The organism is Bradyrhizobium sp. LeoB3 (assembly GCF_055456055.1).
In genome coordinates this window covers 461,374-515,962 of record NZ_JBVBEF010000001.1, presented here as the reverse complement: position 1 = coordinate 515,962, position 54,589 = coordinate 461,374, and the positions used below count along the sequence as shown (strand labels likewise).

General features: G+C 62.5%; 63 protein-coding genes (2 of these 63 running past the window's edge). 11 read left to right on the top strand and 52 right to left on the bottom strand.

The genetic code is table 11. The annotated features are described in order from the left end of the window. A protein-coding gene (locus tag ACZXDY_RS02300; protein WP_464344306.1) for an N-acetylmuramidase domain-containing protein crosses the window boundary here: on the bottom strand, positions 1–1,042 show its 5' portion. It extends 185 nt beyond the left edge of the window; only the first 1,042 of its 1,227 coding nucleotides appear in the window; it begins with the start codon at positions 1,040–1,042; the stop codon falls past the left edge of the window. A 528-nt stretch (positions 1,043–1,570) separates the two neighbouring features. Here ACZXDY_RS02300 and ACZXDY_RS02295 point away from each other — a divergent pair. Next, positions 1,571–3,058: a hypothetical protein gene (locus ACZXDY_RS02295; RefSeq protein ID WP_464344305.1), complete on the top strand. Its 1,488-nt coding sequence runs from the start codon at positions 1,571–1,573 to the stop codon at positions 3,056–3,058. Here the strand turns inward: ACZXDY_RS02295 and ACZXDY_RS02290 are convergent. From ACZXDY_RS02290 to ACZXDY_RS02075, 44 genes are all read right to left on the bottom strand, one after another. Then, entirely contained in the window at positions 3,055–5,061 is a 2,007-nt protein-coding gene (locus ACZXDY_RS02290) for a glycosyl hydrolase family 28-related protein (RefSeq protein ID WP_464344304.1), read from the bottom strand. The two genes, ACZXDY_RS02295 and ACZXDY_RS02290, sit on opposite strands and share 4 nt — an antisense overlap. A gap of 64 nt (positions 5,062–5,125) precedes the next feature. After that, on the bottom strand, positions 5,126–5,446 hold the full coding sequence (locus ACZXDY_RS02285; RefSeq protein WP_464344303.1) for a hypothetical protein: 321 nt from the start codon (positions 5,444–5,446) through the stop codon (positions 5,126–5,128). After that, positions 5,443–5,892, bottom strand: coding sequence for a hypothetical protein (locus ACZXDY_RS02280; protein ID WP_464344302.1), 450 nt, complete (start codon positions 5,890–5,892; stop codon positions 5,443–5,445). Before ACZXDY_RS02280 ends, ACZXDY_RS02285 begins: the two co-directional genes overlap by 4 nt. Positions 5,893–5,901: 9 nt before the next feature. Continuing rightward, positions 5,902–6,429 (bottom strand): hypothetical protein, encoded by a 528-nt coding sequence (locus tag ACZXDY_RS02275; RefSeq protein WP_464344301.1) that lies wholly within the window; start codon positions 6,427–6,429, stop codon positions 5,902–5,904. After that, positions 6,429–6,812, bottom strand: coding sequence for a hypothetical protein (locus tag ACZXDY_RS02270; protein ID WP_464344300.1), 384 nt, complete (start codon positions 6,810–6,812; stop codon positions 6,429–6,431). The genes ACZXDY_RS02275 and ACZXDY_RS02270 overlap by 1 nt, the downstream gene beginning before the upstream one ends. Before the next feature lie 382 nt (positions 6,813–7,194). After that, on the bottom strand, positions 7,195–9,819 hold the full coding sequence (locus tag ACZXDY_RS02265; protein ID WP_464344299.1) for a phage tail protein: 2,625 nt from the start codon (positions 9,817–9,819) through the stop codon (positions 7,195–7,197). 4 nt (positions 9,820–9,823) lie between these two features. Further along, positions 9,824–10,285, bottom strand: a complete 462-nt coding sequence (locus ACZXDY_RS02260; RefSeq protein WP_464344298.1) for a GNAT family N-acetyltransferase — start codon at positions 10,283–10,285, stop codon at positions 9,824–9,826. Further along, complete coding sequence (locus tag ACZXDY_RS02255) at positions 10,282–10,947, bottom strand: hypothetical protein (protein WP_464344297.1); 666 nt, start codon at positions 10,945–10,947, stop codon at positions 10,282–10,284. Before ACZXDY_RS02255 ends, ACZXDY_RS02260 begins: the two co-directional genes overlap by 4 nt. Next, positions 10,944–11,573 carry a hypothetical protein gene (locus ACZXDY_RS02250; RefSeq protein ID WP_464344296.1) on the bottom strand — a complete coding sequence of 210 codons (630 nt, stop codon included), beginning with the start codon at positions 11,571–11,573 and terminating at the stop codon, positions 10,944–10,946. The genes ACZXDY_RS02255 and ACZXDY_RS02250 overlap by 4 nt, the downstream gene beginning before the upstream one ends. A gap of 2 nt (positions 11,574–11,575) precedes the next feature. Further along, positions 11,576–13,477: a hypothetical protein gene (locus ACZXDY_RS02245; RefSeq protein ID WP_464344295.1), complete on the bottom strand. Its 1,902-nt coding sequence runs from the start codon at positions 13,475–13,477 to the stop codon at positions 11,576–11,578. A gap of 149 nt (positions 13,478–13,626) precedes the next feature. Beyond that, positions 13,627–13,959: a hypothetical protein gene (locus tag ACZXDY_RS02240; RefSeq protein ID WP_464344294.1), complete on the bottom strand. Its 333-nt coding sequence runs from the start codon at positions 13,957–13,959 to the stop codon at positions 13,627–13,629. A 43-nt stretch (positions 13,960–14,002) separates the two neighbouring features. Next, positions 14,003–14,404, bottom strand: coding sequence for a hypothetical protein (locus tag ACZXDY_RS02235; RefSeq protein WP_464344293.1), 402 nt, complete (start codon positions 14,402–14,404; stop codon positions 14,003–14,005). Positions 14,405–14,441: 37 nt separating this feature from the next. After that, positions 14,442–14,879: a hypothetical protein gene (locus ACZXDY_RS02230; protein ID WP_464344292.1), complete on the bottom strand. Its 438-nt coding sequence runs from the start codon at positions 14,877–14,879 to the stop codon at positions 14,442–14,444. A 113-nt stretch (positions 14,880–14,992) separates the two neighbouring features. Continuing rightward, positions 14,993–15,307 (bottom strand): head-tail joining protein, encoded by a 315-nt coding sequence (locus tag ACZXDY_RS02225; protein WP_464344291.1) that lies wholly within the window; start codon positions 15,305–15,307, stop codon positions 14,993–14,995. Between the two features lie 6 nt (positions 15,308–15,313). Next, a complete protein-coding gene (locus ACZXDY_RS02220; protein ID WP_464344290.1) occupies positions 15,314–15,643 on the bottom strand; it encodes a DUF2190 family protein in 330 nt (109 codons plus the stop codon). Between the two features lie 104 nt (positions 15,644–15,747). Beyond that, positions 15,748–17,385: a phage major capsid protein gene (locus ACZXDY_RS02215; protein WP_464344289.1), complete on the bottom strand. Its 1,638-nt coding sequence runs from the start codon at positions 17,383–17,385 to the stop codon at positions 15,748–15,750. A gap of 98 nt (positions 17,386–17,483) precedes the next feature. Further along, complete coding sequence (locus ACZXDY_RS02210) at positions 17,484–18,182, bottom strand: head maturation protease, ClpP-related (protein ID WP_464344288.1); 699 nt, start codon at positions 18,180–18,182, stop codon at positions 17,484–17,486. 6 nt (positions 18,183–18,188) lie between these two features. Further along, the gene (locus ACZXDY_RS02205; RefSeq protein WP_464344287.1) at positions 18,189–19,703 is read right to left on the bottom strand and encodes a phage portal protein; all 1,515 of its coding nucleotides are present in this window, start codon (positions 19,701–19,703) and stop codon (positions 18,189–18,191) included. Further along, entirely contained in the window at positions 19,703–19,933 is a 231-nt protein-coding gene (locus tag ACZXDY_RS02200; RefSeq protein WP_464344286.1) for a phage head-tail joining protein, read from the bottom strand. The genes ACZXDY_RS02205 and ACZXDY_RS02200 overlap by 1 nt, the downstream gene beginning before the upstream one ends. Before the next feature lie 385 nt (positions 19,934–20,318). Then, the gene (locus ACZXDY_RS02195) at positions 20,319–20,960 is read right to left on the bottom strand and encodes a P-loop NTPase family protein (protein ID WP_464344285.1); all 642 of its coding nucleotides are present in this window, start codon (positions 20,958–20,960) and stop codon (positions 20,319–20,321) included. Between the two features lie 10 nt (positions 20,961–20,970). After that, positions 20,971–23,019 (bottom strand): terminase gpA endonuclease subunit, encoded by a 2,049-nt coding sequence (locus tag ACZXDY_RS02190; RefSeq protein ID WP_464344284.1) that lies wholly within the window; start codon positions 23,017–23,019, stop codon positions 20,971–20,973. 5 nt (positions 23,020–23,024) lie between these two features. Then, complete coding sequence (locus ACZXDY_RS02185) at positions 23,025–23,618, bottom strand: MarR family transcriptional regulator (RefSeq protein WP_464344283.1); 594 nt, start codon at positions 23,616–23,618, stop codon at positions 23,025–23,027. 102 nt (positions 23,619–23,720) lie between these two features. Continuing rightward, positions 23,721–23,843, bottom strand: coding sequence for a hypothetical protein (locus ACZXDY_RS02180; RefSeq protein WP_464344282.1), 123 nt, complete (start codon positions 23,841–23,843; stop codon positions 23,721–23,723). A gap of 1 nt (position 23,844) precedes the next feature. Further along, positions 23,845–24,594: a hypothetical protein gene (locus tag ACZXDY_RS02175; protein ID WP_464344281.1), complete on the bottom strand. Its 750-nt coding sequence runs from the start codon at positions 24,592–24,594 to the stop codon at positions 23,845–23,847. Beyond that, entirely contained in the window at positions 24,594–24,794 is a 201-nt protein-coding gene (locus tag ACZXDY_RS02170) for a hypothetical protein (RefSeq protein WP_464344280.1), read from the bottom strand. The genes ACZXDY_RS02175 and ACZXDY_RS02170 overlap by 1 nt, the downstream gene beginning before the upstream one ends. Before the next feature lie 476 nt (positions 24,795–25,270). Continuing rightward, positions 25,271–26,188 (bottom strand): hypothetical protein, encoded by a 918-nt coding sequence (locus tag ACZXDY_RS02165; RefSeq protein WP_464344279.1) that lies wholly within the window; start codon positions 26,186–26,188, stop codon positions 25,271–25,273. Positions 26,189–26,481: 293 nt separating this feature from the next. Continuing rightward, positions 26,482–26,925, bottom strand: a complete 444-nt coding sequence (locus ACZXDY_RS02160) for an ASCH domain-containing protein (protein ID WP_464344401.1) — start codon at positions 26,923–26,925, stop codon at positions 26,482–26,484. Positions 26,926–26,939: 14 nt separating this feature from the next. After that, positions 26,940–28,790 (bottom strand): DNA primase family protein, encoded by a 1,851-nt coding sequence (locus ACZXDY_RS02155; RefSeq protein ID WP_464344278.1) that lies wholly within the window; start codon positions 28,788–28,790, stop codon positions 26,940–26,942. Continuing rightward, positions 28,777–30,039 carry a DUF7146 domain-containing protein gene (locus ACZXDY_RS02150; RefSeq protein WP_464344277.1) on the bottom strand — a complete coding sequence of 421 codons (1,263 nt, stop codon included), beginning with the start codon at positions 30,037–30,039 and terminating at the stop codon, positions 28,777–28,779. The genes ACZXDY_RS02155 and ACZXDY_RS02150 overlap by 14 nt, the downstream gene beginning before the upstream one ends. Before the next feature lie 78 nt (positions 30,040–30,117). Further along, positions 30,118–30,453, bottom strand: a complete 336-nt coding sequence (locus ACZXDY_RS02145; protein WP_464344276.1) for a hypothetical protein — start codon at positions 30,451–30,453, stop codon at positions 30,118–30,120. After that, positions 30,450–31,190: a DUF5131 family protein gene (locus ACZXDY_RS02140; protein WP_464344275.1), complete on the bottom strand. Its 741-nt coding sequence runs from the start codon at positions 31,188–31,190 to the stop codon at positions 30,450–30,452. Before ACZXDY_RS02140 ends, ACZXDY_RS02145 begins: the two co-directional genes overlap by 4 nt. Position 31,191: 1 nt before the next feature. Beyond that, positions 31,192–31,554: a hypothetical protein gene (locus ACZXDY_RS02135; RefSeq protein ID WP_464344274.1), complete on the bottom strand. Its 363-nt coding sequence runs from the start codon at positions 31,552–31,554 to the stop codon at positions 31,192–31,194. Position 31,555: 1 nt separating this feature from the next. Continuing rightward, entirely contained in the window at positions 31,556–32,119 is a 564-nt protein-coding gene (locus ACZXDY_RS02130) for a hypothetical protein (RefSeq protein ID WP_464344273.1), read from the bottom strand. Next, entirely contained in the window at positions 32,116–32,256 is a 141-nt protein-coding gene (locus tag ACZXDY_RS02125) for a hypothetical protein (RefSeq protein WP_464344272.1), read from the bottom strand. The genes ACZXDY_RS02130 and ACZXDY_RS02125 overlap by 4 nt, the downstream gene beginning before the upstream one ends. Then, positions 32,253–32,741, bottom strand: a complete 489-nt coding sequence (locus ACZXDY_RS02120) for a dATP/dGTP pyrophosphohydrolase domain-containing protein (RefSeq protein WP_464344400.1) — start codon at positions 32,739–32,741, stop codon at positions 32,253–32,255. Before ACZXDY_RS02120 ends, ACZXDY_RS02125 begins: the two co-directional genes overlap by 4 nt. Further along, positions 32,734–33,819, bottom strand: coding sequence for a DNA-methyltransferase (locus ACZXDY_RS02115; RefSeq protein ID WP_464344271.1), 1,086 nt, complete (start codon positions 33,817–33,819; stop codon positions 32,734–32,736). The genes ACZXDY_RS02120 and ACZXDY_RS02115 overlap by 8 nt, the downstream gene beginning before the upstream one ends. After that, the gene (locus ACZXDY_RS02110) at positions 33,812–34,012 is read right to left on the bottom strand and encodes a hypothetical protein (RefSeq protein WP_464344270.1); all 201 of its coding nucleotides are present in this window, start codon (positions 34,010–34,012) and stop codon (positions 33,812–33,814) included. Before ACZXDY_RS02110 ends, ACZXDY_RS02115 begins: the two co-directional genes overlap by 8 nt. 21 nt (positions 34,013–34,033) lie before the next feature. Then, complete coding sequence (gene ssb / locus ACZXDY_RS02105) at positions 34,034–34,492, bottom strand: single-stranded DNA-binding protein (RefSeq protein WP_464344269.1); 459 nt, start codon at positions 34,490–34,492, stop codon at positions 34,034–34,036. Next, entirely contained in the window at positions 34,492–34,797 is a 306-nt protein-coding gene (locus tag ACZXDY_RS02100; RefSeq protein WP_464344268.1) for a hypothetical protein, read from the bottom strand. The genes ssb and ACZXDY_RS02100 overlap by 1 nt, the downstream gene beginning before the upstream one ends. A 14-nt stretch (positions 34,798–34,811) precedes the next feature. Next, positions 34,812–35,024: a hypothetical protein gene (locus tag ACZXDY_RS02095; RefSeq protein ID WP_464344267.1), complete on the bottom strand. Its 213-nt coding sequence runs from the start codon at positions 35,022–35,024 to the stop codon at positions 34,812–34,814. A gap of 8 nt (positions 35,025–35,032) precedes the next feature. Further along, positions 35,033–35,455: a hypothetical protein gene (locus ACZXDY_RS02090; protein WP_464344266.1), complete on the bottom strand. Its 423-nt coding sequence runs from the start codon at positions 35,453–35,455 to the stop codon at positions 35,033–35,035. Then, positions 35,452–35,745, bottom strand: a complete 294-nt coding sequence (locus ACZXDY_RS02085) for a hypothetical protein (protein ID WP_464344265.1) — start codon at positions 35,743–35,745, stop codon at positions 35,452–35,454. Before ACZXDY_RS02085 ends, ACZXDY_RS02090 begins: the two co-directional genes overlap by 4 nt. After that, positions 35,742–36,026 (bottom strand): hypothetical protein, encoded by a 285-nt coding sequence (locus ACZXDY_RS02080; RefSeq protein WP_464344264.1) that lies wholly within the window; start codon positions 36,024–36,026, stop codon positions 35,742–35,744. Before ACZXDY_RS02080 ends, ACZXDY_RS02085 begins: the two co-directional genes overlap by 4 nt. Further along, on the bottom strand, positions 36,020–36,190 hold the full coding sequence (locus ACZXDY_RS02075) for a hypothetical protein (RefSeq protein ID WP_464344263.1): 171 nt from the start codon (positions 36,188–36,190) through the stop codon (positions 36,020–36,022). Before ACZXDY_RS02075 ends, ACZXDY_RS02080 begins: the two co-directional genes overlap by 7 nt. 186 nt (positions 36,191–36,376) lie before the next feature. Between ACZXDY_RS02075 and ACZXDY_RS02070 the strand changes: the two genes are divergently transcribed. The 6 genes from ACZXDY_RS02070 (at position 36,377) to ACZXDY_RS02045 (ending at position 39,958) form a co-directional block, all read left to right on the top strand. After that, positions 36,377–37,132, top strand: a complete 756-nt coding sequence (locus ACZXDY_RS02070) for a hypothetical protein (protein WP_464344262.1) — start codon at positions 36,377–36,379, stop codon at positions 37,130–37,132. Positions 37,133–37,327: 195 nt separating this feature from the next. Then, positions 37,328–37,666 carry a hypothetical protein gene (locus tag ACZXDY_RS02065; protein ID WP_464344261.1) on the top strand — a complete coding sequence of 113 codons (339 nt, stop codon included), beginning with the start codon at positions 37,328–37,330 and terminating at the stop codon, positions 37,664–37,666. A 175-nt stretch (positions 37,667–37,841) separates the two neighbouring features. Continuing rightward, positions 37,842–38,150: a hypothetical protein gene (locus ACZXDY_RS02060; RefSeq protein ID WP_464344260.1), complete on the top strand. Its 309-nt coding sequence runs from the start codon at positions 37,842–37,844 to the stop codon at positions 38,148–38,150. Between the two features lie 4 nt (positions 38,151–38,154). Then, the gene (locus ACZXDY_RS02055; protein WP_464344259.1) at positions 38,155–38,403 is read left to right on the top strand and encodes a hypothetical protein; all 249 of its coding nucleotides are present in this window, start codon (positions 38,155–38,157) and stop codon (positions 38,401–38,403) included. Between the two features lie 11 nt (positions 38,404–38,414). After that, entirely contained in the window at positions 38,415–38,639 is a 225-nt protein-coding gene (locus tag ACZXDY_RS02050) for a hypothetical protein (protein ID WP_464344258.1), read from the top strand. 179 nt (positions 38,640–38,818) lie between these two features. Continuing rightward, positions 38,819–39,958, top strand: a complete 1,140-nt coding sequence (locus ACZXDY_RS02045; protein WP_464344257.1) for a site-specific integrase — start codon at positions 38,819–38,821, stop codon at positions 39,956–39,958. A 307-nt stretch (positions 39,959–40,265) separates the two neighbouring features. On the opposite strand, the gene ACZXDY_RS02040 is transcribed toward ACZXDY_RS02045, so the two are convergent. From ACZXDY_RS02040 to ACZXDY_RS02025, 4 genes are all read right to left on the bottom strand, one after another. Further along, positions 40,266–42,542 carry a molybdopterin cofactor-binding domain-containing protein gene (locus tag ACZXDY_RS02040; protein ID WP_464344256.1) on the bottom strand — a complete coding sequence of 759 codons (2,277 nt, stop codon included), beginning with the start codon at positions 42,540–42,542 and terminating at the stop codon, positions 40,266–40,268. Between the two features lie 11 nt (positions 42,543–42,553). After that, complete coding sequence (locus ACZXDY_RS02035; RefSeq protein WP_464344255.1) at positions 42,554–43,540, bottom strand: FAD binding domain-containing protein; 987 nt, start codon at positions 43,538–43,540, stop codon at positions 42,554–42,556. Positions 43,541–43,543: 3 nt separating this feature from the next. Then, positions 43,544–44,215, bottom strand: coding sequence for a 2Fe-2S iron-sulfur cluster-binding protein (locus ACZXDY_RS02030; RefSeq protein ID WP_464344254.1), 672 nt, complete (start codon positions 44,213–44,215; stop codon positions 43,544–43,546). Between the two features lie 96 nt (positions 44,216–44,311). Beyond that, complete coding sequence (locus ACZXDY_RS02025) at positions 44,312–45,091, bottom strand: AraC family transcriptional regulator (protein WP_464344253.1); 780 nt, start codon at positions 45,089–45,091, stop codon at positions 44,312–44,314. Positions 45,092–45,886: 795 nt separating this feature from the next. Here ACZXDY_RS02025 and ACZXDY_RS02020 point away from each other — a divergent pair. Both ACZXDY_RS02020 and ACZXDY_RS02015 read left to right on the top strand, forming a co-directional pair. Further along, positions 45,887–46,606 (top strand): response regulator, encoded by a 720-nt coding sequence (locus ACZXDY_RS02020; protein WP_028165428.1) that lies wholly within the window; start codon positions 45,887–45,889, stop codon positions 46,604–46,606. Next, positions 46,603–48,138 carry a sensor histidine kinase gene (locus ACZXDY_RS02015; protein WP_464344252.1) on the top strand — a complete coding sequence of 512 codons (1,536 nt, stop codon included), beginning with the start codon at positions 46,603–46,605 and terminating at the stop codon, positions 48,136–48,138. The genes ACZXDY_RS02020 and ACZXDY_RS02015 overlap by 4 nt, the downstream gene beginning before the upstream one ends. 79 nt (positions 48,139–48,217) lie before the next feature. Here the strand turns inward: ACZXDY_RS02015 and ACZXDY_RS02010 are convergent, their stop codons facing one another. From ACZXDY_RS02010 to ACZXDY_RS02000, 3 genes are read right to left on the bottom strand one after another with little or no spacing between them, the layout of a single operon-like run. Beyond that, entirely contained in the window at positions 48,218–48,682 is a 465-nt protein-coding gene (locus ACZXDY_RS02010; protein WP_464344251.1) for a HEAT repeat domain-containing protein, read from the bottom strand. A 13-nt stretch (positions 48,683–48,695) separates the two neighbouring features. Then, positions 48,696–50,516 (bottom strand): glycoside hydrolase family 15 protein, encoded by a 1,821-nt coding sequence (locus tag ACZXDY_RS02005; protein ID WP_464344250.1) that lies wholly within the window; start codon positions 50,514–50,516, stop codon positions 48,696–48,698. Then, positions 50,410–52,944, bottom strand: a complete 2,535-nt coding sequence (locus ACZXDY_RS02000; RefSeq protein WP_464344249.1) for an amylo-alpha-1,6-glucosidase — start codon at positions 52,942–52,944, stop codon at positions 50,410–50,412. Before ACZXDY_RS02000 ends, ACZXDY_RS02005 begins: the two co-directional genes overlap by 107 nt. 307 nt (positions 52,945–53,251) lie before the next feature. Between ACZXDY_RS02000 and ACZXDY_RS01995 the strand changes: the two genes are divergently transcribed. Both ACZXDY_RS01995 and ACZXDY_RS01990 read left to right on the top strand, forming a co-directional pair. After that, positions 53,252–53,872, top strand: coding sequence for a histidine phosphatase family protein (locus ACZXDY_RS01995; RefSeq protein ID WP_464344248.1), 621 nt, complete (start codon positions 53,252–53,254; stop codon positions 53,870–53,872). 103 nt (positions 53,873–53,975) lie between these two features. Continuing rightward, positions 53,976–54,589 carry the 5' portion of an HAD family hydrolase gene (locus ACZXDY_RS01990; protein ID WP_464344247.1) on the top strand. 79 nt of this gene lie beyond the right edge of the window, so only the first 614 of its 693 coding nucleotides appear in the window; it begins with the start codon at positions 53,976–53,978; its stop codon lies off the right edge, out of view.

Genomic DNA, 54,589 nt, shown 5'->3' with positions numbered 1-54,589 from the left:
CCTTGACCTGGCTGGCCTTGTCGACGCCGTCCTGCGCGACGTCGAGCAGACCGGCCTTGTCGGCGACCGCGCTGCCGCCGAACAGCGTGCCGAGCGCGATCTTGATCTTGGCGGCGAGGCCGACACGGTCGGCCGCCCTGATCGTTTTCGAGCCGGCCGCCTTCAGATCCTCGGCGGTCGCGCGCTTGCGCTCCGGCGACGCCTCGATCGGCTCGGCGGTTTTCAGCGCCTCGCGCGTCGCATCGTCATAGCGACCAGTGACGGGCAGGCCTTCATGCGCCTGGAATTGCGACAGCGCGCCGACCGTCTTGGTGCCGAACAGGCCGTCCGGATTGCCGACGCTGACATAGCCGAGCCTCCGGAGCGTGGCCTGCAGCGACTTGATCTCAGCGCGCGACAGGTTGCCGGCCGGCGAGGCCGAGAGAACGCTCGCGCCGCCGGCAAGCTTGCGGGTCCATCTCTTGTCCGCATCGGCAAGGCGCGTGTCGTAACGGTTGGCGGCGTAGCCCGGCCCGTTATAGATCCGCGCCACCTTAGCATAGTCGCCGGCATTGAGCGGATCGATCAGGCGCTTGTTGCGCAGCTCGCGGATCATGCAGTCGATCTGGCCGGCGAGGTTTCCGGTCATGTGCTCGACCATCGCGCAGGCCGACGGGAAGCCCAGCTCCGGATAGAGAAACCCCATGGTCTGCCCGACGCCCCAGGACGCCGACTGGTTGGCGACCTCGGCATTGATCCCGCGCGCCTTGGCGATCAGCGCCAGGCGCTTCGCCGAGGTCCCCTGATCCTTGTACTGCGTCGACCGCGACCATTTCGGGATCGCGAGGCCGGCGGCCGCGAAAGCGCGCTGCAGCGCCGTCGAGACCTTCGCCGCCTGGCGCCAGGCCACGTGACGTTCATAGAGCAGTTGCGGCGTGCGGGCATCCTGTTCGAACGTGGAGCCTGATGTTTCCACCTCGACCAGCGCGAGCAGCGCCGCCGGCCGGATGCCGCTGGCGTTGGCGCCCGCGATCAGCGCATCGACAAGAGACTGCGAAAACATGGGTCGCACTTCCTTTCAGGCAATAAAAAAGCCGCCATGAAAGGCGGCTCGGCGGGGTTGCTCGGGTTAGCTGTGACTACGGTATGGTTGTACGGCACCGGCTCCTTACGGAGGGGTTGTTCCCGGATGGGTTGTAGTGGTAGAGGCCAACCCGGCTGAGTGACTGGGCTGGGAATGATAAGAAACGATTGGTTGGCGCTCGCCGCTATTCTTACGGCATGTTTTGGATTCGCTATTTGGATGCCAAGATCAGAACCTGGGCGATGTGTCGGACCGATTCAGACACTCTTCGGAAACTGCGATAGAACGAATGGAGCCTCGCTGTGGTGAGCTCCGCATTGGAATGCGTGATCGTGGGAGAACGCCGAGCCGACTGCCCGGTAACGGGCATTGAGGTCGGTCACAGGGTGAGGTTGCGGTAATAGGAAACCGCTCAGGCAGCGGCTTGAGGTCGGTTCGATCTGTGGTAGAACGCCCGTTCAACCTGGGGGTAGTATGTATTTCGGGCGTCTCTCTGCGAATGCCGTCTTGATCGGCAGTCTTGCGCTACTCGTGCTGTTCTTTCAGCAGCGGTTATGGATGCTAGGCATCACCAACCACGATGATGCCATGTGGGCCCTTGCTGCCCATACAGGCCACGACGTAATTGGCGAGGTGGCCCACGCTCAGGGCCGGTTATGGTGCTATCTACCCTGTACCTTGACGCTTCACACATTGAAGTGGGACGGCACCGTCTACGCAGAGATATTAAAGGCTGGCAGTTTTGCCGTCTTCTTCGTTTCGTTCTTCGCCCTAATCGGCGATCTGTTCGGGCGCAGGCTGGCTTATTTGGCCGCTCTGATCTGCATCGGGACTCTCGTTGTCAGATGGGAGTCAACCAACGCTTATCCCCTGCTCTACTACCCCACCCTGACAATTTTCGTCGCCTCGGTGGCCGCCGGAACCCGGTATTACCGATCAGGGAACAAGACTTGGCTTGCTCTCTCGTGGCCGCTGCTGTTCGCGTCGCTGTGGATACAGGAAGGGCTCAGCCTTACCATTAGCGGCCTATATGCCGTCTTCGCCCTTGCCAACGTGGCCGCTGATTACAAGCCACGTAACAGGCTTGCCGGGCTTCTGATCGTATGGTTCTCCGCTTCCCTGATCTACGGAGGCATAGCGATATCATGGATGGCTTCGCATCCATCAACCTACGACGGCCACGCTATCGCCAGTTTCAATCCGCGGCGCATTCTTGAAGTCGTTCTGTCCTTCTCTGCGTCAGGGTCTTTGCTGTACGAGTTCTTCGAGCCCTACCGCGTAGTGTTCCAAAACGCGATCACACACATACCGCAGACAGTTATCTACGGCCCTTGGTCTGGCGTATTGCCTTGGACAGCCGTTGCATTCGGCGTTGTCTTGGCGACAACAACAGCGCTCGCCATGTCAGGCAAGGAAGACCCGTCAAACCGATGGACCATCCCTATCGCCATTCTTGCAGGCGCCATGCTTGCAACGTGGCCGATTCTTCCCGTCGCCATGACCTCGAAATACCAAACGTGGTATTTCCAGTACGGAGTTCGCAGCTACTATCTAACGACACTGTCGCACTTTGGCGTGTCGCTCATCATTGCGGCGTTACTGGTCGGCGCGACGAACAGAATTCGCTCCGGGAGGGTCGCTTTGTTGGCCGTCCTGTCCCTGACGATCGGAACGCTCGGAGCCCTCACTTCGGTCCGCAACTCAATCGCTGTAACCGATATGCGCCCCGAGGCTGCACGATGGAGGGTCCTGAAGACCACCGTCAACTACGCCAAATCGCAGAACCTAGACCTGAAGTCCCTTATCGTCCCGCGATTTTCGAGCGGCACTTGGTACTCTGTCCTTCCGCCAGAATACTGGACGCAATACGCTAAGTCTGCCTTTGGAGCGAATGTCGATTTCCAAACGGACCCTTCGAAAGCGGCTAAATCGGCCCTCAATCTTGATTACGGATTTGAGCCGGCTCTAGTCCTTGTTTTGCGTGAGCAGCCTTAGTGGATGTATCGGACGTGGGTTAGCGTTCCGCCAAAACCGCTGATGTTCAACACCCCCTTTGGTGGGATGCTAACCGTGTAGCAAGTGCCGGCCGCCACAACCACGGGAAGGATGTTGTTGCCGTTAATCGTTGCTCCGGTGATACTTCCAGAGCTAACCGAGATGTAAGCGGTCTCCGTAGTCGGCCCGGCCGTATAGCTGTACGGCGTCGTTGCCGTGGTTGTTACGACCGCCGTCCCACCTACGGGATTGTATCCAGCGTTGCCTTCTATTCTGCTGTGAGTGCCCGCGAACGCACCCGATATCACGGTTGTCAAACCCGACAGCATGACGTTACCGAGAATTTGGGTGTCTACCGGCGTGCCATCAGAAAGAATTCCGACGTTAAAGAACTCAATCGTGTTGCCGGTGATCTTCATACGAGCGCACGACCCGCTAAGGCGTATCCCGACAGCCCCCGTCAGGCCGCTTAAAATACTGTCCTGCACGGAGCAGTCAATGACGTTAGCTCCGTTAAAGGCGAACCCGTTACTCGTGTTGTTTTGCAGGATGCAGCCGACGAAGTTGATTGCTCGTGCATGGGCGGAGCCGGTAGCAACCACATTGACCCCGGTTGCGGTCGAGCTACTGAACCAGCACTGCACGAAGTCGCAGAAGTTAACTTCTCCGGTGCCTGATGGCTGAATGAGCAGGCCATTGCCGGCGGTGTTGTCGAACCAGCACTTTGTACAGCGTACATACGAGACAAATTGCCCGCTGCCGGGGGACATCTGCATTCCAGTTGACCCGGCCAAGAACTGGCAATCCGTAAAACTGTAGTCGCCACCATCTTCAATATAGCAATGCGCGAAGGGTCGCGTCATGCCGTCCCAGTTGAAAAGGATGCTTTCAAACTCGACGGCGACGCCACCCTTTAGCCGTAGCGCGATGGTGTTAGACTTGATCTCTCCATCTGAGACAAAAACACCAGATATCGGGGCAGAAAGGAAAATTCCTTGATACGCTCCGAACATAAAAAAGTCTCGAAGCGTAAATTGAGATGCCGAGACGTTTATGTAATTTCCGCCCGTGCGCGTCACTGTCGAGCCGAATTGCAGACTCTCGATTGACACGAACCCATTCGACACCGTTATTACGTCGCCGGTTGCTTGCGACGTAACGATAGCGCTTTTCGAGCGGGACTCTCCTATCCACCGCGCCCCGGACGATGGCGTGATCGGAGCCGACGTAATATAGCCGCCTGCCGGGAAAAACAGCGCTTTATTCACGGCTGCCGCTGCCGCGTCCGCCGCAATGATGGCGGCGGTATCGTCCGTAGAGTTATCCCCCTTCGCCCCGAAATCCTTGACGCTGAGAACATCGCGCCCCTTGTCCTGCCAGCTTCGAGTAGCAGCGCCCGTACCCGCCTGCAGAAAGCCGCTCCAAGTCGGATCAGTGCCAGCCCCATTAGTTTGAAGCACATAACCTGCGGTACCCGCCGGAAGCCGCGTAGTCGTCGTAGCATCCCGAAAAATGATATCGCCGCGCGTCGTAGTCGGGTCGACAAGATCACCGATCCCCGGTTGCCCCTGAAACACCCAGACGCCTAACAGCTTCTGCCAATATTTGCGCGTGGTCGGCTGAATTGCATATTGCTCTTCCTCGCCGAGCGATGGGTCTGGTTCGGTCGCGTCGGCGGGTACGAGAACGTAGCTGGCTGCGCTGTTAAGCGCCGCAACCATGCGCGAGACGTCAGCCATCGCCTGGCCGCCCACGAACCGCAGCGGCGAACGCTGAATGATCTTGTATGCCGCTCCTGCCGCAACGCTGGTGTACGGCCACGGGTCAATAACCAAGTGCGTCACATCCGTGACGTCCTGAACAACCACCATGTGTCCGTCGATAACGATGTCATCGCCAGGCCGCGCGTTCACGCCGGACCAGATCGTGCTGTTTCCGACAATGACGGCATCTCCGTTGGCGACGGAAACCGTGCCGGTGGAGTAGCTCGGGAAAGCAGGCATTATTCCCCTTCCTGAAGAGAAAGAAGTTTGAGGATTGATTTGTTGTGGTGGTGCGCTGGTGGGCCTAGCGGATAGCCGCTAGTTCGTCCGGCGTGGTCGCCGCATCGATCGCCAGCATGATGCGCTGCCGCTGCAACTCGCGCTCGGCGACAGAGGGCGCATCGGGTTTGGCCAGAATGATGGCGGCCAATTCTTCTTTGGTGATTCCGCGGAGGTCGGCTTCCGGCTGAAGCTTATCGAGATCGCTTGTTGCCCACTGCCGTTTTAGGGCATGCGCCCGATCGCGGTGGAAATCCTCGGTGGAAATGCGGTCGAAATATTCATTGATCGCTTTCACCTTCGCGGCTCGCGCTGGCGCCATCGTGTCAAACGTAATGCGCTTCATGATGCGGCGGCCTCGATTGCCACTTCGAACCGCCGGTAAGGCCATTTCTCGAACGAAATGTGATAGACTGCCGGAGATGTCTGCGCGAACTCGAACTCGGTTGCCTCGCCCAGCTTTTCGGCATACACACCGACGCGCTCGCCCTGCAGCCAAATGTGAATGGCGCAGGTTACGCCTTTCGGGACGTTGGTGAACACAGCGCTGTCGTTACCATCCGCCTTGATGGCGGTTTTCGACACAAGGATTTCCATATCGGGACGAAGCAGCAAATCCTCGTTGGCGACGTCAACGAAAAACAGTTCCGGATTGACCGGATAATGCGCGTCGTACTTCACGAAGTTGTCGTGCCCCTGATCGCGCAAAAGCTGATCGTAACCCGCCGGATCGAACAGCTTGTTTGCCTGATATATGCTGCCATCGGGCTTGTAGAGCACATAAAGCATCATCCAGCCTTCTTAGGTAAAGTTCTTGAAGATCGCGTAATTGATGTAGATGGTGTCGAAGTGAGCCCTACCAATGAGAACATCGAACGTTTGCGGAGTGAACGTGACCCCAAGAAACACGTTAGAGCAGATCGCTCCGCCCGACCCTTTGTAGCCCTGCACATTGACATTTGTTGTTGAATCGGTTCGCGTCGGTGTCATCAAAATCCCGTTGTCAAAGACCGGAACGACTCCGCTGCCACCGTCAGAAACGCCGTACCACGCTGGCGCGCGGTGCATCGTCATGAACAGCGGAGTTGCACCGCCGGGGTCTGTGACCAAAACGACCGGGCCAGCCTGTTCCTTCACGTTCTGAGGCGAAGGGGCTGTGTAGTCTCCGTCTAGAATCGGCGTCATCGTGAACCAGCCGTTTTGCGATATGCGCAAGGGCGGTTGGTTTGCGTCAAAGATCAAGTTGTCGAACTGCGCACCACTGGCACTAACGCCAGGCACTGAGACCTTGAACGTTCCGTTCGCATTGATGATCACGCGTTGCGCCATCAGAACACTGCCGAATAGACGAAGTATTTGACCGGCAGAAACGTCGAAATGGTCATAGACGCACCATTGCTATTGATTGTCGCTGTCGACGACGGGACCGACGCCAGCGGCGACGGGCGCAACGGACCCGGTCCGGTCATATGACCAAACACGTTGTTGAAGTCATATTGACTCGTCAGGAAGACAAAAGGACGCTGACTCAATCCGAGCGGGACGGAGGTGGAGCCGGCAGCATGGCCGATCGCGATCAACTGCGAAACTTTGGACGTGATCGACATGATCAACGAGCCGTCGGGCGCAGTATATGCATCAACGCCAGGTGGCGAGACGAACACGCCAACATCGCCGTTTCCGCGTTTTCCGACGACAATTCGCCTGCTCATCCCGACAACACTGGAAGCTTAAAGACAGCATACAGAATGGCAATCGAACCAACGTTACGAACGCTCGCTATGCCACTCGGGGTCACAGTCGCGGCGATCCCAACCTGATGGCCGCTAGCGTACACGCCATCATCGTAGACAACGTCCCCGCTGATTTGCCGGACTTCAATGTATGGCGTGTAACCAAGGCTCGCCCACGTCGGGAGAGACGGTAGAACCGCCGTGCCAACCATGTGAGTTTTAACGATATCGTTCCAATTGCTATCGAACGAAAAACCGCCTAGCGCACTGTTTCCGAGATACGCGTCAACGCCAGGCAATGAAACACGCAAACCATAATTGACGCCATCCGCATATTTGCCGAGCACAACGCGCCGAGCCATCAGCTATTGTCCGAAATGATGATATTGGCGTTGTTCAAGTCGATGAACATTTTGGTCGCGGTTGGATCGGCCAACGTGCCCGCCCTGATGTCGCCCGCGTTGACGGTAATCGCGCTCAGTGCCCCGACACTCATCATGTATGCCTTGATCGTCCCACTCAGGATCAGATTTCCGTTGATTCCGACCGATGGAACCCCGCCGACCAGTCCCGTCGCGAAAAGATCATAGGGCGCATCGCCGTTGTAGCCCGGCAACTGAATCTGCACGTGATCCGCCGCCATCACGAAGGCGCTCGACCCCTCGCCGCCGTTGACGAGTTGAATTCCGGCGACTGCGCCGGAGGCGGTAACCTTCACAGACCAGGATGCCGCCGCATAGCCGTCGAGCGTTGCAACGGCCTGCGACACCGTATTTACAGACGAGAACGCCGGACCGAAGGTCGCCGAAACTTCCGTTTTGAATTCGGCGAGCGACGATTCCGCACCTACGGCAACAGTTCGCACTTCCTCAATTTGCGCCATCGCCGCATCGGACCGCGCGGCTAGCTGGCTGCGCACCTCTTTCTTGTCGAGCCATCCGCGAGCATCGCCGTCAGACGCGATCGCCGCGATCTTCTGCGTGATCTGGTCGACCTTGTCGTTGATCTCGTCCATCAACGTCGTGATCTGAGCTCTAATCGCCGCCTCGAAATCGGCCAGCGAAAGGCGCACGTCGTCCGTTGTGACGTCGAGCCAGTCGGACCACAGCATATCGCGCGGAATGGTCGGAATGTAGCGGCCGCGCGCCTGATAGGTCGTTTGCGGAAGCAAGCCTTGCGACACGATCACGGCGCCGGCGCGCAATTGATCAGTGCGGCCCCTGGTGACCGGCGACTGGTCTTGCTTAAGGCGGACCTCGTACATCACGCCGTCGACGCCGGCGGCGTTGATGTCCCATCCGAGCCGGATCGCCGGCCGTCGAGCGAGACCGTCGGCGTCGTAGAGAATGGCCGCCTCGGCGAACCATGCGACGATGCCTTGCGGAGCGGGATAGACGATGCCGGTCGGCCCCGTGGTGACCGGACGGAAATCGACATTCTGATCCCAATCATAGTCGCTCGGGTCGACCTCGGTCAGGCTCAAGCCAATATCGAGGTTGGCCCTGTCGACCGCTGCGTCGACGCGGAAGCTCTTGCCGTCATAGCCGTTGCGCACCGACGTCCACGCGCCAACGTCGCCAGGCTCGACAAGCCAGAACACCGGCGGCAACACGATCGTATGCGTGCGCGCGCGCTGCGCTTCCTCGATCGCCGATTTCTGTAGCCGCTGCACCTGCGCCGGATAAGGCACCATGTCGAAGCTAGGTGCGGCCATCAAGCGACGGTTGCCGTCCTTGGCCTCGAGATCGGTCCGGTAGTAGGCCGGCGCCGTCGCGGTCTGCCAGGCCTGCGCTGGATCGGGATAGGTGCCTTGGATGCCGTTGACGCTGTCGGCGAGCGCAAAGAACGGCTTGTAAACCTGTTCCTCGGTCGACAGGATATCGTCATCGCTAAAGAAGAACGTCGGCGAGTCCGGCGCGCCGAGGTGGATCTTGTAGAACCCGCCGATCTCGGAAAGCCGGCCCTGGCAAGCCGTCAGAAACGACTCAATCGCGTTGGCCGGCTGCGTGTTGATGTTGATCTGCGCGCCGGATCGGTAGGTTGGCTCGGGTCCGGACACGCCATCGATCGGCGCCCGGCACTTTGCGATCTGCTCGATCCAATTAAAGCCCGGCAACCGCGCCGCGGCCGTGCTCTGCAATCCGTACAGCCACTGCCCGTTGTAGCGAATGCCGCGCAGCACGTTGTAAATCTGCACCGCCGGCAGATTGTCGCCGTCGCCGCCCCAGGTCGACGGATCGGAATAACGATGGCCACCCGCACCGCCGACAGTCGAATCCTTGGACGGATCATAGAGCGGAATGCCGGACAGCTCGAACAGGCACTGCGGAAACCCGGTAAAGACCGTTTCATTAACCAGCGCGGTGACGATCACATAGGCAACGCCGGTTCCGACACGGGTCGCACCATACGGGCGATCGATCGACGACACATTGGCGACCAGGTTGGGATCGGCCGTCGTTTGCGTCCCGTCATAAAAGGTGACAGTGAGGTGCGGCGCTAGGCTGTCCGGATAGTCGGGGTCACGTGGCTTGACGTATTCCGGGATCTGCACGGTCACGCCGGCGCCGGCGAGCGCGCCGCCGGGCAGCGTCACCTTTTGCCCATTGATCCAAAGACCGACCAGCTTGGTGCGCGGCAGGTCAGAGAGGGCAATGACCTGTGTCAGATTGGCGTTCGGCGTACCGCCGAGCGCCACCTCGCCGCCGCCCCAGGTGTTGGCATAGACCAGCGAGCCGGCCGTGACCGAATAGCCAAGCGGGAACGCGCGCGGCACATCCCCGCCGCCGGCAAGCTTCCCCTGCACGCCAAAGCTGTCGGTCGCCGCCGAGGCGTTCGCCTGGTTACCGGACAGCGCCTTCGCCGCATAGCTCAAACCGATCGAGGCCGCGAGGCCGAGCCCGGCGGCCAGGATGGGCACAGCGATCGTGCCAGCGAGGAACGTGCCGGCGAGCAGCGCCCCAGCTATAGCGGTGAAAATCGCCATGGAATTAGATCGCCTTCAGGAAGTGCTTTTCGGCCGCGCGATAGCCGCGCCTCACGTAGAGTTTCGCAACCTCTGGATCGTCGCCCATGCCAGCCATGCCGACAAAGGCGCAGCGCTTTGATTCGGCCCAGGCCTCATAGGCGTCCAGCATGGCAATCGCTGCTCGCCCGCGATATCCGGGACCGATCCACCACACCGACTCGCGCGCGATGTAGACCGGCCCGAACGGATGCTCATAGGCGAGCGCCATCAAAACGCCTTGCGCAACGCCACCGACATCATTGACAACGCAACAGGCGTTCATCGCCTGCAAATGATGGTCGAACAGTCGTGCGGCATAGTCGGGACGGAACGGAAACGCGAATCCGCTGGCCCCCGTAGCGTCCTCGAAACCAGCGGCCGCGTGCGAGTCCTTCAGCAACTCGACCACACGCGCGCGGTCGGCGGCCACTGCATCCCTAATCATCGGCCGAACTTCGACCAAAATGACTGTTGGGTGCGGACCGGCCCGCCCTGCCGGCCCCAGAATTGTTCCCAGGTGCTGACGACGGCCACGTCTGCATAGAAATCATCAATCGGATTGCGCAACCGCTGCGATGCATCCGATCGCGTGTCTGGATTTGACCGCGTCAATTCCTGCGTGTTCGACGTGCAGGTCAGCGTAACGTTCCCGGCCTTGCCAGCGCCCGGCGTCGTGATCGGCGCCTCGTCGATGGTGCCGGCAAAACGCGGGATCGCCGGCGCGACCAGCACGCGGCTATCCGGGTCGAACAGACCGCGGAAAATCTCGACCTTGCCCTGCTTGCAGTCATACTGCCGCACCAAGGCGTTGATGCGATCGGAGATCTGCGACAGCACGACGTTGACGTTTTGCACCGTCAGCGACGACACCAGCGGGATATCCGAGATCGAGATCAGCGCACCGGCGCCGCGGAACGTGCGCGCCACTGTGCCGCCGGTATCGGGATCGATCACATCGGCGGCGATGTCGCCGACATCCGACCAATAGCCATCAGTGACGGCCGCGCCGGTGTCGCGGGTGCGCACCACAAACCAGATGAAATCCCGCGCAACCAGGCGGCGCGCCTGCAGCGCGGCATAGTACGGAGGAGGAGCGAACCGAGTCATCCGAGATACTGCCCGATCTTGAAGCTCAGTGACATCGTCCGCGCCGTGACCTTGGTCGGCGGGTTGACCGATCCCGGCAGCAACGTGAACAGGCCGGCCGGCTTTTTCAGCCGCACAGCCGCGCCGGTCGTAAAGCCGGGCCGGATATGCGGCCGCACCTCGAACTGCGGCGTCAGGCCACCGCCGCCGGCGGTAGCCGTCTCCATCACCTGATGCAGCGCGCGCGACGCCCCGTAGTCGAACGACAGATAGTCGCCGACCGACAGCGTAAAGCTGGCCGCCAGACCAGCCAGCGCCAGCGCCTTGGTGTTGGCGTTGACGCTCGCAAGCGTCGCGGTATCGCTGAATACGCCGTCGGCATGCGCGCGCGGATACGGCCGGCGCACGTCATAGGCCTCGAACGTGTGAACCACGCCGTCGAGCGAGTTGAGCAGCGCCTCGAACGCCAGCGCATCATCGTTGCCGAGCGCGACGGTGGTGAAATCACCAAACCAGAGCGCCGGCCCAAGATCCTTGCCGATCGAGACACCGCTTGCGAGCGAGCTCAATTCCTGTTGCGGCACCAGGCGCAGCGGCGCGTTCGCATAGCGGACCGCCATCAGGTCCGTGCGCGGAAACGTGATCATGCCTAGATCGTCCTCGCCGTTCGGCCCTTTTGCACCGCGATTGCGACGCGGCGCTCGAAATCGGCCCGGTCGCGCGCGATCTGCGCGCGCAGCTCGTTGATGTCGTCGGAATTGCCGCTGACATTGTACTGGGGCGCAAAGGTGAAGTGATTGTCACCGCCGCCCTCACCGGCCATCGCCATCGAGATGTCATGCGGGATCACGCGCGAGCCGGTTGGCAGATCGACGATCTCGCCGCCCTCCTCGTTGATGATCGACGGCCCCCCTGGCGCATAGCCGGTGCCGCCGGCAAACTTCGGCATGGCGTAATCGCCGACCATCACGGTCGTCGGCGCCGAGCCGGACCCGCCAAGGCCGAACAGGCTCAGAACGCCAGACCCGGAGCCGCCAAATGCTGCCTGCCAGAGCTTGTCCGCCGCCATCTCCGACAGCTTGTCGGCAATGCGGCCGAGCCCGTTCAACATCGCATTGGCGAAGGCATCGGCGACTGACATGCCGTTGCGCAGGTTTTGCGTGAACTCGGTGAATACTGCCCGGTTCACATCCTGCCCGGTCGCCGAAATCTGCCGCAAGCCGCTGTTGAAGCGCATTTCGGCGGCATAGGACGAGTTCAGTGCCGCCGGAATGTCGGTGCCATAGACGCTCTTGAGCGCGTTGGCGATTTGCACGTCATCCTGCGTCAGGAACGCGGTGCCGCGGTCGAACCGAATGTCGCTCGCCACCTTGGCCCGCGCCAGGGCGTCAGCCGCGGCGCCGGCGTCCTGCGCCAGCCTCGCGATTCGTTCCCGCAATTGGTCGGTTATGGGAACGCCAGCCTCTTGCGCGACCGCGAGCAGCTTCGCCTCGGTCTGCATCCGCTCGATCGCGCCGGCGCCGAGGTCAACGGCCGCCGCATTGGCCTGCACCTCGGCGGTATGCTTACGGATCGAGACCGCCGCACGATCGAACGCTGCCTGACCCTTGTCATCCGGACGGTTCGACGGCGTCTTGGTCGCGCCATAGCCGACCGCGTTATAGAACGAATCAGCGTCGGTCTGCGACAGCGTCCGGCTGGCGTTCGGGTTGTTCATCAAGAACAGCGATTGCTGCGCCGTCTTGTTGCCGGCGAGCGCCGCAGCGCCAATCGCGAGTGCGCCAAGATTTTCGGCCGCACGGTTCTTCAGGTAGTCCCAAAGGCCGCCGCCCTGCATCCCGGTGATGCTAGACCAGATCCGCTGCAGCTCCTGGCTTTGCTTGATGACCGGATCGAGGTCGGTCTTGGCGATCTTCTCCAAGCCGGTTGCGCCGGCCAGGATGGCCTTGACCATCGCGGGCGCCGCCTGCTGGCCGAACGCATTGGTCGCGATCTCGAGTCGCTCGGTCTCGTTGCGCGCGTTCTGGATGTAGCCGGCGACCTGCTTGTAGACATCCTCCAGCGGTTTCAGCCGGCCGCTCGCATCATTGATCGAGGACCCGTTCAGCTTGAACAGGTTTTCCAGATAGCCGCCGTCGCGCGAGGTGGTGTCGAGCTGCGTGCGCAGCGCTTTCAGTGCCGAGGCTGCGTCGGTCGCCTCGCCGCCGACTTTCTTGACCGCCGAGGCGAGGCCGGCAACGTTGCCGGCCTTGGTGCCCACTTCGTCAGCGGCATCGCCAAGTGCGGCGAGGTCGGACACCGCCTTGATCGTCGCGACGCTGACACCGGCGATCGTCGCCGCGGCGGCGACATAGGGATTCGCCAGCATCCGCGCCGCGCCGCTGATCTGAGACAGGCCGCCCGCCTGGCCGCCGGCGAGGTCGGCGACGGCCTTTTTAAGTTGCTCGATGGCGCTCTGCCCGCCCTTGGCATTGGCAATAAAGCTTTGCCAGGCCGAGCGCGTATTGTCCGATCCTTCAAGAACGATCGGTAAAACTTCGGCCTGCGCCATCGATCAGGTGCCCGTCTTTTCGCGACGAATTTGGTAGAACGCCCACCACTCTTGAAACTCAGTGACGGGCATGGTCGCCGACAACTCGGCGACCGTCATGCGGAGACGATCCGCGAGCGTGAACAGGAACAGCCGCTCCGGATCGTCTCTCAGTTTTTTTCGACTTGCTCCGTCGTCGGCAGAGCCATCATGCGTACCGCGATGCGCGAGATGATCTGCGGTGCGACGGAAAGTTTCAGCGCCGGCTTGTCTTCCAGCGTGAACATCTTCTTTCCGTCGGCGTCGATCGACTTCATCATGACGATTTCGAGATCGTCCTTTGCGACACCGCCGTCGAAGATCGACGCGCGTTCATCGACCGTCAACGGCTTCCAGAACACGCGCATAGGTACGCCGTCGACGATCCATTCCGGAATGTCGATGTGCGGCGTGCCGAGGCTCTTGAAGTGCGCAACGGCCGCGGAAAGATACTTGTTCGTCATGTCGGGAGTCCCCTGTTCGCTTTACCTGATCAAAGCCGGCGGATTAGGTCGCGACCGTGGCCCAGGCCAGCGGGCCATTGCCCTGGAAAGAGAACGTCCGCGACACGACGGCGCCCTTGTCGGCGTCGACCGAATCCTCGGTGATGGTCGCCTTGCCGGTCAGATAGTTCGCACCCGTGCTAGCGCCTTCGGGATAGAGATTAAGTACAACCGAAGCGCCAGCAACCAGCACTGCCTGGCCGCCGGTGTCGCCCTGATAGGCGTTGCAGGACAGCGAACCGGACCAGGAATTGACGGTCTCACCCTCGACGTGGGTTTCCCAATCGTCGCCCATCGCCGTATCGTTGGCGACCTGCGCCGAGGTCTTGACCGAGAACTTGGTGACTTCGGCGACCGCATTGGCCGCGATTTTCACAACGCCATTCTTACCGTGGTACGTGGCCATCGGCGGTTTCCTTTCAGAGCTGTTGAGGTGGTTAAGATCAGACCGCGGCGCCGGGCGCGGACTCGCGGGTTCGGTAGACGACGCGCCAGTCGAGCGCGACCTCGCCGGCATGTGCATCGCCCGGCGCCTGCGTATTGATCGTGGTGCCGATCAAGGTGATTTCCTGCACCAGGCCGCCGAGTGATGGATCGGCCACCATGGCCGGCTCGGCCTCCAGCGCCATATCGTCGAGCGTCCCGTCGGGCACGGATGCCATGATCACGCGGCCCTCGGTGCGCACGGTCAATTCCCGGCGCAGGATGCCGCCCATGGCGTCGGTGTCGGAGCGCTCCGAACGCACATAGACCAGCCAGCTCGGCGGATGATTGGCGGCAAGCGGCCGCGTGCGGCCCTCGAAAACGTTGCCGCCGGTGGTCGGCAAGCCGGTCAAGGCCGCGACCATCGCCGCGCGGATCTGAGCGCGAACGTGAGGCATCAGGCGATCAACCTATGAAGCACGATGCCACCGCGACCAACGCGACGGCGTACAATAACAGGATCAGGATGGCGAGGTACGCGACCGGATAATGACCCGTCATTCGCAGCTCCTCACGACAGGTTGCAGACGATCATACCCTTGCCGTCGGGCAGGATCGGCGTGGTGATCTCCATCACCTTGCCGTCGGCGACGCGCTGCGCGGTGTCGCCTTCCTGCGGCTCGGGGATGTCAGCCGCGCGCAGGCTCAATTCGGTCTTACGCATGTCGACGCCGGCATTGTCGCCGATCGTGACACTCAGCGAGGACTCCCACCAAATCGCATTGATGCGCTTGGTGATGCCGGTAGAGACCGGCGTGTAATCGACGGCCTCGCCGAACACGGTCGGATCGGTGAAGATGTCGGAGAGACCGTCGAAAACAGACATGGCGCGTTAGCCGATCGGCGTGAACGAGACCTGACCGGCCGCATCAGCCGCCAGCGCGTCAGCCGCGGCAACGCCCCACTTGGTGTTGGCGGTCGCGGTCTTGGTGAACCGCTTGTTGGTGGCGTCCCAATAGAGTTGATCGCCCTGCGCCCATGCGGTGCCGGTTTCCTTCGGAAGCGAGAACACGCCACCGCGCAGCAACGGCACCTTGGCGCCGATGGCCGCGCTATAAACGGCGACGCCACCGATCGAGCCGACCAGAACGAAGTCACCGCTGGTGACGGCGGCCGATGCCGTGACTTCCAGCACCTTCCCATCTTGAACGAAATTCTTCATAGGATCGAATCCCCTGCTTTGCGCGGCATCCGCGCAGCGTTTACGACGAAGGCCGCGCGATCAGCTCGCGCGGCCTCTGCGATGTCGGATCAGGCTGCGAGCGCTTACGCGCCGGCGCCCTTGTAGAAGCCGCGGAAGTCTTTCAGCGTCACGCCGGCGTCGATGCGCACCTTGAATTCCACACCGTCGACGTTCCAGCCCTCTTTCTGCTCGAGCACCGGCGACTGCACGCCGTTGAGGTATTCGACATCGAGCGTGTCGAACTGGTTCGGGTTCGCGGCCAGATACCAAGCGGTCGTCGAATTGACGTCGAGACGCGCCTCCGGAACCACCTCGGCCATGTTGGCGACGCGGTTCGCCACCGCCGGGTTGTCCTGGCCGGGCTCGGCCTGCGAGGCAAAGGTCTGGTTCGCCTTGCCCTGCAGCGTGATCGGCACCAGGCAGTAGGCCGGACGGATGTTCAGCCCCTGCTTGATGTTGTCCGGATCAGCCTGCTTGCCCATTGCGGCACGGCCGGCGTCGAGCGAGTCGGGCGACAGCACCGAACCGGCGCCGGTCGCCAGGTTCTTGTGGTTGGCGTGGAACAGCGCCGTTCCGTCCGGCGCCACGGCGTTGCTGGTCAACACCGCATAGACCAGGTTGCCGATGGTGCGCTTGGAGGCGTTGCCCATCTTGGCCGGGATCTTGGTGAAGGCCGACAGGTCATCGTTGATGATCGCCTGGCGCGTGATGGCGAACATCTTGCCGTAGGTTGCCAGCATGCGGGTCACGCCGCGATCGGACATCGACGCGTAGCTGTATTCCGCGCCTTCGTCGACCTGCGACAGCGACGGGAACAGGCCGAGGTCGACCGCCTTCGCCGGCTTGAAGTCGGTCAGCACGCCGACGCCGGTCCAGAGCTGGAAAGTCTCCGGCGCCTCCTCATAACCCTTGAGCAGCGCCTTGTTGGCGACGTTGGCAAGGATGTTCGAGAAGTCGGAGGTGGACATCGCACCGGCCATGATGACCGGCCGGAACGCGGCCGCGACCATCTCCATCGGATCGCGCGGAATGTCGCGGATGCCGCGCACTTCCAGCGACATGCGCGCCAGCTCGCGCATCGAGTAAGCCGAGAACTCGTTGTGCTCGCCATCCTCGGGAAGCTTGCCGCCCTTCTGCCGGAACATCGGCACCTTGGCGACGATCGCGCGGCTGACGCCGGTCACGAACTTGTCGCGGGCATCTACGACCACCGAGGCATTGCCGTTGGCGCCGGGCTTGCCCGCATTCTGCGCCTTCGCCATGGCATCGATCAGCGCATCCTTGGCCGCCTCATGGGTGGAGCTCGCCGCGACGATCTTGTTCAGATCGCCCAAGGCAAGGCCCGAGACAGAGGCCGACATATAAAACTGCTCGGCCCAGGGCTTGGCGCTCGCGGTCGGCTTGCCGGCGGCGTCGGCGATCTTCTGCTCCTCGGCAGCGATCTTCGCCTCGACATCATCGCGCTTGGCGACCAGGTCGGCGTGCTCCTTCTCGATCCTAGCGATCACGTCGGCGGCCAGGCCTTCCTTGATCTCAGCAAACTTGGCCTTGATCGCGGCGACGATGTCGACGTGCTCGGCGCGTAGCGCGACCAGCGCCGCCGAGGCGGTCGCAAGACCGTCGTGGTGCACGTGCCCGAACGCATCGGGCGCGATCAGAACTGCAACAGCCGCGAGCGCGGCCAGGGCAGCGAACGCCGCCCAACTGCGGAAACCCTTCATGGTTGATTCCTTTAGGTTGATTGCGCCGGGCCGTGACAACGCCATGAACCTGCGGCCCGGCGCCGGGCACAGGATGGCGGACTCAAAATGCTTGCGATTTACGCCCGCTCGCGCGCGCGCATCCGGGCCAGCACTGCGGACACGCTCGACTTGACGGTTTCCGTCGCGCTCGCCGCGACCTGTGCCAGCGACTCGCGCTCACGCCGGCGAGGCCGTTGCGGAAGCGCGGCCGGCGCCTTGGCATAGATGCGATAATCGAACTCGGCCTTGGCGACGGACTGCTCGGCAAGCACTTCGGTCGCAAAGCCATGATCCTTGGCTTCCTTTGCGGTCAGCCAGGTTTCGGCCTTCATGATAGTGCGCGCATCGGCCTGCGTCTTGCCGGAGGCGCGCGCATAGACGCCGGCATAGTTCTCGGCCAGCTTGTCGAGCACGGCGATGTTGCGCTGGTGCGCCGCGACGTTGCCGACCGTGATGGTCGCCGGATCATGGATCATCATCATGGCGCCATCACGCATCTGTCGGTCGGCGCCGGCCATGGCGATCAGCGATGCGGCCGAGGCGGCGACGCCGTCGACGACGATGGTCACCTTGCCGGGGTGCGATTTGAGCAGCGAATAGATCGCCATGCCCTCGGTCGCTATGCCACCGCCGGAATTGAGGCGAACGGTGACATCGCCCTCGCCATGCTCGGCGAGCGCGGCCGCAACATCGTTGGCGGTAAAGCCGCCGTCCCAGGTGTCGCCAACGTCGCCATACAGGTGAACTTCGTCGTTCACGAGAATGCTCTGATCCATCACGCCTTACCCCTGATTGTCGGTCGACGGGTTGTCGCCCTGGTCGCCGCCCTCATCCGGAGGCGGCGTGAGTTGTTCGGTGCCGCGCGTCGAGAGCGGCTGGCGGCCATCGCTGTCGAATCGCAGGCCGAGCGCGTCGGCACGCTTGTTTTCGTCGGCCATTTCCTGCTCGACCGTCTCCGGATCGTAGCCAAGGGATCGGGTCTGTTCGCTGCGCGAGGCCAGGCCGGCGCGAACCGCGTCGCGCATCGGCGGAATTTCATCCTTCGGCGACACCATCTCGCGCGCCGGCGGCGTCCAGCTCAGTCGCGGATTCGACGACATCGGACCGCGGGCGATCGTGACCGCCTGCATGAACCAGTCGGCCGTTCCGCCACAGAACTGCGGGATCAACATATGCCAGCGCCATTGATCGGTTTTGATGTTGAAACCGATGCGGCCGAGCCGGCCGGAAATGAAGCTGACGCCGGAGAGGTCGCCAGTGCCGACCTCATAGGGCACGCCATAGGCGATGCAGATCTTGCGACCATAAACCATTTCGAAGTCGCGAAAGCCGTTCATCAGCGGCGGCGTCGCGGTGGTTACCTGCGATCCGCTCGGCAACTGCTGAATGATGCCCGGCTCGAGCCGCTCGATCGGCGTGCCCGCTGCGGTCCTGGCGCCGCTCGCGGCCGCGGCGAGGCCGCCGGCATCGGGACCGGTGAAGAACACCGCAAAGCATGCAGCGATCTTCTGTCGCATCAATTCGGCTTCCTCATAGTTGGCGAGGTCCCACATCGTGATGACGCCAGGCGCGCCCCACGGCACGCCGCGCTGCTGACCTGGCCGATCGACGCGATAGATGTGCCGCACGTCCTCGACCGGCACGCGGCGAGATTCCGGAAACTTCCAGGTGATGCCGCCGCCGGGATGTTCGTCGAACAGCCAATAGGCAACTCGCTGGCCGTTCGGCGTGAACTCGATTCCCTGAAAATAGATGTTGCCGCCCGGTGCCGGGCCGTTGCGGCGATGGTCGAGGTAGTCGCCCTCCAGCACCCTGATCTGAAACGGCAACGGCACATTGCGCGAGCGCTCCGGCACATAGCGAACGATCAGCACCTCGCCGGATTCGACGACGGTGCGCATCGCGAGCGACTGCAGCCCGTAAATGTTGGTGCGGCCGTCATAGTCGATCGCCGTGGTCTCCAAGTGTTCGGCGATCAGCGACTGCAGCGTCGCCTTGTCCTTTTTGTACTTGGCCTTGACCGACGGCATGATGCCGGCGCCGACCACATGCCCCTGAATTTCGGCATGGATGTTCGAGGCGATCGGGTTGTTGCGTCCGAAGTCGCGGCACACGTCGCGCAGCCGCTCCATCGACATCGCGACTTCGGTGTTCGCGCTGGTGCCGCCGATCGGCTTCCATGACGTGCGATGCGTGCGCGCAGCGCCGTCATAGTGCATCAACGCCTGGCGCGCTGCCATCCGCTTGACGGCGTGAACTGGCGCGACTGCGGCGACAACGCGATCGAGAACGTTCATCAGCGCCACCGACCGTTATACAACGGACCATGCCACAGCCCGCTATCGTAAGAACCGACGACGCGCGTCACGGCGGCGTCGCCCTTGACCTCGCGGGTCATGACGTCGCGCAGGCGCAGCAATTCGTCAAGCGAGTGATAGGTGACCGAGCCGGACTGATACTGCACCGTCCTCACGCCCTTCTTGATCGCCGCGTCGAGCGCGTCGAGGTCGCTTTGCGTCCAAGCCATCGGATCAGGTCCTCACAGAAACAAGGCCGGCGACGATCGACGTCGTGGCCGGCGCCTCGAACAGGGTACGCGTACAAGGGACAAGGTCGCGAACAGGGCCGTCGAGGGATACGCCGTCGCCCGGCGCGCCGATGCAGGCTAGTTGCCCTTGGCCGGCGGGTACGAAAGCCGCCTTCACGCCCCTGCATCAGAAACACTCAAGCCGCGGCCGAACGATCGACCGCAGCCTTGCTTGCCCATCGTCGGCAAGCGAGTAGCGGCCGCACCGAAGTCGGCCGCTTCATGAATTCAGCTCATGCGCGAAACATGCGCGTAAGAAGCCGGCGCGGCGCACCGAGCACAAGCGCCAGCACAAACGGCGCGGCGATGGCTGCGGCGATCGTCGTCATTGCGCGGCAAGCCCCGCCTTATCGAATTGCGCGAACACCTGGCCGAGCCAATGCCGCACTTTGCCGGCGAGCACCGGCGAGGTGGCGCCAGCATTGACGTAGTCGAAAAACGACTTGCTGGCCGCGTCGACGTTCTCGCAAGCCCGCGCGTCGAGCGGCGGGATGTCGAGCGCTTCCGGCGGAAATGCGAACTTGGTCGCATTGATCCGGTTTCCGACCGGCACATAGCGCGATCCGGCGATCGAGCCGGTCACGGCCTTGATTTCGTCGATCGAATTCTGCGTGTTACCAAGCACGTGAACGATGACGACCGTGCATTTCGACGAATCGATAAACCCGATCTCAGAAAGCAGCTTGATCGTCGGCGACAGCAAGCCTGCGCGAATGTCGACGACAGTGACAACGCCGCCGAGCGTATCGAGCACCTTCATCTGACCGTCGGAGTCGGTGAAATCGACGATCTCGGTCTGCGCGCCGTAGAAGCGCTTGAGCATGCCGCTCGGCGCTTCGTTCTCGGTGTCGAACGCACGCGCCTCGATACCCTTGCTCTTGAAATATTCGAGGAGGCAACGCGACACCATCGTTTTGCCGACGCCACCCTTGTCGGCGCCGACGATGATCAAGACAGGCTTTCCCATGTTGGTCCCCTTAACCGAGCCATCCGCGGCCTCGCGAAATCCAGCCGCGATTTTGTGCCGGTTGCGGCGTTTCGGGCATCGCCGGCGTGTTTTCCGCCGCGATCGTCGCCGTATCGGCTTTTTTCGCGCTGAACAGATCCTGCACAGTCAATTCGGCCGGAACGCCGCGATGTGCGGCGAGCGCGGCCCAATCTTCCGCGGTCGACGACGACATGCCGAGATATTCGGCCAACGCGTTGCAGCCGACGTAACAATCGAGCCAGTGGTTCTCACCGTTCTTGACCCATTGCCGACCGGTCACCTTGCCCTTGAAGCGGATATCCTGCAGCGACTCGGCCGTGATCTGGCGAAAGAACACGTCATCGAGCCAGGCGCCGTGATGGCAATAGCCGCTCGGATACTCGACCGCGTCCGGCTCGCGCACGCGATGCAAGTCGAAATAGTGCGTCGACTTCAACGGCCAGGTGCCGAGGCCCCAGACCTTGCAGCCCTCGCGAATGACCTTGCCCGACAGGCTGATGTCGACCAGCGTCGGCGCGCCGATCGCAGGCCGGTTCCAGCCCTTCAACCCCTTGGTCGCCAGGATCACGTCATGACCTGACATAGGGTGCACGCGCTGTTGCTTGCGCACCCAGGAATAGACCACGTGCGAGCGGAAGCCGGAGTCGACGCCGAGCGCGTCGATCGTCCGCTTGCCCCCAAAGGCATCCGGAAACTCGCGCGCGAGCACCAGCTTTTCCAGCTTCTCGAACGCATCTCCGTCGGGCTTGGCCGTGTCGCCGGAGATGTAATCCGCGTCGACGACCCATCGCTCGCGGTTCGGCGCGTGCGCGATGACAAGATACCAGATGCCGCGCATCTGCACGTCGGCGAACGCGGTCAGGATCAGACCCTTTGGCGGCACGTGCCCGCGGGTCAGTTCTTTCTCGCGCCGCTCCATCAGGCGCACATGATCCGGCGCGTCGCCGCCGTATTTGTACGGCAGGCCGAGGTCGAGATTAGCGAACGCCTTTTTCTCGGACTCGGTTTTCGCGCCGCGGCAATCTTCGGCGATTGCCTCATAGGACATCATCAGCGAAATGAACGCGTCGATATGAAAGCCAGGATGGTCAGTGACCTCCGGCCGGTTCGCGATCCACTCGCCGGCGCGCACCGCTAGCACGCGCTCGGTTTCGCTGATGTAGTGGCCGCAGTGCGGACACTCCATGGCGCTTTTGTACGGCGCCTTGTCGTCGATCCGGAACCGATCGAACGTCTGATAGAACACGCCGCCGCACTCGGGGCAGGCGATGTTCCAATAGCGCTGATCGCTCTTGCGGAACGATCGGTCGATGCGGCAGTGACCTTCGGCCTCGGCAATGTCGAGATCGTCGAGACCCGAGTCGACCTCCGGCGTCGAGATTTCGAGGATCTTCCAATCCTTCACGCGCCGATGCGCGGTGAAGCGACCGAAGAACAGCTTTTCCGGATCGCCGAAACCGGGGATGTCCTGCCATTTCGACAGCTCATCCTTGACGCCCTTGCGAACCGTGATCATGGAAAAATCCATGACGCTGTTCGCGTTGCCAAGCGCCAGAAAGCCGCCGGCAAACTTCTTTTCATACGTGGTCGAGCCGGCGCCGGAGCGCGACATCTGCGGCAGGATCACAGTCCGCTTGACGTGCTTGTGAAAAGCATCGGTCAGCGGCTGAAACTTGGTGTTGTTCAGCGCCTTCAGCGCGTCGATACCCGGCACGCCGTAGAGCATGTTCGCCGGCTCGCGGTCGGCGACATAGAGACACCATCCAAGCGCCAGGATCGAGGCGCCGGACTGTTGGCACTTGCGGACCGTGACCAGGTTGCACGGATGGTCATCGGACAGGCACGCGGCGATGCCCGGTAGATATGGTGCACCCTCGGCGCTCCATGGCTCGCCGGCTTGCGGGCCGTCGATCAGGATCAGGTTTTTCGGCAACCACTGATCGAAGGCCAGCCGCTCCGGGGGACGAATCGACTGCGCCAGGCGATCGGCGATCAGATGGCGCGGGTTCGGATGCCCTGGCAGACCGCGGATCAGCATTTCACTTAAGCCGCGGTGCCGGCTTCCTGTTGCTGCCCCTGCGGTTCCTGTTCGAACTCCGGCGCCTGGCCGGCGATGGCCGCGAGCGCAGCCGCGATGTCCTCGCGCATCTTCTGCGCCAGGTTCTTCAGCGCGACGCGAACGCCGTGCGCGCCATCGCGGCCGACTGCAGCGGCGAGGTCATCGGCCGCTTGCGGCAGCCGGTCGACGATGCGCGCGATCTCGGTGCCGCAGTCGCTGACAGCCTCGATCACGCCGGCGACGCGCACCAGATCCTTTTTCAGCTCGCCGAGCGAAAGCCGCTCGCGCTCGGCAGCGATCCAAGCCTGTTGCCTGCGCGCTTCGTCATAGGTGTCCGCGCGCTGCAGCGGCAATTCGTCGGCCGCCGACGCCGGCGCCTTCTTTGGCGCCTGCGCCTTGCTCGGGTCGGCAAACTGCGCGCGCAGGTGATCGTAGGCCGCGACGTTGACCGACACGATCCGATCGCGCGGATCGCGCGCGACCTGCAGTCCGTGCGTCTCGGCCAGGCGCTTGACCGTTTTCGAAACGGCCTGTTTCGAGATCCCGTCACGCTCGGCAATCTGGCCGATCGACCACATGACCGCGCTCGGTGCGCTGTCAACTTGCGTTCCGGTTGTCACTGTCAACCCTGTCAACCGTGAAACCGGAATGGTCTCACTGGAAAACCCGCGGGGTACGAATTACCCGCGGGGCGGCCGGGTCCGGGAAGGACCCGAGCCCGGCCAGTGCCAATCGATCACGCTCACCAGGACGAGCAGCGCGGTCGCGAGCGCGAGCAGGCTGATGATCTTGTCGACCGCCATGCTAGGCCGCCTTCCGTTCGCTGTTGCCATACTGCGCCATACCCATGCGGAAGTGCACGGCGAAGCGCTGCGCGAACACCGTCTTTGCGGTCTCATAGAACGGAAACCGCTTGCGATAGCGCGGCTGCCCGACGAACAGCAACAGCGGCTGCAGCGCCTTGCTGCCGGTGCGGCGATAGATGCCGTTCGGCGCGCCATTCACGCCGCGCAGGACGAAATACGTGCCGCGGCGCGGGTTGCGCTTCTTTGACTTGGCTGTCGTGTTCGACAGCGGGTCAGGGTTTGCGCCGAGACCTGACAGCATCTGCGTGATCAGCGATCCCGACAGGTTGCCGTAAGCATCGAGCGGCGCGCCACGCGCAGGAACACAGAACTCATCCGCGCGCAAAAGGCCGGCGCGCTCAAGCGCACGCTCGAAACCTTTCTTGACGCGTGAGCCGCCCTCGACCTCGGGACCGAGATAGCGCCAGGCCGGGACCGAGCCAAAGCCATCCTTGAACGCGACGACGGCCTCTAGCTCGCGCTTAGTAGCCGGCCGCACATAGAGCGCATTCAACGTGAAGCGAGTCGGTCGATCGAACACCCGCGCCATCACGTCGATAGCCCCATCCCTGATGTCTTGCGCTGTCTTGGTCAGCGCATAGGCCGTGACGAAAGGAATGTTCTCTCGCTGCACGTAGTCGAGACGCTGCACAAAGGCGTTGATGTCGCCGGCGACGTTGAGAACAAAGCTACCGTTGTTCGAGGCCATCAGTACGTCGCGCTGACGATGTCGGCCGCAACAGCATCTGCGTTGCGTGATTCGCGACCACGGATGACACGCCGCTCGACGACGAACTGATGAAAGGCGACGCGACCAGGAACGCGAACGGTGATCGCACCATCGCTGTCGATCGCGATCACCGAACCGCGCACGTCGACATAGTCGCCGACATTGATCGCGTCGCTCATCTGCATCGCCTCGAAAATTGTCGCGCGACTCTTTCGCCGTCGCGCTAGCGTCGAGATATTACACCGATCGAACGGTGCGCCGTCAGTGGCAGCTACTCGCGGAGATTTACAACCGTGCGATAGGTTGGCCGTCAGGCATTCATGTTGCTGATAACCCGTTCAACGATTTCCCTGCCATCCTCGGATGGTGGAGCAGCGCCGGGTTTAAATCAGCGTTGCGTCAGCAGTAGGATGCAACAGTGCCCCAAGGGCTTAGGTTGCTATGTCATTCGCGCCCTATCCTAATGAGCGCTTAGCACCGAACGAAACCAGGAAACGGGAAGCGTTACTTCTCGCGCATGGTGAATGTACCTCACTAAAACGAAAACCCGACGCTGGCGCGCCGGGCTCCCCGATCGGGTTTTTCGCAGGGTCGGGTCTATGTCAAGAACCCCGTTCACCTCAAGACCCCCCTGCCCCCGATATGCAGGAAAGGCCTATTTTGCAGCCATTTCCTCGCGTTTTTTCAGATTGGCCATGGCGGCACGTCCGAGCCGCTGATCGCGCATCTTTGCCGATTCGCGGGAGCGCGCCGGCGGCGCATAGCGTTGCGGATGCAGCGGCAAAGCAATGCTTTCGGCGCTCGAATTTTCCGACACAAGCACGCGCGCGGTCGACGCCGGCTCGCCAGTACGCCACGGCGCAAGCGGTGCGCTCGGCATCAGCGCATCATGATCAGCGAGGCTACCGGCGAGCGCGCGCGCAAGCTGCACAAGCGCATTGTGCCAGGCAACGTATTCAGCGCGCGCGTGGCCGATCGAGATCAGCGACGGATCGCCCCACTGCAAGGGCGAGCGCGGCGACATCGCAAGATCATACACGCCGCGCATCATCGCAGCTTTGCCACGACGCGGCATCAAATCGACGATGTCGCCATCGACGTCGGTGCCGATGACGCGCGGCCGCTCGCGCAAGCTGCCGACTGCATCGCGAAACTGTGTCGTCGTGCGATACGACGTCGGATGTTCGAATTCCCATTTCGGTCGCGAGCCGAGCACAGCCTTGCTCAACACGATCGCTTGCGGATTGAACGTAGCGCGCATGATCGCATCGATCGCATCGCCCGCGATGGCAGCGAGATCGCCGAACAGCGCCTCGACCTCGATGCGATCATCGAAGCGGCTTTCGTTCGGCAGCATCTCGATCGCATAGGCGATGACACCAGCATCAGGATGCGCTTCGCCGGCGACAAAGCCGAGACCATCGGCAGGCGCTCGCGAGGTGTCAACGCGCACGCCGAGCGCACCGAACCGCGCGATCAAATCCCATGCCGAGGTCGAGACCGCGCGCCCCTTCGGCAACTCCTCACGCAACGCCCACTGCACCAGCTTTTCGATGTCGACCTGTTTTTTCATGCTTCGCCCCTTAGAAGTTCCAATATGAACGGCTTGTGTCGGGATGTCGGGTTAGTGTCGGGTTATGAGCAACCCGACACAGAATTTTTGTCGTTAGATTTCATCAGCTTAATTTTTTTTCGTGTCGGGATGTCGGGTTGAGGGAGCTATAGTCGTGTAGAGTTAGGTTTTGATTTTTTGGCCCCCGCACCCCGTATGATTTTGCTTACGATATATTCCGCTCTAACCCGACATCCCGGCACTGCCATCGCCAAGCACTTGAAGCGCAAGGCGAAAGAGCGGTGTCGGGTAGATCAGCGACCCGGCACCGACTCGACATCCCGACACGGTACTGCCCGCACAGCATCGGCGACGCGCCGGCAGATATCTGCGGGAAGCGCAAAAAATCCAAGCTGCCCGCGGCATGGCACCAGTGGCAACGCGAAGGCATCTCGGAGGACGAAACCGTATCGACCGAAAAACCATTGGCTATCCATCTTCTCGACGCAATCAACGATGCGCATCATGCCGACGACACCACCGCGCGGCATTGTCGCTTGCTTCGGATCATCCATATCGAGTTCAGTTTTGCTGACACCAGCATGGACGATGACCCAGCCCCGACCGCGGGTCGACCAATCCCGATTTTCGACGTCCTTGCCGTCGTGGAAAATGTGATGCGGATAGGGTTGCTTGATCGACAGCGCCTTGATCTCGCCGCGCTCGATGCGATCTCCGAGTTCCGAGTAATTGATCATCGACAATCCCTTGGTCACAGCGGCACCTCCTCATCTGCCGGATGCGGCGGCTGCTCGCCGCGCGGTTTGCCCTTAGGCACGTCATGCAGGCGCACGTGCAGATAGACGCGGCCGGCGTTGCGCCGTTCTTTTAAAAATCCCTTCTGCGACATCGCGGTCGCAAAGCCTTTTTCCTTCCACGGCCGCACGCCGTTCTGCCAGCCCCAGGCGGAAAACGCGTCGTACATATCGCGCGCCGACACTACGCTCGCGGCCGAACCGTCGCTGTTGCCTGGCACCATGGTGACGCAGTCATTGAGGAACGAACCGACCGGGTCCATCTCCTCGCGATAGGCCGCGGTCGCGTCGATCACTTCCTGCGGCGTGCGCAGGCCATGGTTGAGGTAGTCGAGCGCGCCGGCGATCAGCCAATTGAAAATGCCGCTGCGCTCGGACCACAGCTCGGCCAGCACCTCATCCATCGGTCGTTTCTGTGAATCCGGAATGGTCACCGGCCACGGCACGAAGCGGATGCGCCGCCAGATGCCATGATCGACGCCGCCGATCTCCGGCTTGTGGTTGCCGGACAGCGTGAGCTTGAAGTCAGGTCGAAACTCGAAAAAATCCTTGAAATTGTGCCGCGTCAGCATCGGCTCGCCGCCGGTCAGCGACTTGATCAGCGCTTCCTTGAATTGCACGCCGCGCTCGGGTTCACTCGCGCGCACCAGGCGAGCGCCTGGCAGCCGCGCGATGTCAGGCGAGGCCTGCGATCCGCTCTTTTGCGTGTCGCCGGCGAGGCTTTCGAACGCGATCGTCGCGCAATAATCGCCCATGATCCGCGCGACCACCTCGGTGAAGGTCGATTTCCAGTTTGAGCCAGTGCCGTAGTTGAACACGAGGCACTGCTCGCCGGTCAACCCGGTCAGCCCATAGCCGTGGTAGCGCTGCAGGAACGAACGCACGTTCTCGATCGGCTGGAATTTCTGCACCGCCTCCATGAAGCGCGGGCACTTCGCCTGCTTGTCATAGTCGACCGGTGCAATCTTGGTGATGCGATCGGCGCGGTTGTGCGGCCGCAGCTCGACGCGCCAGCGCTTGACGGTGGCGCCGGTGTGGTCGCTGGCGTCAGGGTCCGGCACTTCGTCACAAACGAAATAGAGCGTGCCGTTCTGCACGTTGAACGCCAGCTTATCGGCATCAAGCCCGCCGATCTCGACGGAGCGGTGCGGTTCGGCCTGGTCGATCATGCCGCGGATCTTGCCGGCGTTGCCTGACGACACCGAATATTTGCGGCGCGCCACCTTGCGCCCGTTGATGGCGTCGCGCACTTCGTCGCCGCGCTTGATCAGGCCGCGCAGCATCTGCCGGCGCTGCTTGTCGCCGTCATCCTTCGGCTCGCCGTCCTTTTCCATCACTGCCAGCGTGTCGCGCGCGTCGCTTGCGGCGTCGAGCAGCCGCTGCTCATTCGGCGTCGCCGCCATCACATCGGCTTCCAGCACGATGCGCTCGGCGACCTTTTGCGCCATCAGGATCGCGGTTTGCTGGCCGCCCTCGCGAGTCCAGCGCTTGCCATCCCATGCATGCCAGCCGACATCGCGCACACTCAAGATGTCGTCGCCGAACCAAGCGAGCAGCCGCTGACCGTTGCCGGTGTCGTTCTGCGGCTCGAGCGAGCAGCGCTCGATGGTCTCGCGCGGCAACTGGTCGGCGTCATCCGGCATCTGATCATCCGGCGGCACCACATCATCATCATCGGCCCCTACCCCTTGGGGTTCCCCCGTAAAAGCGGGGTGCGGGGCGGACGGATCGAACGCGGCGTAGTCGTCGCCGGATTCGATGATGTTGGCGATGTGCTGGAACGGGTCGTCGCTGTTATTGGCCGGCATTTTCTCTGTCGCGTTGCAGTAGATCGTTGAAGTCAAGACCCTCCGGCGCGAATCGAACGCGCACCGCGCGCCCATCGCGGGAGTGCCTGGCGCGCGCCCGTTCGAGAGCGTTGTGCGTCATGAACGGCTCGCTGTCGCCGTCGCCTAGCAGCACCAGCTCGACGATATGGTCGGGCACTGGCATCGCCGGAGAGGAAGGATCTGCAGTCGGCCCAGGAACGCGCTGCGCGCGTCCCTGCGCCGTCTTTATTGTTGGGTGCGCGACCGTTCCGGTCGCGCGGCCGGCCAGGTTGCCAAGGTCGACGCCCGATCGAAACAGCGTGCGCGAGAGGTCACGGCCGGTGCGCTTCAAGGCGGTATAGACCGCAAGCACGGTCTCGATACCCTCGCCGGCAACCATCCGTGTCGCGGCGGCCGGCGCGCAACCGCCGAGGTCGATGTAACCGCCCTGTTTGGTGCCGCGGACCTTTTTCGATTTCAGGACCTCGCCGGTGTCGGGATGCACGATGCGCGCCTTGCCGAGACCGTCGGCCGCGAGCCACGTTGTATGCAGCCCGGCAAAACGGCCGTCCGGCCCGATAATGGGCGCCAGCATCGCCGGACCGCGATGGATCAGCAGCGGCTCGCGCTCACGGCCGTCGGCGAAATAGGGCATGGATGGATGCCAGCCGAGTCGCGTCCGCGGCGGCGGTCGATCGAGACCACGCGAGCGGAAATAGCGATATAGCCCCTCGGCCTGCTCAATCGGCGTAGCTTCCTGCCAAAATTCCCACAATCGTTTCCGCTCGCGCTCGCGCGCGAACGTCGCGTAATCAGCGCGTCGCTTGCCTTCTGACCAGCCGGCGCACCAGGCCATGCGCAATGCACCATCGGCACCGAACGGCGCCGGCACATCGCCCATTGGCTCGCCATTCTGGAACGCGCGCAGGCCGGCCCTGCGCGCGATCTCCGGCGTCGGCTTTTCCTCGCGCGCGCCACCGAGGCGCTCGAGCGCGGTCTTGAAGTCGACGCCCTCGCGCCGCTGCACCAGACGGATGACGTCGCCACCGTCAGAGCACACCGCGCATTTCCAACTATCGGAGTCGCACTCGAACCGCGTCGCCGCACGCGACTGCGGATCATCCGAGCAGATCGGGCACGGCCCGATGAACAGCCCGCGCCGGCGCACGCGCAAGGCAACCCACTGCCCGGCGACCTGGTCGACCGGGTTGCGCTCTTTCAGCGCGTTCAAGGCGTCGTCGCTGATCATGCGCGCAGCCCCGCATCGAGGCGCCCGCCGATCCAGCGCATCACGTTCACGGCAATAGAGAAATAGGAGATCGAGCCGTCATTCATCAGCATCGACCTCGCCCTGATCATCATCCGTCGGCGCATCCTGCCGCTTCAGCTCGGCCAGGCGCTCGATCAGCACGGGATCGGTGCTGACGCGGTCGACCAGCGTCAGCAGCTTTTCGAAGATCCGCAGCTTGCGGTCATAATCCGCGGCGGCCTTCATCCATCCGGGCTTGTTCGCCTTGATCTTTTCCTCGGCCGCGCGGTTATAGAGATTGTCACGCGTCAGCCGCGCGCGATCGACCTCCGACAGCACCGCCGCATAGAGATCATCGAACGTGATCCTGTCTGGGACCGCCTCGGAATCGGGGTGCGGGGCGGCGTCTGTCATGCCGTCCTCGGAAACTGCCGGATCAGCAAATCAGTCGGGATCGGCGCTTTGCGGGCCATCTGCTTCATGAAGAAGGCCCGCCCGAATCGAGCGCTGCAGTCGCGCAGATCGCGTGGCCATTGCGGGTTCAAGTCGCGGGCGCTCCGACCGCTCTCGCCGCCACAAATGATCCAGTCAGGTGCGTGCTTGTCGAGGATGATCGGCCCGAGCATCGGCTCAAAGCTGCCGAACGTGAATAGGGGCTCAAGGGCCTGCTTCACGTACCACAGCTTCATGCGGTCGCGGTCGTATTCATCTTGGTTCGCCATCGTCGCGCCGATTGCGACATTCCGAGGCAAGGGGATGCCTCCGCGGGCCGGATCAGTCATTCTGTCGACGTTACCGATCCGCTTTGTGAGCAATAGCCAGATCAGGCCAGGCGTCTCCTTGATCAGCTCGAACAGATCGCGTCGCCAGAGCGGATTCGCCTCGTTGTCAAAGACGTCAGCAAGAGAGGCGCAAAAGACAAACGGTTTCTCGCCCGATGCCTGCGCCTGGCGGTTCCAGCGCCGCGGAAGCTGCCAATTTGCGGCAGAGGTCCGAACGCGGTCCTCACCAGCACCCCAACGGACGCGGCCATAGCGCGTATCCATCAGCGCTTCGGCATAGCAATGGTCGCATGCCGGACTAACCTTCGTGCAACCGATCCAGGGATTGAACGTGTGGTCCGTCCACTCGATCTTGCTGTTCTCGGCCATGTTATTGCCTCGCGCTGATCAGCTTGGCCGCCTCGCACCACTCGCGCACCTTGTGCAGGATGGCACGGCGGCCGGCGTCGGCATCGTGTGCCGGCCGCGGCACCTGCGGCATGCCCGGCAGGTACACCGACCAGAAATAGCCTTTACTGGTCGTGTCATGCGTGATGACGCCGACGGTGACGACGCCGAGCCGCGCCTCGATCTTGTGTGCGTGCTCGGCGAACTCGACGTGCACCGGCATCAGGCCGGCCGCGCGCTCGACGCGGCCGGAGCGCCTGGCATCGCCCGGCTTTGAGGCGTAGTCGGCATTCGGCTTGCGCCGCCCGACCACCTCGACGATGAAGCCTTGCCCCCGGTTGCTCATGTCAGGCCGCGTAGTCCGTCCAGATGCCTTCGATCAGGCGCATCGCGTGATCAAGATCCGGAAGCACCGGCCAATCCGGCTGCACGCTGGTGAAGGGATGCGACGCGATCAGCGGATCATCCGTCACAAGAATGCACGGCTTGCGCAGCGCATAGCACCAGGACACCTCGCCGATGGTGCCGATTGAGCGTTGCGGTGACTTGCGAGCGATGCGTTCGAGGGAGTCTGCGATGTGCACGGCAGGCCCATAATGGTCGCGGAGCACGCGTGACATTTCCCGCAATTCGGCGATTTCCGGCGGCGCCGGGAAATAGGCCAGCGTCATGTCGCACTGGCGCAGGTCGAGGAAGTTTTTTGCGACGATCGCTTTCGGCGCGCCGAAGCACGGATCGTTATAGGCGACGTCATACCGCTCGCCGATTATCGGCTCGCAGCGCAAAGGCGAGATGCAGCGAACCCACGGCAAGCGCTGCGTCACCCATTCGCGCCAATCCTTGGCCTCGCCCTCGGTGCATCCGAAGATCGGGCCGGCGAGGTAAAGCGACGGCTTGTAAGACTGAGTCACAGATTCCCCCTTTGCAGACAATGGATGAAAGCGAGTGCGGTCTCGGCACGCACAATGATCGGGCCGAGCACCAGGATCAGAATGGCGAGCAAGGCGATTGCGGCGCCGACCTCGATCACGTCCGGCCGCTCGATCATGGGCCGGACCCTTCGTCCTGCCGGCTCAAGGCCAGGCAAGCGCCGGCGCGGCCACACGAATACGGCGACGGACACTTGGGCCACGTACAGGCTGGCATAGCCGGCGGCGTCGGTTCCTCAGTGACGTTCACGCCGGCGATCGACACACGCCTCGCGCGCACGTGCTCGATCGCCTTGTTCGGATCTGCGGTGCGCCAATCGGGCCAGTCGCGACCTTCGTTCTTGATCTGCTTAGCCTCGATCGCGCCGGCGATGATGTCGGGCACGGACTCGGCCGGGAAACCAGCTTCCGTCAGGCAGCGCCAGGCGCCGTCGAGGCCAAGCAGGACCACGTCGACCCATTCCGTCACATCGGTCGGCTTGGCCTCGATCTCTGTCAGCTCTTTGCGGATGTGGTCGCACACGCCTTTCGTGCGCGGACCGGGTCCGAACGTGGCACGCGAGAATGCGCGCTGACGCTTCAGATGCGCCACAAGATCAAACATCACTTCCTGCCCCTCCTAATGCGGCGAACAGCGAACCGGCCTCGAACGGCTGATCACCGACCTTCGCCTTGATGAATTCCCGTTTGCGCTCCTCCGGCCCCGCTGCGGCCAGCCGCATGCGTCGCGCGATGTCGGCCTGAAACTCCGGGTCGATCTCTATCAGCATGGCCTTGCGGCCTTCGCGCCACGCGGCCTCGCCGAGCGTGCCGCTGCCGGCGAACGGATCGAGGATGACCTGCCCCGGCGTGGTCGCGAACCGCACCAAGTATTGAATGAGGTCGAGCGGCTTGACTGTCGGATGCCGCGAGCCGGCGCGATCATCGGCGTCGGCCTTCGCGCTATAGAAGAAATTAGCCGCACCTGGCGGGAAGCTGTCCGCGACAACCCTGGAGTCGTCGAGCAGCACATTTGTCGGAAAGCCTTGGCCGGCGATGCGGCAGCCGTCGATCTCGATCGACCCGCAACCATTCGCGATCAGGTTTTCCGCGACGGTGCCAACCAACGGCTTACGCGCCCAGGCGATCGGTTCGACCGCCGGCTTAAGCGCGATATCGCGCGATTCGTAGAAGGCGGCCGTGTGCGAGACCGGACCGCGCGCAAGCTCATCCAGGTCACACCAGTCGCCGAGCAGCTTGCGATCGATGTGCCGGTCGAGCGGCTTACCCTTCGGGAAACCGGTCGCATAAATCCATTTGAGCAGACCACGATCCTCAAAGCCGGCGTCGACGATCGCACAATGCATGCGCGAAAAGCCGACGCTCGCCGGACCGAAGGCGAGCAGTTGCGCACCAGGCTTCAAGACACGATAGATCGCGCGCCACAGCTCGACGCGCGTGCAGATATCCGACACGATCGCCGGCTTGCCGCGAAAGCCGTCGAGCGCGCCCTGATAAACCTCGCCTTGCGCGCGCGCCGCATCAGGCCTACCGAACCGCGCCGCGATCGACGGCAGCGCATAAGGGCCATCGGTGATGCAGGCATCCACAGAGTCGGCCGGCAGTCGATCGAGCACGTCGAGGCAATCGCCAGTGTGCAGGATGACGCGGCCGCCGAGCAAAGTTTGCGGCTGATCAGCCAATGGCGCGCACCACGATCGTAATGACAAACACCCAGCCGAGCACCGCGCCGCCGATAACAGTCCGCCTAAACGTCAGCGCCACCATCCGCTTGATGCGTGCGGCACGTTGAATGCGCCTGCGCTTCTCCGGCCAGTCTTTGTCGTAGTATGGCTGGGAAGCTGGCCCCCAGATGCCGCTAGTCATTGGATACACGTTCGATCTCCTGGCCCCCAGTCAGAACGGAATGTCGTCATCCATGTCGGAATTGCGCGACGTCGCGCCTGCGCCGCCGCCGGCGGACGCCCGGCCCCCATAGGAATTTTCGTCCGCCGGCGGCACGCCTGGCGCGCGATCGAGCAACACGAGCTGCGCGCCAAAGCTGTTGAGAACGATCTCGGTGACGTAGCGATCGACGCCGCCCTGATCGGTCCACTTGCGGGTTTTCATCGCGCCTTCGATGTAAACCCGCGATCCTTTCTTGAGATATTGCTGCGCCACCTTGACCAGCGCCTCGTTGAAGATGACGACGCGATGCCAGTCGGTGTGCTCCTTGCGCTCGCCGGTGTTCTTGTCGCGCCAGCTCTCCGAGGTCGCGACCGAGATCGATGCGACCTGCTTGCCCGACTGCGTCGCGCGGATGTCCGGATCGCCGCCGAGATTGCCGACGATGATCGCTTTGTTGACGCCAGCCATCAGTCCCTCATGCATTTCGATTTGAGGTCAGCGTCGATCGAGGCCCGCAACAGCTTGGCCGCCTCGGTCACTTCGTCCTGCGCGCGATGGAGAGCTTGACACGCCGTTTTTTGCAGATCAGTCGCAAGCACATCAGCGAGAGCATCGGCGACGATGCCGAGGTTAGCCTTGTCGGCCCTCACCTGCGCGATGGTGATACCGTCGAGCGTGTCCTTGATGTGCTCGGATGACAGCATACGCGCAAGGACTTCCAGTCGCCGCCACGCGTCATCGAATTTTCGAAACGCTACCGCTGTGTTGCTCATGACCTCCGCCCCCGCTAGTCGTTGAAAGCTGATTCACGCGCGCGCAGCGCATCGACTGCACCGCCAGCGATGCCAGGGTCGAGATCGAGCGCGGTCGGCGCTGCCGCGCGCTTGCGCAAAAAGACGTACTCGCCGACGATGTAGCCGTGAGAGACTCGAACCAGGTCACAACCGAGCCTGTCGGCATGTCGCGCGACTTCTTCGGTCGACAAACCTTCGATGAACACTACAGCGCTCACGCCGACACCTCCTGGCGCTTTGCGCGTGCGGCGCGCAGCAATTCCGGCGCGATGTGCGCCTCGGCGAAATCGATGTCGGCGTGATGCGCGCGCAGCGCGGCGAGCAAAGGGTCGGAATCGGGGATGCGCACGCCCATCGGGCCGCCGATCGGCGAGTCGTCATCGGCATCGATCGCATCCGCTTCGCCGACATCAACGCCGAGGAACGCCGGCGTCGCAGGAACGGCTTGCGCGAAGTGCGGCCGCTCGGCCGGATGTGGCGGCAGGCGGGCGTCGAGGCGCGCGGCCTGCCAGAATTTCGAAACGGTGCCGGCCTTGACCTTGTGCTTTTTGGCAATCGCCTTCAGCGTCAGCGGCCCATGCCACGCCTCGACCAATAGCTGCGCCTTGCGCGCCGTGATGACCGTTCGCCGCGTCATGCCGCCAGTTCCCGCTTAATGATGACATTGAGTTCGTCACGGACCTGGTCGCGCATCTGGATCGCGACCTTGCAGAAGCGGTCGACCTCGAGCGTCGACAGGCGTTCGAACACGATGGTCGCCAGCGCGAACCACAACATGACCTGACAAGGCGCGCGCCGCGCTTCGGTCAGCTCGACGCCGATCAGGGCGATCTCACGGCCGAGGCCGCGCGCGTCATGCGGCGAGGTCAACACGACGTTGGCGAGCGCGATCAGTTCGATCAGGACGTGAGACGTCGGCCGCATCATCGCGCGATCCTCTCGACGCCGGAAAGGGACTCGACGTGCATCGCGTCGGCTTCGATCGTGCCGTCGACGGTGTCGCGCCAGCGAACATCGATCGCGTTGGACACATAGACATCACCGCCGGCGGCTCGCCGCCTGCGCCGGGCAACCATGGCGAGGAGAGCGAGGACGGTGACGGCTAGGCCGCCGGCGATGAAGACGAGCAGACCGATCAAGAGGCGCGACAGGTCGGCGAGCGTGTGCGCGGTGATGTGGTCGAGCGCGAGGAACGGCTGCATCAGCATGCGCGCGCCTCGCGAAGATGGTCGCTCTCGCGGCGCGGCTTATCGGATGACGTCGCCGGAGCCTTGTGCGTGCGGCTGATGACGAAGGGCGAGCGGCAGGCCGGGCACGTGCACGGCATCGCATCGCCCTGGCCGTCATGGGTGACGGGCTGATTTGCGGACATGGCTCCCCCGTTCGCCGGAACGGCATGCCGCCCGGCGCCCCTATCTGGAAAACGCAAGAGAAAACTTTGCTGCGATCCCTCTCGAAACCGCGTGACGAAACTAGCCTGATTCGCTAGTTTTTCGTCAAGGGACCCTTCCCAAAGAGGCTAGTTGGAAAGCCATTCGGTTCCCCGTAGGATGCTGATATGCCGGACGAAATTATTTTTGTGCGTGAGGAGAGAAGCGTGCGTAAGCCACGAGCGAAACGCCCGAGGCCGAACCGAATTTTTGACCTCACGAAGCAGCGGAAGTGGACCTATCCAGAGGTCGCGCGCCGCGTGCGCGAGATTGCGGCTGCACAGGGCGACGATTCCAAAGCCCGCGTGCACACGGTGACCATCAACAAACTCTCTACCGGGCAACTCACATTGACGCAGGAATGGATGAATATTTTAGGCGATGTTTTCGGAGTTCCAGCAGCCGAAATTATTTCGGCGCCGATTGCTGATAATCTTAGACGCGTGCTCGTTTGTTATGCTCTAGAGGCAGGCAAATGGCGGAAAACGCCGATGCTGCCGAGCAATGAGCAATACGACATCATGATCCCCAACGAGGCCGGATTGGCGGGGCTAGCACTGTATGCAGGCGAGATCACGGGACAGGACGTCAACCTGCGCTATCCCGCCGGCGCGATCGTGGTGGTTGCAAAACTGGAACCGGGCGCACTCAATCGGCCTGGCGAGATCGCCGAGGGCAAGCGCTACCATGTGCGCATCACGCGTGATGACGGCATGGTCGAGGATTCGATCAAGGTGCTTGCGCTCGGCCCCGAAGGGCAATTCTGGCTCAAGCCCGACTCAAACCATCCAGCTCACCAGGAGTGGATTCCCGTGACGGGCCGCGCCGGCCAACGAGTCGAGATCCTCGGCCGCGTGCGCGGCGTGTTCCTTCGCGAGGACTGACGCCGCGCCATTCCGAACATCGGGAAAGACAGGAAAACCCGCGCTGATAGCGCGGGTTTTTTGTTGAGGAATGCACACCGTAGTCGACCGGAGTTGTGGACATTTGCCGGCAAAACTACGGATACTAGCGAAACCAGCTTGTTTATGGGGGCGAATCAAACTAGCGATATCGGCTAGTTCGGGCTGGGGTTTTCAATGCGCATCGCCGACGTGTCCACACCGCGGCCGCTGCTCGCGAAAGGCGAGCCGGCCTGCCTTCAAGTTCCCTATCTCACCTCCACCGCACGCGAGACCATTCTCGCCGCCGACCTCGGATCGCTGCGCCGCGCCGGCCGCGGCTGGTACGGACCCGACAAGCGCAGGCCCATCCATCAGCGCACCGTGCACGCGCTGATCGCCGCGCGCTTGCTCTACTCGCCCGACCCCAACACCGCCCGCATCACCAACCGCGGGCGCTGGTGCGCCCGCACCATTTGCACTGCAATCGCGAACGATGTGCATGCAATCCCGTCAATTCCGGCGATTGCACCATGATGACGCATCGCATGCAAACGCTGCTTGCATTCCGCATTCGCGAAAGCATCCCGTTCGAAATCGTCGACCTCGACGAAGGTCCGCGCCGGCGGATGACACCGCGCCGCGTCAAGAAACTTTTGCGCCAGCGCGGCGCTATTCGCTTTGCACGCGCCACAGTTATCGAAAGGCGGCCATGATGCAGGAAAGTGCGCGCATTGCGATCATGCGACACGACATCGCGGCCGCTGTGGCGCCGGAACGTGCGACGCGGCTAATCGAGCGCATCAAAATCGAGACGCGATGGCTGCTGTTAACGACGTCGCACGACATCGATGTCGATCATGACGCTGCTCGCCAAAGTATAGTTGCGAGCTGGCACACAATCCGGAACGCTGGCACGCCGGCCGACGTGATCGCCCGGCACTTTTACGACATCGTCGCCGAGCAGGCCGCGACCTTCGCACGCCTGATCATCGCGCGGCGCAAGAAAAGGGGCCGGTGACGCCATGAGCGACTTTGTTTTTTTCCGCGATGCCGTGATGTCTCGCGACACATTCAACAGTTTGCCGGACTGCAGCGGCGACAACGCCGACGTGCTCGCCGCGGTGAAGTCGCGAGCCGGACAATTGTGCCGCGCGCTGATCGAGCGCGACGGCGAGACAAGCTGGCATGCCCTCGCCTGGCACAACCTCAACGGCCACGAGCACGCGCTCGCCAGCCGCATCCTGATCCGCACCTATCACGCCGAGGACTGAAAGGAACACCCATGCGCGGATCGCGCGCCGTCAATTCCGACAATTTCGATCTGATCGGCGCGCACTACCGCGTGCCGGGCAGCATCGTCACCTGCGTGGTCGAGGACGTCGACGCCGAGCAAGAGGGCACGGTGCTCGCGCTAAACACCCATTCGCACAAGCCGTTTCAAGTGCCGGCGGTCACGGTGCGTTGGGCGATCGAGCTGGCCGCGAAACGGACGGCGCCGAGGCCGTAATCAATGCCGCTGTCGGCCGACCAACCGCTGACGATGGACGAAGCCGCGGCGCACTTCCGCGTCAGCCGGCGGTATTTTCAGGATTTCATTGCGAGAAATCCGTTTTACCGGGAAATGGGACGGCGTAAGCTGTTCTTCCCCGACGACATCGCCCGCATCACAGCATCACTGGCCCGGCCATGCCCCTCAAGCTCAAAGACCCGCGCGAAGGCAAATCGCCCAACTACTCGATCCGAGGCACCTACCTCGGAGTCTACGTTGAACGAACTGCGGGCACTCCTAACAAGCGGCTCGCGCAGCAAGCCCTCGACCGCATCAAAAAGCAAATCGAACGTGGTGAGTATCGCCAGCAGGACGCAAGCGACATAGAACCCGAAAAGCGCGAGCACACCTTTGCCGATGCCGCGCTCGCCTATCTCAAAGCCGGCGGCGAGTCGGCCTTCCTATCTCCCATCATCGAATTGACCGGCGAACACGCGATCTGCGGCAAGCCGCTGTCCGCGATCGACCAGGTCGCAATCGACAACGTCGCTAAGGCGCTATACCCGACCGGCGCGCCGGCGACGCTCAATCGCCAAGTGTACACGCCGATTTCAGCCGTGCTGAAGCGCGCCGGCGTCGAGCGCCAAATCAAAAGGCCAAAAGGCTGGCGCGGCTCGAAAGCGACGTCATGGCTCGATCCGGAACCGGCGTTTAAGGTGGTCGCTGAGGCGCACAAGATCGAGCCGGAGTTCGGCGCCTTCTGCCTGATCCTGCTTTACACCGGCATGCGGCTGTCCGATCCGCTGCGCGCCAAGGTGCGGGATCTACGCATCAACCAGGCGCTGCTCTACGTGCCCGACACCAAGAATGGCGAGCCGCGGCCAGTGTACCTGCCGCCGATCGTGGTCGAAACCTTGAAGGCGCTGCCGCCGCGCACAGGCCGCCCCAGGCGGACCGGCAAGGCCAGGCTGCCGGACGGCGCCGCCGGCCGCTCACGCGCCAGCGCCGGCGTGCCGTGGCTCGAGCGGCCGGCGGATGAAAAACTGTTCCGCTTCGCCAAGGGCGGCAAGCTGTACAAGATGCTCAACCTGGCGATGGCCCGCGCCGGAGTCTCGTTCCCGCGGCGGCAAGGTGCGTTCCACCTGTTCTGCCACACCTATGGAACCTGGATGACGCATTACGGCAACCTCGACACCTTCGGCCTGGTGCGCACCGGGCGCTGGAAGAACGCCGAGTCCGCCGACCGCTACCGTCACACGATTGCAAGCCCCGAGGCCCGCCGCGCGGATCTTTTGCCAGTGCCGACGACCGCGAGCACCAGGAAAAAAACGGCGTGAAAACGCATGGCGCGGACTCGGGGAAAATCCGGGGAATGCGGGTTGTGGCGGGAAAACTTAAGTAGAATCAAAGGCTGGTCCGGCCTTCACACGGGAGAGGTCCAAGGTTCGATCCCTTGTGCGTCCACCATTAACCTTTTAAAAGTCAACGACTTAGCGGACTAGTTCCCTAACGATGTACCCCAAGAGAGCTCGGGTACAATAGGGGCACGTCGGTATGGCGCGGTTGCCCAGAATCGCTCCGCCACCATATGATTTGCCGGCAAAATCAATGCCTATTCCGACGAATATATAGTTCGAGCGGAGTTCAGCCGACGGGCAGTTCGGGAAAGATCTTGTCGAGCGTGATCGGAAAGTCGCGGACGCGCACACCGGTAGCGTTATAGATCGCATTTGCGACTGCAGCTCCTGCCCCACAGTTGCCGAGCTCGCCGATGCCCTTGGCGCCAAGCGGATTGCCCTTGTCGTCCTCCTCGGGAAGGAAGACGGCTTCGACGCTTGGAATATCGGCATGCACGGGCACATGGTACTCGGCGAGATCGTGGTTGACGAAATGACCATGGCGAGGATCGAGCACGGTCTCTTCCATCAGCGCCGCCCCAACGCCCCAGATCATGCCGCCGATCATTTGCGAACGCGCCGTCTTCGGATTGAGGATGCGCCCGGCGGCGAAGACGCCAAGCATGCGCCGCAGCCGTGGTTCGCCAGTGTCGATATCGACCGCGACCTCGGCAAAATGCGCGCCGAACGCATGCTGGGAATAGGTGCGATAGCTTTCGCCGCGGGCCGCAGAACCCTCGGCCATTAATCCGTCCGGCGCGATCCGCTCCAGAAGACTGCCGAGGCTTTCCGAGCGTGAGTGGAGGTGGAGTTTGCCGCCCTCGAAACGAGCTTCCGAAATGTTCGCGCCATGCAAGGGCGAACGCTCATGCGATGCGGCTGCGGACGCGATCTGCTCACGCAATATCAGACAGGCATTGTGAACCGCCGTGCTCGAACTCGATGCGCCCCACGAGCCGCCCGAACCGGCGGTGCGCGGCAGGCTGCTGTCGCCGAGTTCGACCTTGACGGCCGAGAGCGGTACGCCCAGCCGCTCGGCCGCGACTTGCGCCAGGATCGTATACGTGCCGGTACCGATATCAGTCATGTCAGCCTGCACCGTGACCTGCCCCCGCGCATCGATGGCGACGCGTGCTGAGCCCGGTCCGAGATAATTGGCGCGGATCGCGGCTGCCATGCCATAGCCGATCAGCTTGCGGCCTTCCCGACGGCTGCCTGGCTTCACCGGGCGATCACGCCAGCCGAAGCGCTCGGCCCCGTCGCGCACGCACGCGATCAGGTTTCGGCTGGAGAAGGCCACGTTGCGCTCCGGATCGCGCTCCGGCTCGTTGCGGATGCGTAATTCGATCGGATCGAGGCCGAGCTGTTCGGCAAGTTCGTCCATTGCGCATTCAAGCGCGAGCAGGCCGGATGCTTCGCCAGGTGCCCGCATCCATTCACCACGATTTGTGTCGAGGCGTACAAGGCGATGCATCGTACGGCGGTTCGCCGCTGCGTAGAGCGCCCGCGTCGGCACCGCGCTCTGCTCAGTGAACTCCTCGAAACGGGATGTCGAGGAGGTGACCTCATGCTCGATCGCGGTCAGCCGGCCATCGCGGTCCGCGCCGAGCCTGATCCGCTGTTTCATTGCCGGGCGATGGCCGGCATTGGCGAACATTTGTTGTCGCGTCAGAGCGACCTTGACCGGCCGGCCAAGAACGCGCGCGGCCAGCGCGGCGCAGACCGTCTCGGGATGAACGATCAGCTTGGCACCGAAGCCGCCGCCGATGAACGGGCTGATGACCCGGACATTCTGCGGCGAGATGCGCAGCGTATTGGCCAAGCCGGCCTGGATATTCGCCAGCGTCTGCGCCGAAGTATGGACGGTCAGTCGGTCCCCATCCCATTCGGCGATGGCCGCATGCGGCTCCATCGGATTATGGCTCTCGAACGGCGTCGCATAAACGGCGTCGAGCTTGACCGGCGCCTCGGCGAAAGCGCGGTCAAAGTCGCCAAGTATCGAGTCCGTGGGAAAGCCGGCATTGGTACGTTCGGGCCGGTAGATTTCGGCATTCGGCGCTGCGGCATCGAACGCGCCCGGTTCGCTCGCATAGCGCAGCCTGATCAGCCTCGCTGCCCCTCGCGCCTCCTCGAAGGTCTCGGCGACGACCAGCGCGACCGGCTCATCATGATAGCGGATGCGCTCGCTCGCCAGCACCGGGCGGGCCCGCGTGAACACCTCCGGCACAGTTGGCGTGACAGCCGGACCGAAGGCCGCTTGGCTCGGTGCGTTCCTGTGCGTCATCACCAGGATGACGCCGGGTGCGCGCTCGGCGTCGCCGGTATCGATTTCGAGGATACGTCCCTTGGCGATGCTCGCACCGAGGATGTAGCCAAAGGCCGCCGCGCGATCGAGCCTGTGCTCGTAGGCATAGCGTGCCCTCCCCGTGACCTTCAGCGCTCCGTCGATACGGTCCACGGGCTGGCCGATTGCCGTGGCAGCGCCGGGGCGCAATGTGGTCTGAACGATGTAATCTTTAGCCATCGTCTTATGCCTCAAACATCTTGGGCGGCTTCAGCGAGCGTCCGGCGCAGCGTGCGCCGCGCCAGCTCGATCTTGAAGGCGGCGTGCCCTTCGGCGCGCGCGCCGGAAAGAGCCGCATCGGCGGCCGCAGCGCAGGTCTCGTCGCCCGCGGGCCGCCCGGCGAGCGCACGCTCGCCTTCGGCAGAGTGCCAAGGCTTGGGTGCAACGCCGCCCATTGCGATGCGCGCGCTGCGGATGCGTCCGGCGGCGACGTCGACAATTGCCGCGACCGAGACCAGGGCGAAAGCGTAGGACGCGCGGTCGCGGACCTTGCGGTAGAGCTGCCGACCCGGCGGCGGTGGCGGCAAGATCACAGCGGTAATCATCTCGCCGGCGGCGAGCGTGGTCTCGATGTGCGGCGTCGTTCCTGGCAGGCGGTGCAGTTCGCCAAGCGGAAAGACGCGTGTGCGGCCGTCGGATTGTATCGTCTCGACGCGCGCATCGAGCGCGGTCATGGCCACCGCCATGTCCGATGGGTGGACGGCGATGCAGGCCTCGCTGGCGCCGAGGATCGCGTGAAGCCGGTTGAAGCCGCCGCGCGCGCTGCAGCCCGAGCCGGGGTCGCGCTTATTGCACGGCATGCCGCGTTCATAGAAATACGGGCAGCGCGTACGTTGCAGCAGATTGCCGGCGGTACTGGCCTTGTTGCGTAGCTGGGCGGAGGCACCCGAGAGGAGCGCCTGCGAAAGCAGCGGATAGCGCCTTCTCACCCGCATGTCGGCCGCGAGATCGCTATTGGGAACCTGTGCCCCGATACGCAGGCCGCCTTCCGGCGTCTCCTCGATCACGCGCAGTGGCAGGCGGTTAATATCGACGAGATGTATCGGCTGCTCGATCTCCAGCTTCATCAGGTCGATGAGATTGGTGCCGCCGGCGATGAATTTTGTACCGGGACGCGCGGCCACCGCGGCGGCCGCCTCGCGCAGGCCGGCTGCGCGTTCATAGGTGAACGGCTTCATCGTTCAGGTCCTCCCGGCGACATCGCGAATGGCCGCGACGATGTTGGGATAGGCGGCGCAACGGCAGAGATTGCCACTCATGCGCTCGCGAATTTCGGCATCGCTCAGCGTGGTCTGCGCAACGAGATCGCCCGTGACATGGCTCGGCCAGCCGGCCTTGGCTTCGTTCAGCATGCCGACTGCCGAGCAGATCTGGCCCGGCGTGCAATAGCCGCACTGGAAGCCGTCGCGCGCGATGAACGCGGCCTGCATCGGATGCAGCGCCTCGCCCTGCGCCAACCCTTCGACTGTCGTGATCTCGTCGCCTTGGTGCATGATCGCAAGCGTCAAGCACGAGTTGATCCGCCTGCCGTTGATCAGGACCGTACAGGCGCCGCACTGACCGTGGTCGCAGCCCTTTTTGGACCCGGTCAGACCAAGCTGATGGCGCAGCGCATCGAGCAGCGTGGTGCGCGGATCGAGTTCGACTGCAGTCGGGCTGGCGTTGATGATCAGACTTGCGGGGATTCTCCTCGTTTCGGCTGCAGGCTCGAGAAGACCGCTAGACTGAGCGAACGCCGGCGCGGCGTCAGCAATCCCGACAGTGAGCAGCGCCGTCGCTGCCGCGGCCCCCTGAATCACGGTCCTTCGTGTCGGCCCGTCATCGGTCGGGCGTCGGTCTCTGCAGTCGGCCATGTCGAGCTCGCTCCCTTGCGCATCCCGTGCTTGCTCGGCGCAAGATAGGTGCGCCGCTTCGGGCGTTCTTTCACGATTCCGGCGCTCTTACAGGATTCAGGAAAAAAGCCGTTGCCGGTACGCTCGGGGCGTCATGCCGCGCTCGCGTTTGAATGCCGTGGTGAAATGGCTCTGGCTGGAGAAGCCTAGTCTGGCCGCGATCAGCGCAAGTTCGTGGTCGGGATCCGCAAGAAGCTGCTCGGCGCGACGCATCCGCCGTTCGATCACAAAGGCATAGGGAGCCATTCCGGTCGCCGTCCTGAAGCGGCGCGCGAAGGAATCGATCTCCATGTCTGCGATCGCCGCGAGATCGCTCAGCCTGATCTCCCCGCCGAGGTGCTCCTCGACATACTCCTCAATCCTGCGGAGCGTCGCCCTGCCGAGCGCGGCATGTGCGCTTGGACGGGGTTTGCCACCGTCGAGCGCCATGACCCGATGCATCGCAATGGCGGCGAGATGCTCGACATAGGCAGTGTCCGGCTTGCTGCCGAATGCAACGTCGTTATGCAGCGCCGTCAGCAGCGCGGCGATAACCGCATCGACGCGATTTACCAATATTGGTAACGTCTCCGCCGAACGCTCGCATCCGAACCGACCGTGATCGAGCCAAAGGGCGGAGTAGACGAGATCCGGCTCGCAATAACTGCCGGAGCGCTCGACACCTGCGGGGATGAAAGAGAGCGCGCCCGGCCTGTCCCGGCCATCATAGACGAGTTCGCCGGAGCACGAAATCCGCGTTCGCGCGGTGTTGCCTGTATGGGTCAGCACGATCAGATGCGAGGGCGCTGTCCAAGTCAGCTCGGCTTCCCGGCACGACCAGCGGCGATGGTCGAACACGATTGCACCATCAAGCCATGAGCATGGATCCGGTGGCCCCGATCGGGTCTCATCTGTGACGCGGAGTTCCCCCTCTCCGATCATCGGGGTCAAAGCCATGGCATGTACCTTTCCTTGATCAACTCAATTCGCTTGGCCTCATCGAACGGCCGAAGTGAATTCGGGCACTTCCGCATACGAACTTGAGATCTCGCTCGGAAGTCAAACGGTCGTCCTCCGTCACGAGGCGTGAAATGACTGTGCTATTTGCGCCATACGTCAGATCAAGTGGCGTCGTCGAGGTAGACGCATTCCGCAACACGAAGACGAGCAACCAACTTATCCGAAATGCGGATCTACCAGAAATCGGTCCCTTCCGTGTGGGGTAGTCTTCATCGCCCTCGGCTGACGAGCCCCTCGGACTTTCGGGAACTATCCTGCCAAAAACAGCATCGATCGCAACGCACATGCAGCGCTCCTGCCTTGTCGAACGTGCGCACGATGGGATCTGGTTGTCGCAGAACTTTGCCGACCATTACCGGCAATTGTCGCGATCTGTCTCAGGAACGCCGCACTGCATAGTTCGCGACAAGTTGGAGCCGTGCTTCTGTCCCCTCCTCTTCAATCACCTTGCTTTCAATACGGTTTCGCGGAGCTGCATCAACTCCTATGCCATACGGCTTTGCGACAAAGTGGCTCACCGGGACCGGATACTGCGACTGCTTGTACTCAACCCTACGCGACCGATACATTCTGTTACACTTTTCCGGTGGGTTGCGCGCCGGACTTCGGTATGATGTGGAACGGAGCAACTGGATGGACTCGGCACCGCACATCGCCGTCGTGGATGATCATCGCGACATCCGCGATCTCGTCGGCAAATATTTGATGCAACATGGCTACCGCATCAGCCTTGCGGAGAGCGCCGCCGCACTTCGCCGTCTGCTCGAACGAAGTGCTTTTGACCTGGTGGTTCTCGACGTCATGATGCCGGGCGAGGACGGATTGTCTCTCTGCCGCCATCTCCGCAGTACCACGGACCTCCCCGTGATCCTGTTGACTGCCATGGTCGAGCAGACCGATCGGATCGTCGGCCTCGAAATGGGCGCCGATGACTATGTGTGCAAGCCGTTCAATCCCCGCGAACTCCTCGCCCGCATCAAAGCGGTGCTTCGCCGTGTCCAAAGCCTGCCGCCGCAGAAAGGCCGGCTCGCGACCAAGATCGTACGTTTCGATCGATGGACTTTTGACGTCAGCCGGCGCGAGCTGGTGGGTCACGATGGCATTGCGGTCCCGCTCAGCACGGCAGAGTTTCGGCTGCTGTGCGCCTTTCTCGATCATCCCGGCCTGGTGCTCAGCCGCAATCAGCTCCTCGACCTGACGGTCGGCCGAGATGCCGATCCATTCGATCGGAGCATCGACAATCAAGTCAGTCGTTTGCGGAAGAAGATCGAGGCCGACCCGAAGGTACCAGCGTTGATCAAGACTCACTGGGGCGGTGGATACAGCCTCGTTGCGCAGGTCGAGCAGCCATGATGGGGTTATGGAAGCGCAGCCTGGCGGCCCGCTTCATCTGCTTCACGCTGCTGTCGCTGATGCTGTCGCAAGCGGTTGTGTTCTTCATTTCCTGGGATGAGCACGGGCAGACGATCCGGAAGGCCGCCAAGGGCGAGATATTCAGCCGGTGCGCCTCGCTTGCCCGGGTCTTGGAGGCGACGCCTCCAGCGCTTCAGTCGGATATCCTGAACGCCAGCAACACCAGTTCAGCGAGATATTGGATATCGACCAACGGCCTGAAGGATGCCCCCGCCTGGCGAGAGGAGGCGTGGGAGCGTTTGGCACAACCGTTGCCACGCGTATCCTTCCCCGGCCACAGCGCGCCCGTCGAGGTGAGACCGGATTTCGTCCGAAATTCGGCCAGCAGTAGCAGCGCCACCTCCTCGCACTGGATCGATCTAAAGCCGGAAGCTTGGCCGCTGTCCCGGCCGGCGAAATTTCTCTATCTCGATGACGCCACCGGCATGGGTTTGGCCGTGCAGCTGGCGGACGGCGCATGGCTGAACACTGCATTTGCCAAACCCGCGCAAGACGGCTTCTGGACTTCCCAATCCACCGTAACGCTCGGCCTGTCGGCGTTGTTGTTGTCGATCATTGCCGTATTCGCCGCACGCGGCATCGCGCAACCGCTGCGTCGCCTGGCGGTAGCGGCTGAAGCCCTTGGCCGCGGTCAGGAGATCGTACCGCTGCCGGAGACCGGCCCCGACGATATCCGGCGTACGGCCGAGGCATTCAATCGCATGCAGGCGCGCCTGCATCGTTTCGTCGACGATCGAACCAGAATGCTGGCCGCCATCGGCCATGATCTGCGCACACCTCTGACCTCACTCCGTCTGCGTGCAGAGTTCGTGCCCGATCAGGAAGTGCGGGAGAAAATGCTCTCCACGATTACAGAGATCCAGACGATGACGGAAGCAACCCTCGCGTTCGCCCGCGAGGATGCGACCGCAGAAGCCACCCGTACGGTGGACCTCTCAGCCCTTGTGGAAAGTCTTTGCGACGATCTCGCCGAACTCGGCTACGATGTTTCGTTCTCGGAGGGGACGAAGATCAGCTATAGCTGCCGACCAGACGCGCTGCGCCGCGCGTGCCGCAACCTCGTCGAAAATGCCATCCGTTATGGCGAGCGGGCGCGGGTCAGCGTGGAGAGGCGAGCGGATAGCATCGAAATCATCGTCTCCGATGATGGCCCCGGTATTCCGGACAGCGCCAAGGAGCAGGTCTTTACGCCTTTCTTTCGGATGGAGAATTCGCGGAATCGCGAAACTGGAGGCGTCGGTCTTGGTCTTTCCATTGCGCGGACCATCGTCCGCCACCATGGCGGTGATATCACATTGATCAACCAGCAGAAGGGACTGCGCGCGGCCATCAGCCTGCCACCGCTGGATAGCGGAGCTCCTCCCAATAGCGGACCTCCTCCCATCGGGGTCCGGGTCGCGGCCGCAGGAGTGAAGGACAATATCAACGCTCTCGAACCGGCAACCCGCAGCGTGAGCGTCTACCTCAACTAAAATCAAGCATTCCGCCCGCGTCAAAAGAATTGCTGGAGGCGCGCGAACAAAATCCGCGCGAGGCGATGCCGCCCGAGGCTCAAGTGCACAGGGATTTCAGCTCCGGCGGCGGGGCGCCCTTCCCCTCAAGCATCCCCAGCGCTAGCGCCGCCTCCACCCGCACGCTCGGATCCTGATCATCCGCTAGCTGTCGGAGCGGCAGAATGGCTTGTTCGATCCCCGGGAAGGCCGGACCGAGGCGTCCGAGGTGCCAGGCCGCCAGGCTGCGGACGAAGGCAAGCTCATTGCCCAACTCCGCGATGAGGACGGTGACCGGCGCTCCCCCCGGCGGCTCCACCCGGGCGAGTGCCGCCGCCGCCCAGACGCGCACGAACCCAACCGGGTCCTGGAGGGCCGCAGCGAGGTCGGACACAGCCTCGGTTGCCGCGGGGCCGATCTCGCCCAGGGCATATGCGCCGAGGCGGCGCCGGAGCGGATCGCTGCTCGAAAGCTCCTTCACCCACTCTGGGACGGAAGTCCCTATGTAAGCGACCTGCGCGCTCATGGCCCGTCCCTACTCAAGGACCCACGCCGAGCCGGCGGTCCAGGTTGAATGCGGCGCTTATCAGCCCGATGTGAGTGAATGCCTGCGGGAAGTTGCCCAGTGCTTCGCCACACGGACCCGTCTCCTCCGCGTACAGACCGAGGTGATTGGCGTAGGTCAGCATCTTCTCGAAAATAAAGCGGGCCTCCTCGGCGCGGCCCGCCCGGGCCAGCGCTTCCACCAGCCAGAACGTACACATATTGAACGTCCCCTCGCTCCCGGTCAGACCGTCGCCGGCTCCTCTGCCGATCTCGTAGCGGTGCACCAGGCTGTCGGAGACCAGCTCCGCCATGGTCCGATCCAGCGTCCCACGCATGCGGGGGTCGGTCGGCGACAGGAAGAAGACGAGCGGCATGATCAGGTTGGATGCATCCACCGCGTTGGTGCCGAAGTGCTGCACGAAGGTCTGCCGCTCGGTGTCCCAGCCGCGCGTCATGATGGCCTCGTAGATGCGGTCGCGCTCCACAGCCAGGTGGGTGCGGTCCAGCGGCAGGCTCCGCTTCTGCGCAAGGCGGATCGCTCGGTCCAGCGCCACCCAGCACTGCACCTTGGAGTACACGAACTGCTGCCGCCCACCACGCACCTCCCAGATGCCATCGTCGGCTCGCTCCCAGTTATTCGCCACCCAGTCCAGCATCTTGCGCAGGTGGCACCAGGAGTCATAGGCGATCGGCGTCCCATACTTGTCGTACAGGTAGACGGCGTCCATCAGCTCGCCGTAGATGTCGAGCTGTAGCTGGCCGACAGCGGCATTGCCGACTCGCACCGGGCGTGAGCCGCGGTAGCCGTCGAGGTGGTCGAGGACCTCCTCGGGCAGCTCGTGTCCGCCGTCGATGCGATACATCGTCTGCAACGGGTCGCCCCGGGCGCCCTCGACGGCCCGCTGCTCCAACCAGGCCATGAACTGCTCTGCCTCCGACGTCAGCCCCAGGCGCAGGAAAGCGTAGTTGGTGAAAGCGGCGTCGCGCACCCACGTATAGCGATAGTCCCAGTTGCGCACCCCACCGATCTCTTCCGGCAGCCCGCAGGTCGGCGCCGCCACGATCGCGCCGGTCGGCGCGAACGTCAACAGCTTCAACACCAGCGCCGAGCGGTTGACCATCTCGCGCCAGCGACCTGAATAGTTGCACTTCCTCAGCCACTGCCGCCAAAAGGCCAGGGTCTGCGTCAGGGCCTCCGTGCCGACCAGCCGCGCCTCGAGCAGGACGCCGTCATGAACGCTGTCGTGGCCGTTCTCCTCCACCTGGCGGAGGATGAACGTGGTCGTCTCGCCGGGGTTGAGGACGAACTCGGCAGCGACGCCGTCGCCCTGCCGACCAAGCGGGAAGCGGCTGACCAGCGAGACTTTCATGCCTTGCGCCTCGAAGATCGCTCCCCGGCCTTCCAGGACGACCTGGTGGGGCCGGCGGGCAAAGTCGAAAGCCGGCCGGCAGTCGAGCCGAAAGCGGACCGACCCGCGCACCGCCCGCACGACCCGGACGATCTGGTGGATCTTTCTGGTCTCGCGCGAGCCTTGGACCGGCATGAAGTCCACGACCTCACCGACGCCCTGGTCGCTAAGAAAGCGCGTCACCAGGACGTTGCTGTCAGGCATGTACATCTGTTTGTGCTGCGCCTCGTAGAGACTGGCGATGCGGAACGAGCCCCCTTTCTGGTCGTCGAGGATCGCCGCGAAGACGCTCGGCGAGTCAAAGTGCGGCAGGCAGCACCAGTCGATGGAGCCGTCGATGCCGACCAGGGCAACCGTGTGCAGGTCGCCGATGACGCCGTAGGACTCGATCGGCTTGTAGCCCATGATCTCGTCTCCTCCGCTCGCTCGACGCGGCAACGCCAAAATACTCGGAGGCGTTCCGCCGGCCGTGCCTTGCGTTGATTCGATGCGCATCGCACAGCGTTCTACGCTGAACGTGGAAATTCCAGCCGTGCACCGAAGGGCCTCCTTTGGACGGCTCCTGGAGCGCCTCGCAGGACCTCAAAGCGCGTCTCATCGCCAGCGCGCCAGAACGGATGTCGAACAGCCCTGTACCGAGACGCAGATCGAGTACAGTCAGATCGGGCAACCATTGCGGCAGAGATGGATCAACGTACAGCTTTCCCTTCGGAGCGTCCGGCGCGAACCCAAGTATCGCCTGCAGAAACGCGAAGACCGACCCCGCTGCCCAGGCCTGTGGGATGTTGGCGCCAAGATATTGAACGGGAAAGCTCCTTCGATCACGCTCGATCGTCGTATAGAGCTCTGGCAACTGATTGGACAGGAAGTGGCTTCCAGCATCGCTGATATCGCGTGCGATCCTTGCTGCCTCTGCGTGAAATCCATATCGTTTAAAGCCGAGAGCGATAACGGCATTGTCGTGGGGCCAGACCGACCCGGTTTGGTAATTGTATGGGTTGAACGCTGGGTTCGAAGCCGACAGCGTGCGGATGCCCCAACCGCTCCACATGTCCGATGCCATGAGACGTTGCACGACCTTTCCGGCGCGTTGCTGTGGAACGATGCCTGACCACAAGCAATGGCCGGCATTGGAGGCAACCGTAAGGACCTTTTTCTTTTCACCATCCAGCGCCAGGGCGTAGAAACCCAACTCCTCATCCCAGAAGATCTCGTTGAACCGTTTGAAAAGCGCTGCGGCTTTGCTTCGCAGATCCGCGGCACGGTGTGTCTTGCCGAGTTCATCGAACACTTCCGCCATGCGCAGCCAGGCGTCATAGACATAGCCCTGCAACTCGCAGAGCGCCTTCGGTCCCTTGACAAGCGATCCGTCAGGATAAACCACACTGTCACCGGAATCCTTCCAGCCCATATTCTCGTAGCCGACCGGAGAGCGGGTCTGATATTCCTGGAATCCATCGCCGTCGCTATCACCGTGCTTGTCTATCCAGGACAGGCATCCCTCCGCGGTCTCAAGATGCTGATCCAACAGCGCCTTGTCGCCCGTTGCCCGCCAGGCCGCATGTAGCGTGATGAGATAGAGCGGCGTCGCATCGGCCGTGCCGTAATATGGCGTGTGCGGAATCAGTTTGAAATGAGCGAGCTCTCCGTAGCGGATTTCATGCAGGATCTTTCCCGGCTCCGCGTCACGATAATCGTCCCGTTCCTTCGCCTGGAGCGCGCCCAGGATGTCGAGCGTTCCACGGGCGAAATCTGGATAGATCAGCATGTTCTGTAGCGACACGATCAAGCTGTCCCGGCCAAACGGAGCCACAAACCACGGCAAGCCGGCGGCAGGCAGGAACACCATGTGATCGGTGCCGGCGATCGGGAGCCGAAGCGCCGCCATGTCCTCCAGCGCCTGGCGATAAAGGCGGTAGAACTCCTCGTTACTGCAGCGGATCTTCAGTACCGATTGCAGCCAGTCCGAGAGCGCCTCGGCGTGGCGGGTTCGTTCATGGTTGTGCACACATGCGTCCGGTGCAGCGAAGTGTCGGTCGCCATCCTCCAACGCATAGAGCAAGCAGCAATGCCAGGCTTCGCCCGCCTCGAGGCTGATTTCGAAGCTCAGCCGGCCATTAGCGTACTCGATTTCGCTCTGGCGATGTACAGGAGCAACGGTTACCGCGCGGACGAAATCGCTGTTGCGATAGCATGTGCGAAGTTCCTGCTTCGCCGACGTCCACGTCGTCGTGATCCGCCCGCGGCGCACAATATCGCCCGACTTCACCTCGAAAATGTCGGCGAAATCCGACCGTATCGCGATCTCGAGCTGGAAGCGTACCCGCTTCGTGCCGTGATTTGTAATGTCGAGATCTTCGTGCATCCCGCCATTGATATATCGGCTGATCACAAAACCGAGCGTGCGCGGCGGGATCAAGCCGTCGGCGGTAGGAATCCCGGTGTTCGTAAGATAAATTCGGGACGCATAGTGGGTGATGGAACCTCCATTGAGAAGATCCCAAGGTTCACCATTTGCGTAGACGGCCCAGCTGCTGATTACCCTTGTATCGAAGAAATAAAGTCCCTTTTCGGTTGGCCAGTTGATTTGTCCGTCTGGTTCGCTGACCAGCACTGTTTGCCCCTGATGGATCGAGATCTGATGCGGACCAACCTGAACCTTAAATGGCATAGGATGCTCCCGAATTCGGCCGCTTGGTGCCGCGATCACAACAATGGCAACGACAACGACCAGATGAGGCTGCAAGCTTTTCCCATAAGGCGGACGCATTGCTAAGGCAGAAGCATTACGCGTTTCGGTCTCATCTACCAGCCGGATTTCGGTTTCCGACAAGAACGAACGATACCTTGTCTCCCCTCTGGCTCGGTGGGGATCTTATGTCCGCGCACGCGCTGGCTCAAAGAACTCAGGTCGCAATCGCAAATGCCTAACAGCGAATAGGTCAGCGCTTCAGACCTACATCCCTTTAGTGGCGAACTGTCGTAACGCTGGACGGCTGGTCGTTGCTTCTCCGAAGAAGTCGCGCTACCACTTGGTGGGTGCGGACGCGCCTTGATACGGCGTTGACCATAGAGATGCCTTGGTACGAGTGTTCTTTCCGCCGCACGCGCCGGGAGGACGAAGCTGAAGGGGCGAGACCATGAGCGCCGTCCTTCCGATCATTTGCCTTGCAAGGCATGGCGAGACCGCCTGGAGCCTCTCAGGCCAGCATACCGGCCTCACAGATTTGCCTCTCACCGAGCGCGGCGAACTCAATGCGCAGAGTTTGGGCTCGCGGTTGCAGGGTTTCACTTTCGCAAAAGTGTTCACGAGCCCCCTGAAGCGAGCGGTCCGGACGTCTGAGTTGGCTGGCTTCGGCGTCGAAGCAAAACCCGACCGCGATCTAGTGGAATGGAATTACGGCCAATACGAGGGGCGTCGCACAAAGGAGATCCATGAAGAGCGTCCCGGCTGGCAATTGTTTCGCGACGGCTGTCCGGGAGGAGAAACACCCTATCAAGTCGGCGCGCGGGCCGACCGCATCGTGGAGCGCGTTCGCAACGTCCCTGGGAACGTGTTATTGTTCTCGAGCGGACATTTTCTCCGAGTTTTGGCGGCACGCTGGTTAGGTCTCGATGCGGAGGCCGGACGATTCTTCACGCTCGACACTGCAAGCCTGAGCATACTTGGGTACGAACACGATCAGTCAGAACCAGTGATCCGGCTGTGGAATGACACCAGACACGTCGAAGGTCGATTCGCACCAGCCTTTGCGCGTTGAGATTTGGAAGCGCCCGTCGGAGTAACATAATCTTGAATATGACCCGCGCGTGTTAGGCGCGCACGCTGAGCATATTGCAGAGAGTTGCGTAGGGGTAAGACCGATGAATCAGGTCGTCTTTCTGGTCGACGTCGACAATACGCTTCTCGACAACGACCACATCCAGGCTGACATCAAGGCCCACCTCGAGCGCCAGTATGGTGCCGCCTGTCGCGACCGGTACTGGGCAATTCTCGACGACCTGTTTGTCGAACTGGGATATCGAGACTATCTTGGTGCACTGCAGCGGTACCGTGTCGAACACCCGCAGGACATGCATCTGTTGTCAATGTCTTCGTTCCTGGTCGATTACCCGTTCGCCAATCGTCTGTACCCGGGATCGCTGGATGTGCTCGAACGACTGCGTCAGTGGGGCCCGACCGTCCTTCTCACTGATGGCGACGTTGTTTTTCAACCGCGCAAGGTTGAGCGCTCCGGCCTTTCAGAGGCCGTCAACTCGCATGTGTTGATCTACATCCACAAGGAACTCGCGCTCGACGATGTCGAGTCCCGTTATCCGGCATTGCACTACGTCCTGGTAGACGACAAGCCGCGAATCCTCGCCGCGGTCAAGGAAGCCTGGGGCAGTCGCGTCACCACCGTTTTTCCCCGACAGGGACAATATGCGCATGACGCGAAGGCGCTCGCCTCCTTCGCCACACCGGACGTGACGGTGGA

Coding starts and splice junctions, on each gene's coding strand:
- ACZXDY_RS02290 (WP_464344304.1), bottom strand. CDS start 5,061: ATGCCTGCTTTCCCGAGCTACTCCACCGGCACGGTTTCCGTCGCCAAC.
- ACZXDY_RS02285 (WP_464344303.1), bottom strand. CDS start 5,446: ATGAAGCGCATTACGTTTGACACGATGGCGCCAGCGCGAGCCGCGAAG.
- ACZXDY_RS02280 (WP_464344302.1), bottom strand. CDS start 5,892: ATGATGCTTTATGTGCTCTACAAGCCCGATGGCAGCATATATCAGGCA.
- ACZXDY_RS02275 (WP_464344301.1), bottom strand. CDS start 6,429: ATGGCGCAACGCGTGATCATCAATGCGAACGGAACGTTCAAGGTCTCA.
- ACZXDY_RS02270 (WP_464344300.1), bottom strand. CDS start 6,812: ATGAGCAGGCGAATTGTCGTCGGAAAACGCGGAAACGGCGATGTTGGC.
- ACZXDY_RS02265 (WP_464344299.1), bottom strand. CDS start 9,819: ATGGCGATTTTCACCGCTATAGCTGGGGCGCTGCTCGCCGGCACGTTC.
- ACZXDY_RS02260 (WP_464344298.1), bottom strand. CDS start 10,285: ATGATTAGGGATGCAGTGGCCGCCGACCGCGCGCGTGTGGTCGAGTTG.
- ACZXDY_RS02255 (WP_464344297.1), bottom strand. CDS start 10,947: ATGACTCGGTTCGCTCCTCCTCCGTACTATGCCGCGCTGCAGGCGCGC.
- ACZXDY_RS02250 (WP_464344296.1), bottom strand. CDS start 11,573: ATGATCACGTTTCCGCGCACGGACCTGATGGCGGTCCGCTATGCGAAC.
- ACZXDY_RS02245 (WP_464344295.1), bottom strand. CDS start 13,477: ATGGCGCAGGCCGAAGTTTTACCGATCGTTCTTGAAGGATCGGACAAT.
- ACZXDY_RS02240 (WP_464344294.1), bottom strand. CDS start 13,959: ATGACGAACAAGTATCTTTCCGCGGCCGTTGCGCACTTCAAGAGCCTC.
- ACZXDY_RS02235 (WP_464344293.1), bottom strand. CDS start 14,404: ATGGCCACGTACCACGGTAAGAATGGCGTTGTGAAAATCGCGGCCAAT.
- ACZXDY_RS02230 (WP_464344292.1), bottom strand. CDS start 14,879: ATGCCTCACGTTCGCGCTCAGATCCGCGCGGCGATGGTCGCGGCCTTG.
- ACZXDY_RS02225 (WP_464344291.1), bottom strand. CDS start 15,307: ATGTCTGTTTTCGACGGTCTCTCCGACATCTTCACCGATCCGACCGTG.
- ACZXDY_RS02220 (WP_464344290.1), bottom strand. CDS start 15,643: ATGAAGAATTTCGTTCAAGATGGGAAGGTGCTGGAAGTCACGGCATCG.
- ACZXDY_RS02215 (WP_464344289.1), bottom strand. CDS start 17,385: ATGAAGGGTTTCCGCAGTTGGGCGGCGTTCGCTGCCCTGGCCGCGCTC.
- ACZXDY_RS02210 (WP_464344288.1), bottom strand. CDS start 18,182: ATGGATCAGAGCATTCTCGTGAACGACGAAGTTCACCTGTATGGCGAC.
- ACZXDY_RS02205 (WP_464344287.1), bottom strand. CDS start 19,703: ATGAACGTTCTCGATCGCGTTGTCGCCGCAGTCGCGCCAGTTCACGCC.
- ACZXDY_RS02200 (WP_464344286.1), bottom strand. CDS start 19,933: ATGGCTTGGACGCAAAGCGACCTCGACGCGCTCGACGCGGCGATCAAG.
- ACZXDY_RS02195 (WP_464344285.1), bottom strand. CDS start 20,960: ATGGGAAAGCCTGTCTTGATCATCGTCGGCGCCGACAAGGGTGGCGTC.
- ACZXDY_RS02190 (WP_464344284.1), bottom strand. CDS start 23,019: ATGCTGATCCGCGGTCTGCCAGGGCATCCGAACCCGCGCCATCTGATC.
- ACZXDY_RS02185 (WP_464344283.1), bottom strand. CDS start 23,618: ATGTGGTCGATCGGCCAGATTGCCGAGCGTGACGGGATCTCGAAACAG.
- ACZXDY_RS02180 (WP_464344282.1), bottom strand. CDS start 23,843: ATGGCGGTCGACAAGATCATCAGCCTGCTCGCGCTCGCGACCGCGCTG.
- ACZXDY_RS02175 (WP_464344281.1), bottom strand. CDS start 24,594: ATGGCCTCGAACAACGGTAGCTTTGTTCTCAACGTCGCCGGCGACATC.
- ACZXDY_RS02170 (WP_464344280.1), bottom strand. CDS start 24,794: ATGAGCGACGCGATCAATGTCGGCGACTATGTCGACGTGCGCGGTTCG.
- ACZXDY_RS02165 (WP_464344279.1), bottom strand. CDS start 26,188: ATGAAAAAACAGGTCGACATCGAAAAGCTGGTGCAGTGGGCGTTGCGT.
- ACZXDY_RS02160 (WP_464344401.1), bottom strand. CDS start 26,925: ATGATCAATTACTCGGAACTCGGAGATCGCATCGAGCGCGGCGAGATC.
- ACZXDY_RS02155 (WP_464344278.1), bottom strand. CDS start 28,790: ATGCCGGCCAATAACAGCGACGACCCGTTCCAGCACATCGCCAACATC.
- ACZXDY_RS02150 (WP_464344277.1), bottom strand. CDS start 30,039: ATGATCAGCGACGACGCCTTGAACGCGCTGAAAGAGCGCAACCCGGTC.
- ACZXDY_RS02145 (WP_464344276.1), bottom strand. CDS start 30,453: ATGACAGACGCCGCCCCGCACCCCGATTCCGAGGCGGTCCCAGACAGG.
- ACZXDY_RS02140 (WP_464344275.1), bottom strand. CDS start 31,190: ATGGCCGAGAACAGCAAGATCGAGTGGACGGACCACACGTTCAATCCC.
- ACZXDY_RS02135 (WP_464344274.1), bottom strand. CDS start 31,554: ATGAGCAACCGGGGGCAAGGCTTCATCGTCGAGGTGGTCGGGCGGCGC.
- ACZXDY_RS02125 (WP_464344272.1), bottom strand. CDS start 32,256: ATGATCGAGCGGCCGGACGTGATCGAGGTCGGCGCCGCAATCGCCTTG.
- ACZXDY_RS02120 (WP_464344400.1), bottom strand. CDS start 32,741: ATGTTTGATCTTGTGGCGCATCTGAAGCGTCAGCGCGCATTCTCGCGT.
- ssb (WP_464344269.1), bottom strand. CDS start 34,492: ATGGCTGGCGTCAACAAAGCGATCATCGTCGGCAATCTCGGCGGCGAT.
- ACZXDY_RS02100 (WP_464344268.1), bottom strand. CDS start 34,797: ATGAGCAACACAGCGGTAGCGTTTCGAAAATTCGATGACGCGTGGCGG.
- ACZXDY_RS02090 (WP_464344266.1), bottom strand. CDS start 35,455: ATGACGCGGCGAACGGTCATCACGGCGCGCAAGGCGCAGCTATTGGTC.
- ACZXDY_RS02085 (WP_464344265.1), bottom strand. CDS start 35,745: ATGATGCGGCCGACGTCTCACGTCCTGATCGAACTGATCGCGCTCGCC.
- ACZXDY_RS02080 (WP_464344264.1), bottom strand. CDS start 36,026: ATGCTGATGCAGCCGTTCCTCGCGCTCGACCACATCACCGCGCACACG.
- ACZXDY_RS02075 (WP_464344263.1), bottom strand. CDS start 36,190: ATGTCCGCAAATCAGCCCGTCACCCATGACGGCCAGGGCGATGCGATG.
- ACZXDY_RS02070 (WP_464344262.1), top strand. CDS start 36,377: ATGCCGGACGAAATTATTTTTGTGCGTGAGGAGAGAAGCGTGCGTAAG.
- ACZXDY_RS02065 (WP_464344261.1), top strand. CDS start 37,328: ATGCGCATCGCCGACGTGTCCACACCGCGGCCGCTGCTCGCGAAAGGC.
- ACZXDY_RS02060 (WP_464344260.1), top strand. CDS start 37,842: ATGATGCAGGAAAGTGCGCGCATTGCGATCATGCGACACGACATCGCG.
- ACZXDY_RS02055 (WP_464344259.1), top strand. CDS start 38,155: ATGAGCGACTTTGTTTTTTTCCGCGATGCCGTGATGTCTCGCGACACA.
- ACZXDY_RS02050 (WP_464344258.1), top strand. CDS start 38,415: ATGCGCGGATCGCGCGCCGTCAATTCCGACAATTTCGATCTGATCGGC.
- ACZXDY_RS02045 (WP_464344257.1), top strand. CDS start 38,819: ATGCCCCTCAAGCTCAAAGACCCGCGCGAAGGCAAATCGCCCAACTAC.
- ACZXDY_RS02040 (WP_464344256.1), bottom strand. CDS start 42,542: ATGGCTAAAGATTACATCGTTCAGACCACATTGCGCCCCGGCGCTGCC.
- ACZXDY_RS02035 (WP_464344255.1), bottom strand. CDS start 43,540: ATGAAGCCGTTCACCTATGAACGCGCAGCCGGCCTGCGCGAGGCGGCC.
- ACZXDY_RS02030 (WP_464344254.1), bottom strand. CDS start 44,215: ATGGCCGACTGCAGAGACCGACGCCCGACCGATGACGGGCCGACACGA.
- ACZXDY_RS02020 (WP_028165428.1), top strand. CDS start 45,887: ATGGACTCGGCACCGCACATCGCCGTCGTGGATGATCATCGCGACATC.
- ACZXDY_RS02015 (WP_464344252.1), top strand. CDS start 46,603: ATGATGGGGTTATGGAAGCGCAGCCTGGCGGCCCGCTTCATCTGCTTC.
- ACZXDY_RS02010 (WP_464344251.1), bottom strand. CDS start 48,682: ATGAGCGCGCAGGTCGCTTACATAGGGACTTCCGTCCCAGAGTGGGTG.
- ACZXDY_RS02005 (WP_464344250.1), bottom strand. CDS start 50,516: ATGGGCTACAAGCCGATCGAGTCCTACGGCGTCATCGGCGACCTGCAC.
- ACZXDY_RS01995 (WP_464344248.1), top strand. CDS start 53,252: ATGAGCGCCGTCCTTCCGATCATTTGCCTTGCAAGGCATGGCGAGACC.